The following is a 55,025-nucleotide window of genomic DNA, read 5'->3' as shown; positions in this document are numbered from 1 at the left end:
GCGTGATCAGCACGCCGTCGCGCGGCGCCGTGATCGTGGCATAGCCGAGCCGCGACTGCGCGGTGTCGAGATTGGCGCGCGCCTGGTTGAGCTGGGTCTGCGCCATCACATGATCGCTGCCGCCCGGGCTTGCGGTATAGACCTGGAACTCCGCGGCGCGCTTCAGAGCGCGCGCGACATCGAGCGTCTTTTGCGCGTCCTCGAGCGCGGCGCGCGTCGCATAGCCGTTGCGTTCGAGCTGAGAGGTGCGGTCGAAGATCTGCTGGGCGTTGCGCATGTTCGCCTCGGCTTGCGCCAACGATTCCTTCGCAGAAGGCAACGTCAGCTCCTGGAGCTGCCGTATGCGAGCTTCGGCCTGCTCCACCGCGCCCTGCGCCTGAACCACGGCTGCCTTGAGCTCGCGCGCTTCCAGCGAAATCAGCGGCTGACCCTTGGTGACAGGCTGGCCTTGATTGACCAGCACGTCCTCGACCGTCCCGGTGATCTGGCTGCCGATCTCGACCCGGAACGGCGTCTCGACATGGCCGCTGGCAACGACCGACTCGACCAGCTTGCCGCTCCTGACCTGGTCGACGACGACCGCCGGTCCCAGGACCATCCGCACGCCCTGCGAGGCGCCAAAGACCAGCAGCACCGCCACCGTCAGGATGAACCATTTGTGGGCGAGAATTCCCGACCACAGCGGGCGGAACGGGAAGCGGCTCTTTTGCGCGAGTGGCAGCGGTTGATCGAGCATGACCGGAATGCGACACGCGCGACGATTCCGCGCGGATGTGTGTTCGTTTTGATGCGTGTTCCCCCGGAAATCGCAGAAATCCGAGGACGTTGCAGTTCAAAAGCTAGACCCCTGCCGGAAGGATATGTTGCGGTAGGTCAATGGTTTCCGAACCGTAATGACGTCTACACTGCCGTTCTTGTGGTGCCGCTTGAAGTCGGGCGGAGGTCCACCCACGCAATTACCGCTCGACATGTCCCGTATGACGCTGCCGCCTTTCACCTGATCCTCGCCTCTTCGGGAGCCTGCCGTGCCGGAAGGTCCGACGCGTACTGACAAGGGTTTCTGGCATCAGTCGCCTGAAGAGCTCTCCCGCCAGTTCGGCTGCGGACTGGAAGGCCTGAGCACGGCGGAAGCGGCCGGACGACTCAAGCGCTTCGGCCCGAACAGCGATGCGCCGGCGCGGGCCGACAGCGTGCTGCGCGCGATCCTGCGCCGGCTGCTCGAACCGCTCTCCCTCATCCTGATGGTCGCCGGCATCATCTCGATGCTGACGGGCGATGCGATCGGCGGTTCGATCATCGTGCTGATCCTCACCCTCTCGATTGGGCTCGACACCGTGCAGGAAGGGCACGCGGCACGGGCGGCGGAGATCCTGCGGCGTTCGGTGGCGCTGAAGGCCGAGGTGAAGCGCGACGGCGCGTTCCGCCAGATCGACGTCGAAGGCGTCGTTCCCGGCGACCTCCTGCGCATTCGCGCCGGCGACATCGTCCCGGCGGACGCCCTGATCCTGCACAGCGAAGCCTTTACCGCGGGCGAGGCGGCGCTGACCGGCGAACCGTATCCGGTGGCGAAGCGCGCGGGGGCGGTCGCCGATCGGGACGATACTTCCAACGTGCTGTTCCGCGGGTCGGTGGCGCAGACGGGCGAAGCGATCGCGCTCGCGGTCAAGACCGGGCGCGAGACGGTGTTCGGGGCGGCGGCTTCCGCGCTCGGCGAGGGCGAACCGCCCTCGCCGTTCGAGCGCGACCTGCGCGAATTCGGCCTCGTCGTCGCGCGCCTGACGCTGGCGCTGGTGCTGATTGTGCTGACCATCCGCGTCCTGGCGGGCCGGCCTGCGCTGGATTCGCTGCTGTTCGCCGTCGCGCTCGCCGTCGGGCTGACGCCGGAGCTGCTGCCGATGATCACGACCGTGACGCTGTCGCGCGGGGCGCTGCGCATGGCATCGCGCAAGGTGATCGTCAAGCGCCTTGCCGCGATCCACGACCTCGGCGCGATGACCATCCTGTGCACGGACAAGACCGGCACGCTGACGTCGGCGCAGATCGCGTTGTCGAAGAGTCTCGATCCAGATGGCCATGATGATCCCCGCGCCGCGCGACTGGGCGCGGTGGCCGCCGCGCTCGGTGGCGATCGTGGCTCGCTCGATGCGGCGCTGGTCGCGGGTACCACGGAGGCCGCGAAGGGCTGGAAACTCGAAGGCCGCCAGGCCTTCGATTTCGCGCGCAGGCTCGGATCCGTACTGGCGACCGATCACGAAGGTCCGCTCCTCATCGTCAAGGGCGCGCCCGAAGCGGTGCTCGCGCTGTGCACGCAGCAGCGCCGCGGCGGCAGCACGGCGGCCATGGACGACGGCGCGCGCGAGGATGCGCTCAGGCGTGTGCATGAGCTTGCCAGCGAGGGGCTCCGTACCGTCGCCATCGCCTCGCGGCCGTGGCAGGGCCCAACCCGGGAGGTCGAGACGGAGGATGAGGTCGACCTGGTCTTTGAAGGCCTCTGCGCCTTCATCGACCCGCCCAAGCCGACCGCGGCGGCAGCCATCGAAGATCTTGCCAGAAGCGGGGTGAAGCTGAAGATCCTGTCCGGCGACGATCCCGTGGTAGTGAAGCGGCTCGCCGGCCTCGTCGGCCTCAATGCCGAGCGCGTGCTGTCCGGCAGCGAAATCGCCGAGCTCAGCGACGAGGCACTGGCCGTCCAGGTGCAATCGGCCGATGCCTTCGGCCGCCTCGCGCCCGACCAGAAGTCACGCATCGTCAAGGCGCTGCAGGCGAGCGGCGAAGTGGTCGGCTTCCTCGGCGACGGCATCAACGATGCGCCGGCGCTGAAGACCGCAGATATCGGGCTCTCCGTCGAAGGTGCCAGCGGCGTGGCACAGGCCGCCGCCGACATGATCCTGCTGGCCGCGGACCTGGAAGTGGTCGCCGACGGGGTCGAGGAAGGCCGCCGCACCTTTGCGAACATCCTCAAATATGTGCGCATGGGCGCGAGCTCGAATTTCGGCAACATGCTGTCGATGGCAATCGCCTCCATCGTGCTGCCGTTCCTGCCGATGCTGCCGACCCAGATACTGCTCAACAACCTGCTCTATGACCTTTCCGAGCTCGGCATCCCCTTCGACCGGGTCAGCCGGCACGCCACAGCGCGCCCGCAGGTGTGGAGCATGAAGCGGCTGGTCCGCTTTGCGGCCATCATGGGGCCGCTGTCCTCGCTGTTCGACTTCCTTACTTTCGCGGCGCTGATCCTGCTGTTTCACGCATCGCCCGACGAATTCCGTACCGCCTGGTTCGTCGAATCGATGGCGACGCAGATTCTCGTCATCTTCATCATCCGCACCAACCGCGCGCCGTGGCAGAACCTGCCGGATCCGGTGCTGACGGCCTCCTCGCTGATGGCGCTCATCGTCGCAATGGTGGTGCCGTTCACGCCTGTTGGCACCTGGTTCGGCTTCGTCACGCCGCCGCCGCTCATGATGGCCACCATCGCATTGCTCGTTGTCGTCTATCTTGCCTGCGCCGAACTCCTGAAAGCCTTTGCCACCGGCTCGGAAAGCCGTCGCTGAATCGGCTGGCGCCGGTCGGTTCCATCGTTCACCCCTGCATGGTCGCGATGCATCCGACCCCATTGATGCCAGGCGCATTTCCGTGTCTGTGGTCGGGCCGGGCAAGAAGCCGGCCCGGAGCGGTCTGGGCCGGGGGCTCGGCGTGCGCACCGGGCCAACAACCAGCCAATGTCTGCCTCCGACCCGCCTCCTGCTTCTGCGTCAGCCACTTCGGGGCATTGGATCGCCAATCAGCCTTATGTGCTGCTCAGCATCACGGCGCTGTGCTGGGCGGGCAATGCGATCGTCGGACGGCTGGCCGCCGGACATATTCCGCCGGTCACGCTGTCATTCCTGCGCTGGGCATTCGCGTTCCTCATCGTGCTGCCGTTGGCCTGGAAGCACCTCGTCCAGGACTGGCCGGCGATCCGCTCAAAGCTCGGGGTGATGCTGCTATTGTCGCTGACCGGCATCGGCGCGTTCAACACGCTGCAATACTGGTCGCTGGAACATACCCAGGCGATCAACACGCTGCTGCTGCAGTCAGCCGGGCCGCTGGTGATCGCGGTGTGGTCGCTGATTTTGCTGCGCGTCCACCTCACGTTAGCGCAGGCCTTCGGCGTGCTGTTGTCCTTGATCGGCGTGCTGGTGATCCTCCTGCGCGGCGACCTCACCGCGCTGTCCAGCATCACGTTCAACAAGGGCGACCTGATCTTCAGCGCGGCGCTGGTGATCTTCGGATTCTATTCCGTGATGACACTGAAGCGTCCCGCCATACACGGGCTCTCGTTTGTCGCCTTCACCTTCGGCTGCGGCGCGGCGAGCCTGCTGCCCCTGCTCGCATGGGAGTTGTTCGCCCGCCCGCGCATGGCGCTCGATCTGCCGAACCTCTTGACGCTGTTCTATGTCTCCGTCTTCCCGTCGGTGGTTGCCTATCTCTGCTTCAATCGCGGTGTGCAGCTGATCGGCGCCAACCGGGCCGCTCCCTTCTTTCACGTCACGCCGGTGTTCGGCTCGGTCATGGCAATTGTCTTTTTGGGCGAGCGCCTGCAAGCCTTCCACGTCATCGGGTTCACACTGGTGCTGTCCGGGGTGTTCGTCGCCTCGCGAAAGCCGGCCGCCGCCAGGACGCGATGAAGTCTCGCTTGTCGCCGTATCGATCGGCCAACCTGTCCCCATTGGGAGAAGTGGCGAACTCGCGAAAGCGGGCTAGCCGGTCCTGAACTTGCTGTAGGCCTCGCTGGTCGCGATAATGACGTGTTCGGCGCAGCCGTTGCGCCGGTGCGGATCGGCCTGCGTCTCGTATTCCGCCGAGGTCATCATGTCGAGGAAGGCCGCAACAGTGGGATAGTAGACGAGCGCGACGAAATCCCACTGGTTGCCCTCCTCTCGCCCGAGCGCGACCGCCCTGGCATTCCCGGTCCACAGCAGGGTGCCGCCTCTAGCCTTGATCATGGGCACGGTCACCGCGCTGTAGCGCAAGTAGGCGTCCCAGCCGGAGCCGTCGCCGTCGAGCGACTTGTCACGGAAGCGCATCAGGTTGAGCATCACGACGGGCTCCTGCTGCCCGAGCGCCTTCAGCCCCTTTACATTCAACAGATCCACGCTCATCGTCGGCCTCCCTTCCCGAAATCCGGCGCATTGTAGCATTGCGAAGGCGGGACTTGTCCTGCGAGACTTATCAAGGACAAGCTCCTCCAGAAACACACAATGACGATCTCCGCGCCCAAGCCAACGGGCTCCGCCCCGGGCCACTGGCTCAACAACCAGCCCTATCTGCTCCTGAGCCTGACGTCGCTGTTCTGGGCCGGCAACATCGTGCTCGCCCGGCATGTCGGCAGCCACGTCCCGCCGATCACACTGACCACGATCCGCTGGCTTGGCGTCTTTCTCATCCTGCTGCCGTTCGCCTGGCCACACCTCAAGCGCGACTGGCCGGCGTTGCGTGCCCATTTGCCGCTGATGATGTTCCTGTCGCTGATCGGATTTGCCTTCAACAATGCGATCTCCTATTGGGCGATGCAGTACACGGAAGCGCTGAACGCGCTCCTCATCCAGTCGTCCGGACCGCTGTTCGTGGCGCTGTGGTCGCTCGTTCTGTTCGGCGTGCGGCTGACCGGCGCCCAGCTCGCCGGCATCGCCGTCTCGCTCGCCGGCGTGCTGACGATCATTCTGCGCGGCGATTTCGCCGCGCTCGCCACTATCACCTTCAACAAGGGGGATCTGATGTTCGCGAGCGCGCTGGTGTCGTTCGGACTCTATTCGGCGCTGATCCCGCGCCGGCCCGTCATCCACCAGCTGTCTTTCATTTCATTCACCACCTGCTGCGGCGCCTTCATGCTCATGCCGGGCGCGTTGTGGGAATTTTTCAACGGCGCAACGCTCAAGTTCGACGCGCTGACGCTGGCGACAATGTCCTATATCCTGATCTTTCCATCGACGCTCGCCTATCTGTTCTTTAACCGCGGTGTGGCGCTGATCGGGCCGAACCGTGCCGCACCGTTCTTCCATCTGGTTCCGGTGTTCGGCTCGGCGATGGCGATTTTGCTGCTCGGGGAAATGCTGCAGCTCTTTCATCTCATCGGCTATGCCCTGGTGCTGGCGGGCGTCATCACCGCCTCGCGTCAGGGCTCGGCGAAGTGACGCAAATTCCGCGTCACGGACGCGGGCGGCTGCGCCGGCCTGAGATGCGAAAAAACGGCAACTCGCGCCTTTCGCTCCTACCCGGCGCAGGCTATTTGTCCGGCAACCGAACAACAGACCGGAGGAAAAGGACGAAAATGATCGCACGATTCGAACGATATTGCCGCCTCGCTGCAGCTGCATCCCTGATGATGATGGCGCTGGCGTCCGGCGCAGCGGTTGCCCAGAACTATCCCAACCGCAACATCACGCTGGTGCTGCCGTTTGCGGCCGGCAGCGGCACCGACACCACGACGCGGATCATCTCGCAGCATCTTTCCGCGGCGCTCGGCGTCGGGATTGTCATCGAGAACAAGGCCGGCGCCAACGGCATGCTGGCCGCGACCTACGTCGCGCGCGCCGCGCCGGACGGCTATACGCTGCTGGTGACCACCAACACCACGCATTCGGCCAACCCCTATCTGCTGAAGACGCTGACCTACGATCCGGTCAAGGATTTCACGCCGATCGCGCGGACCGGCGACCTGCCGTTCATGCTGGTGATCAATCCCGAGCTGCCTACGAAAACCGTCGGCGAGCTGGTCGCCTATGGCAAGGCCAATCCGGGCAAGCTGAGCTATGCGAGCGGCAGCTCGGCCGCCATCGTGTCCGGCGCAACCTTTGCCCACAATGCCGGCATCGATCTGTTGCACGTGCCCTACAAGAGCTCACCGCCGGCACTCAACGACGTGATCGGCGGCCGTGTCAGCATGATGTTCGTGGATATCCTGACGGGCCTGCCGCATGTCAATGGCGGCGCGCTGCGCGCGCTTGCGGTCACCACCAAGAACCGCTCGCCGCTGGCGCCGAACCTGCCGTCAATGCAGGAGGCCGGCGTGCCCGACTTCGACATCACCTCATGGCAGGGCTATTTCGGCCCCGCCGGCGTGCCCAAGGAGATCGTGACGCGGCTCAACGCCGAGATCCGCAAGATCGTCGAGAAGCCGGAAATCAAGGCCCAGCTCGCCACCTTGGGCATGGACGCCTTCTCCGGCACGCCGGAACAACTCGACGCATTCGTCAAGGATCAGCTCGTGCTGTGGGAAAAGCTGATCAAGAACGCCCGCATCGAGAAGCAGTAGCTGCGACCAAACGCTTGAGGGTGGGCAGCCGAGGCATGCCCGCCCTCCTCCGTGCGCCTCACGAACGAGGTGGGCACGCCGCCATCGCCCAAGGTATAATGCTCCAGCATCTGCTGACTGGACCGCTCGCGGCAGTCCCGGCTCTTTGCCGGACGCGAGGAGGTCCAGGCGCCAGAGCGCGAAGTCGTGGCAGCAGCACGGCGGCCGATCAAGAAACAATAACATCGGGAGCAGGAAATGCCGAGATACAGGGTGGTGACGCCGAAGGGAGCCAGCTTCACGGTCGCCGGCAGCGACTATTCCTATGAACGGGAGGCGCTCGAGCCGATCGACGCCGAAATTATCGAGGCGCCGGCCAACGAAGCGGAATTCATCACCGCCGCGAGGACGGCCGATGCGATCTACGCGAAGGGCATGCCGATCACCAAGACGGTCATCGACGCCCTCGAGAACTGCAAGGTGATCACGTTGGGCAGCGTCGGCGTCGACAGCGTCGACGTCAAGGCCGCGACCGCGCGCGGCATTCCCGTCACCAACATTCCCGACACCTTCATCGAGGAGGTCGCCGACCATGCCATGATGCTGCTGCTGGCGGGCTTTCGCCGCCTGGTCGAGCAGGACAAAATGGTTCGGCAGGGCCGCTGGGCCGAAGGCCGTCCGGCGCTTCTGAAGATCCCGCGCCTGATGGGGCAGACGCTCGGCTTCATTTCGTTCGGACGCGTCGCCCGTGCGTTCGCCAGGCGCGCCGCGCCGTTCGGCCTGAGGATGATGGCCTACGATCCCTTCATCCAGGAAACGCTGATGTCCGACCACGGCGTCATGCCGGCCACGCTGTCGGAGGTGCTGTCGCAATCGGACTTCGTCTCGATGCACGCCCCTGCCCGTCCCGAGGTCCATCACATGCTGACCGAAAAGCACTTCCGGCAGATGAAGAAAAGCGCGATCTTCATCAATACCGGGCGCGGCGCCACGGTCGACGAAGCGGCGCTGATCAAGGCGCTGCAGGAGGGCTGGATCGCGCATGCCGCGCTCGACGTCCTGGAGAAGGAGCCGCCGTCGCCCGACAACCCGCTGCTCGCCATGGAGAACGTGACCCTGACGGCCCATGTCGCGTCCGCATCGGCACGGTTCGACGAGGCGCGCAAACGCCGTGTCGGCTACGAATTGTCGCTGGTGCTGTCGGGAATGTGGCCGGTGAGCTGCGTCAACCCGTCGGTGCTGCAGAACACCACATTGCGGCGCTGGCAGCCGGTCGGCATGGACCGCGGCCCGAACAGCTAGGGCCAGAGCGTCGGGTTGAGGCGGTCTGCCCACGAACTCGTTTCACCTCTCCCCGCGCGTGGGGAGAGGTGAGTAGGATCGGCGGCCTCGTTCAGCCCGCCGGCGCGATTACGACGGTCTTTTCCTTGGGCCAGCGCACGCGCCAGGCGAAGTCGATCGCCCTGACCTCGCCGGGCTTGGCGTCGAAGGCCCATTCCAGCACGCCGCGCTTGTCGCGCAGGTTGGTCGTTGTCGGCGGTGTGGTCAACGGCAGCATCTCGACGACGATCTCCTCGTTCTCGCTGACCGGAAGCTGATCCTCGATCGCGACCCGAACCGGGAAGTCATGGCCGTTGCGGATCGTGGTCTTGAACGAGCGCTCGTCGGTCTTCGACGTCACCAAGAGGCCCGTGGAGCCCTCGTTGCGCTTGACCACGGAGCGCTCGATCTTGACCTTGTCGTCGGCGCCGAAGCCGAGCCGCACGGTCTCGTTCTTGCCGGCCGGGGTGATCCGGCTGCGGCCGACAAAGGCGCCGTCGCGATAGATCGCAACACGTCCGGGGAGCAGCGGCGCATCCTCCGCCTGCTTGAAGCTGGCTTCGAGGAAGGCGGTCGGATCGATCACCGGCGCGGCGCGAACGGCAAGATCCGGCGCGACCGTCGTGGTCGCGATGCGCAGGGCCTTCGCGCCTTCGTTGGCGCCCAGGCTGACGCGGCCGGGAATCCTGAAGGTGACCTGGAAGTCGCTGACCTCCGCGGTCGCTTCCTGCTCGCGCGCCCGCTCCTCAGCCTGTTCGGCCATGGCCTTGGCGATCGGCGCCGACGCCGGTGCGTGAGCCGGGGCTCGGGACATCTGCCTTAGTGTGCCGTCCGACGAAGCGCCCAGCGCCACGGGTCGCGGCGGCTGTGGATATTGCGCCATCAGCGTGCCGAGTTCAGGCGCGCTGCCGCCGCGGGCGATGCGCAGCGTCGAGACGCCGAGCGCAACGTTCGACCAGTCTTCTCCCGTCGACTGTGTGATCTCGGCGCGACGCACCAGTTCCAGCGAGGGCTTGCGGTCCTTTGCGCCGGTGTCGAGCCGCGCATCGTAGAGCGGCGCCCAGCGCGCATTGCGTACGGCATAGGTCACCCGCAGCGTGGCCTTGGTGGCCCCTGCGGCGGCAACATCGATCCGCACCTCGAGCTTGGCGGGCGGCTTGGCCGAACGGTCGGCTTCCAGCCGCGCGATCTCGCGATCAAGGTCGCGCTGCTTGCGTTTGGCATCGCGGATCGCGGTGTCGGCCGCCGCGATCTCCTCCGAAACCGCAGCAAAAGCGGCGCGCCATTCGGAGATCGGCCGCGCCTCGGCCTTTTCGCCCAATCCAGCCGGCGAGGCTTCGGCAAAGCGCTCGGCAAACTTCCGCCGCGCATGTGCGGCATCGATCGCGCCCTGCAGATTGGCCCGCTCGTCCTTCAGCGCCTCGATGCGCTTGTCGAGCTCGGGCAGGTTCACCGGCGGCGCCGCTTTCGGCGGACGGGCGTCGATACCGCCGATCGTCAGCTTGGCACCGCCTTCGCCCTCGACACGCAAGGAGGAGGTGTCCAGCGACAGAGGGAAATCCTTCGCGACCAGCGTGGTGTCGCCCGCGGGAATGTCGACATTGATGATGCGGGTGACGCTCGCGCCATCGGGATAGACCGTCACCGCATCAATCGCCGAGCTTGCGTTCATGTCGGCGGAAAGCGCCGGGAGCGCGGCAAAGGCCGTCACCAGCACCAGGCTGGTGGTTGCAAGACACTTGGTAATCGTTCGCATAAAAAATCTCTCCTGCCAGTCACACGTTTCGTTAGACGGACGCGCGACAAAAAAACACCCTCACCACTAGGTGAGACGAGGCGGGAAAGAAACCGGTTCGACCGAGGTATCCGTTCGGCGCCGCGGGTGGAGCCGGCGGAAAAGACCATGGCCGAACCACCCGAGAAGGTTGGCCCTCACGGTGAGGAGCGCGCGTTTGCGCGCGTCTCCGGACGATGCTCCGCATCGCCGGCAGAACCATGAGGCCCCGCTTCATCTCAGGCCTCACCCCTCGAGACGCTTGCTACGCAAGCTCCTCAGGGGTGAGGGGAAAGAGATGGAACGCGACAGGGGATCAGAACGCCAGCGCCTTGACCTGCTTGACCTGCGGCAGCGCCTGCACCTTGGCGAGCACATCCGCAGGCACGGGGCCGTCGACCTCGACCAGCGCGATGGCGTCGCTGCCCGGGGCGACGCGGCCGAGATGGAAGGTCGCGATGTTGATCTTGGCGTCGCCGAGAAGGCTGGCGAACTTGCCGATGAAGCCCGGCTTGTCCTCGTTGGTGACGTAGATCATGGACTTGCCGAATTCGGCATCGACGCGGATGCCCTTGATGTCGACGAGACGCGGCTTGCCGTCGGCATAGACGGTGCCGGACACCGACCGCTCCTGCCGCTCGGTCGTCACCGTGACCGTGATCAGGCTTTCATAGTCGCTTTCCGCCGCGCGCACGATCTCGTCCATGACCATGCCGCGCTCCTTGGCGATGACCGGCGCGGACACGACGTTGATCTCGCCCAGCATCGGCCGCAGCAGCCCCGCCAGCACCGCCGAGGTCAGCGCCTTGATCTTCATTTGGCCGACGTGACCTTCATAGGTGATCTGAACCTTGAGGATGCCGGTTTCGGTGAGCTGGCCGGCAAAGGAGCCGAGCTTCTCGGCAAGCGCGATGAACGGCTTGAGCTTCGGCGCCTCTTCGGCCGTGATCGAGGGGAAGTTGATGGCGTTGGAGATGGCGCCGGAGAGCAGGTAATCCGACATCTGCTCGGCGATCTGCAGCGCGACGTTCTCCTGCGCCTCGGTAGTGGAGGCGCCGAGATGCGGCGTGCAGATCACGTTGGGATGGCCGAACAGCACGTTCTTGTTGGCGGGCTCCTCGGTGAACACGTCGAAGGCGGCACCGGCGATGTGCTTGGAATTGAGCGCATCCACCACCGCCTGCTCGTCCACCAGGCCGCCGCGGGCGCAGTTGATGAGCCGCACGCCCTTCTTCATCTTGGCGATCGCAGTCGCGTCGATGATGTTGCGCGTCTTGTCGGTAAGCGGAGTGTGCAGGGTAATGAAGTCGGCACGCCTGAGCAATTCGTCCAGCTCGACCTTGTCGACGCCGATATCCTTGGCGCGCTCGGGCGAAAGGAACGGGTCATAGGCGATCACCTTCATGCGCAGGCCCTGGGCGCGATCGGCGACGATCGAGCCGATGTTGCCGCAGCCGATGACGCCGAGCACCTTGCCGGTGATCTCGACGCCCATGAAGCGGTTCTTCTCCCACTTGCCGGCCTGGGTCGAGACGTCGGCCTGCGGAATCTCGCGCGCCAGTGCCAGCATCAGGCTGATGGCGTGTTCGGCGGTCGTGATCGAGTTGCCGAACGGCGTGTTCATCACGATGATGCCCTTGGCCGTCGCCGCGGGAATCTCCACGTTGTCGACGCCGATGCCGGCGCGGCCGATCACCTTCAGCCGCTTGGCGCGCTCGATGATCTTGGCGGTTGCTTTGGTCGCGGAGCGGATCGCAAGACCGTCATAGTGGCCGATGATTTCGGCGAGCTTGTCCTTGTCCTTGCCGAGATTGGGCTGGAAGTCGACCTCGAGGCCGCGATCCTTGAAGATCTGCACGGCGGCGGGCGACAGGGCGTCGGAAATGAGAACCTTGGGTTTGTGCATCTGAATGTCTCCTTGACCCTCCCCTGGAGGGGTCGAGTCGAGCGAAGCTCGCTCTTGGGTCGGCGCGTAGCGCCGGGGTGGGGTGAAGCTGTCGATCTATTTTCAACGGTGCGCCGAGAGGAGAGATCACCCCACCCCGACGCACGCTCTTTTGTTTGAGCATGATCTTGTTGGAAAACCGGTACCCACTTTTCCGGATCATGCTCGCGGTGCGTCGACCCTCCCCTCGAGGGGAGGGTCAAGAAGATCACGCCGCCTTGGCCAGCTGTGCCTTGGTCTCGGCGAAGGCCCAGTCGATCCACTGGGTCAGAAGCTCTACATCCCTGGCTTCAACGGTTGCGCCGCACCAGATGCGCAGGCCCGCCGGCGCGTCGCGGTAATGCGCGAAATCGAAGCCGGCGTTTTCCTTCTCGACCAAAGCAACGAGCTTCTTGACGAAGTCGGCTTGCGCGTCCGGCGCGAGCGCGGAGATGACCGGATCGGTGAACTTCAGGCAAACCGAGGTGTTGGAGCGGATCGCGGGATCCTTCGCCAGGAAATCGATCCACGGCGTCTGCGCTTTCCAGTCGGCGAGCACCTTGGTGTTGGCGTCGGCGCGCGCGATCAGCGCCTTCAGGCCGCCGACCGACTTCGCCCAGTTCAGCGCGTCGAGATAGTCCTCGACGCAGAGCATCGACGGCGTGTTGATGGTCTCGCCGACGAAAATGCCTTCATTGATCTTGCCGCCCTTGGTCATGCGGAAGATCTTCGGCAGCGGCCAGGCGGGCTTGTAGGTCTCGAGCCGCTGCACCGCGCGCGGTGACAGGATCAGCATGCCGTGCGCGGCCTCGCCGCCCAGCGCCTTCTGCCAGGAGAAGGTGACGACGTCGAGCTTCGGCCAGTCGAGCGGCTGGGCAAAGGCGGCCGAGGTCGCGTCGCAAATGGTCAGCCCCTCGCGGGTCGCGCTGATCCAGTCGGCGTTGGGAACGCGCACGCCGGAGGTGGTGCCGTTCCAGGTGAAGACGACGTCGGTCGCGGGATCGACCTTGGAGAGATCCGGGATCTCGCCATAGCCTGCATTGAGCTTGGTGACGTCCTTGAGCTTCAGTTCCTTGACGATGTCGCTGACCCAGCCCTCGCCGAAGGACTCCCAGGCGAGCGTGGTGACGGGGCGCGCTCCCAACAGCGACCACAGCGCCATCTCGACCGCGCCGGTATCCGACGCCGGCACGATGCCGATGCGGTAATCGGCGGGAACTTCAAGCACCTCGCGCGTCAGGTCGATCGCGAGCTTGAGTTTCGCCTTGCCGATCTTCGCGCGATGCGAGCGGCCGAGAGCTGCGTCCTTGAGATTTTGGGGATTCCAGCCAGGGCGCTTGGCGCAGGGGCCGGAGGAGAAATGCGGCACGTTCGGCCGCGAAGCGGGCTTCGCCTTAGTCATCGTCTACCCTTCCAGATAGTGAGCCTCCCGTTGGGGGGAGGTGTCCCGCGGCGGCTAATACGGGAATCGGCTGGAATGGTCAAGGAGCTTCGGGCGTCTCACTGTCGATCGATATCTCGGCGGGCGTTTGCGCCTGCGATCGTTCGGCCGCCGCATCGGCGTCAAGTAGTACCGCCGCCTGGCTGATCAGCCGCGCCGCCTTGCTGCGGCTTGCGATCTTCAAAATGCACTGATCGTCGGCCCGCACCACGTAGACGTTGCCGACCTTGATCAAGGAAAATGTTGTCATTGATATCCCCGAACCAACCCGAGCCCGGCGGGATACACATTTTTAGCACCAATGGTTCCCCAACAAACATGAATGAACTCGAGTTAGTTTATCAGCCATTAACCAGATCGAATGTGCGGCGCGATTCCGCAACACGCACAGCGTGCAGCGCACGGTGCATCAAAAGCGGACAGTCATGCCGACATGGCTCGGCTCAAATCCAAGCCGCTTGTAGAAGCGCTGGGCGTCGACTCGCGACTGGTGGGTGAACAGTTCGACGAGCTTGCAGCCCTCCTCGCGGGCGGTCGCAACCGCCCATTGCACGAGCTGCTCGCCGATGCCGCGGCTACGGCAATCGGACGCGACGCGAACGTCCTCGATCAGGCCGCGCGAGGCGCCTTGCGAACTCAGCCCCGGCATGATGCAGAGCTGCAGGCACCCCACGACCCTGCCCTCGCCGTCCTGCGCCACCACAAGCCGGATGCCGGGATCGCGGCCGAGCGTTTCGAACGCCTCGAAATAGGACGCCGGCAAGGGATCATCGATCAGCTCGCGGGCCCGACCGAGGTGGTCGTCGGCCAGCATCGCGACGATGGCGGCAACGTCGTCGCGGCGGGCGCGCCGGATCGAGATGGAGAGATCGGGCATATTGGTCTCCTCAGCGCGCCGCCGGCAATCCGAGGAAACTTTCGGTCTCGCCGATCCAGCGGCGAATGGCGGGATAGCCGCGCATGTCGAAGCCGCCCTCGTGGGCGACACGCGTGTAGGCAACAAGCGCGACGTCAGCGAGCGAAAGGGCGTCATCAACGATGAAGCGGCTGGCCACGAGCTGCAGCTCCATGCGTGCCAGCGCCGCATGTCCGCGCTTCACCTTTTCGGGATCGAGCTCGGAGACGGACTTGCCGAGGTAGACCATCTGGAAGCGGCACACCGCGATGTAAGGCTCGTGGCTGTACTGCTCCCAGAACAGCCACTCGTCCATTTTCGCCTCGGCAAAGGCGTCGCACGGGATGAGATCGCTGCCGCGTGCAATATAGCGGATGATGGCGTTGGATTGGGCGAGCGTCCGGCCGTCATCGAACACGATCGTCGGCACCTGCCCGGCGCTGTTCAGCTTCAGGAAGGCGGGCGTGCGCGTCTCCCCCTTGGTGATATCGACGGGAACCCAGGTGTAAGGCAGGCGCAGCTTGTCGCAAACCCACTTCACCTTCAGGCAATTGCCGGAATTGCTGTCGCCGTAGATCTTCATGCGCGTCGCCCTTGTTTCGGCGACACAGCATCAGGACGATCGAATCCTGTCAACAGCCCAGCGACAGGCCGTCAGAACTTGTAGCCGAGGCCGGCGCGGACGGTGTTGATGTTTGTCTCGACGTCAGACGTCACGCGCTGATATTCATATTCCGCCCGGGCAAACAGCCCCCCGATCAGCATGATGTCGAGGCCGACGCCCGCGGAGTAACCGTAGACCAGCTTCGTGTTCAATGCGTGGTCCGTTGGAGTGCGTATCGGGTCGGGAGAGACCCAGACTAGACGCTCGATTGTCTGGGAACCAAATCCGGCGCCGCCAAACACATAGGGCAGGAAACATCCCATGGCATAGCCGGCCCGCAGCCGGAGTGACCCGAAGTCGGACAAGCTTACGATCGCCATCGAGTTCGTCCACGAATGGGGCACGCCGTTTGCGTCGAAAGCCCAGTACGCGCTAGCAAACGCTGTGGAGCGAAATCCACCGTGCAGGTAATTCCCCTCCACGCCGAGAATGACGTCATCCCATTGCCAGTTGTATCCCGCGAAAGCTCCGTACCCGCTGCTCTCGCTGTGCGGTTCGGGAAGCCCCCGGAACAAGTAGGGCGTGCCGGGCGGCGATACAAAAGTCCCGGACAGATCGTCGTTGATAGTTGATGGAATCCGCGGCGTAGTGGTGCCATAGCTGGCCTGGCCGCCGATATAGAACCCCTGCCAGTTCACCCTGGAGGTGGTGAGACCCTCGGTGAAGGCGCCGCGCAGGATGGGAAGATCGGGAAGATCGGCGGCATGCGCGGCGGACACCGCTCCCCACATCGCCGCCACCAGCACAAGCCTACGCATCGCAAACGCTCCATCGAACACACGAACTGTCGCGATGATCATCGCCCGTTAACCTTAACCAATGGTTGTCGCGGGCCTTCTTCGGACGATCCAATCGTAAAAATCGGCGCAACAAAAAACGGCGCGGGAAGCTCCCGCGCCGTTTATGCTGTTAAGAAGTCTTAGGCGCTCAGCCCTTGGTGACCAGCGGCGGATGATACATCGGCGCCGGCGACTCGAGGTTCCAGCGCACGCCGAGCTTCACGTCATGCGACGTGATGTTCTTGAACGTCATCGGGTTATAGACTGCGTTGGTGCCGTCGAAAGTCCTGAGATCGCCGGTCACACCATCGCCCAGGTCAAGATAGCGATAGGCGAGTTCGACCGTGAAGCTCGGAGAGACCTTGTAGGCGAGACCGGCATGCAGCGCCCAAGCAAGATTCCACTTCGAGGCGTTATCGCCGTAGGCTAGCCCCGGCAGCGCGCCGCCCCCATTGTTCGCGATGCCTTGGTCCGTGAAGTTGGCGATCGAGACGCGCGCCATGCCGACACCAGCGCCAACGAATGGCGTGATGCACCACCAGGTGCCGAGATCGACGTATGCGTTGGCGAGAGCAGCCCATTCGGACTTGGTAGCATGATAAGTGTCGGTGCCTAAGCCGCCGACATAGGTGATATGGTCGGTGCCGAAGAACTGCGAGTTACCGCGATATTCACCGGTCAGATCGGCACGGAACCAGTTGTTGAACTGATAGCCGACGCCAAGTCCGAAGATGCCGGCGGTGTTGAAGCCAAGGCTCTGAACCGATGACGTATTGTTGGCATCGAGCACATTGCTGAGCCGATCAACTCTCTGATTGCTGAAGCCGATATCGCCGCGCAGGTACCATCCGCCGAAGTCGGCGGGCGGCGGCGGCGCGTACATTGGAGGCGGAGCGATGGGCAAGTCGGCGGCGAACACCACCGTGGACAACAGAGATGCCGCACCCGCGGCAATCAGAGACTTCACGCTACGCATTGGCTTCGTCCTTTTGGCCGGTGAGGCAACTGGAAAGCCCCACTTCGAAAACTCACGGCTGGACGATCGCACCAAATACTTAAGTGCCGCTTAACCCTAATTATTAAGGTTGATTTTTTGTGACGCCCTGCGCGCAAAGGTTAACGGAATAGGCCGAGAGATCGCCACAAACACTAACGAAGCGTGAAGAGATTCGTCGCGCGCAGGCTTCAGCGCGCTTGATGCGGAAGCTTGGGCAGGAACACCGCAAGCAAGCCGATCGCGGGAAGATAGGCACAGACCTGGTAGACGAAGCCAAGCGAGGTGTGATCGGCAAGCTCGCCGAGCACGGCAGCGCCCAAACCCCCGATGCCGAACGCGACGCCGAAGAACACACCCGAGATCATGCCGAAGCGATGCGGCACCAATTCCTGCGCGAACACGATGATCGAAGAGGTCGCCGAAGAAATCACGAGGCCGATGATGATGGTCAGCACCGCGCTCAAGGCAAGGCCGGCGTAGGGCAGCGCGAGCGTGAACGGAAGCGCGCCGAGGATCGAGAACCAGATCACGTATTTGCGGCCGAAGCGGTCGCCGACCGGCCCGCCCAGGAACGCTCCGACCGCATTCGCGGCGAGGAAGGCGAAGAGATAGATCTGCGCCGCCTGCGTCGAGACGCCGAACTTGTCGATCAGGTAGAAGATATAATAGCTCGACAGGCTGGACACGTAGAGCTGCTTCGAAAACAGCAGCGCCACCAGCACCGCAAGCGCGATCGCGACGCGGCGCGAGCTCGGCCCGTCCGGATGCGCATGGATCGGCATCGGTTTCTTTGCGGTGATCTGCGGCCCGTACCATCGGCCGATGCGCCACAGGATCAGGATCGCGACGAACGCAATCGAGGAGAACCACGCGATGCTCGCCTGCCCGAACGGCACCACGATCGCTGCCGCCAGCAGCGGTCCCATCGACGTGCCGAAGCTGCCGCCGACCTGGAACACCGATTGCGCGAAGCCGTAACGTCCGCCTGAGGCCAGGCGCGCGATGCGCGCTGACTCCGGATGGAACACCGCCGAGCCCAGCCCGACCAGAGCGGCCGCGAGCAGGATCACGAGGTAATGCTGCGCGATGCTGAGCAGCAACAGGCCGAAGAAGGTCGATCCCATCCCGATCGCCAGCGAGAACGGCTGCGCCTTTTTGTCGGTGAAATGCCCGACCAGCGGCTGCAAGAGCGAGGCGGTGAACTGGAACGCCAGCGTGATCATTCCGATCTGCGCGAAGTCGAGCGCGTAGGAATCCTTCAGGATCGGATAGACCGACGGAATCAACGACTGCATGGTGTCGTTGAGGAAATGCGAGAGGCTGATGCCGGCGAGCACGACATAGGCCGGTCCCACTGTGCGCGCCTTCGCGGCCGCAGTTACATCAGTAATCGGCTCTGTCAGCGTTTCTTGTGAGACGACGGCAGGCTTGTTCAATGGTTCGGTCCCGGCGGGCCGGACTTGAGGGCCCGCATGGTTCCTACGACGGTGGCATCGATTGCACCACCGCCGTCAGCCGATGGCTGGGATGCGATCAGGCGGCGGCCTGGCCGAGCGCCGAGACGATGGTGTCGACCACGTCCTCGACCAGGATGCGGTCCTCGCCCTCGCCCATCACGCGGATGACCGGCTCGGTGCCGGACGAGCGGATCAAAAGGCGGCCGTGGCCGTTGAGCCGCTTCTCACCGTCCGCGATCGCCGACTTCACCTCGGCGTCCTCGAGCGGCTTGCCCTTGCCCTTGCGGTAGCGCACGTTCTTGAGGATCTGCGGCAGCGGGTCGAAGCGGTGGCAGACCTCCGAGACCGGTCGGCGCAGCTTCTGCACGACCGCCAACACCTGCAGTGCCGCAACGAAGCCGTCACCGGTCGTCGCATAGTCGGACAGGATGATGTGGCCGGACTGCTCGCCGCCGAGATTGTAGCCGCCGCTCAGCATCTGCTCGAGCACGTAGCGATCGCCAACGGGCGTGCGGACGAGTTCGATACCCTGCTCTTTCAGGAAGCGCTCGAGCCCGAGATTGGACATCACGGTCGCGACGATGCCGGGCCGCGACAGCCTGCCGTCTTCCTTCCAGCTCTGCGCGATCACCGCGAGCAGCTGGTCGCCGTCGACCAGATGGCCGCGCTCGTCGACCAGGATGACGCGATCGGCATCGCCGTCGAGCGCAATGCCGATGTCGGCGCGCATCTCGCGGACCTTTCTTGCCAGCGCTTCCGGCGAGGTCGAGCCGCATTCCTTGTTGATGTTGAAGCCGTCGGGCTCGACACCGATCGGCACGACGTCGGCACCCAGTTCCCACAGTGCTTCCGGCACCACCTTGTAGGCGGCGCCGTTGGCGCAATCGACCACCACGCGCAGCCCGTCGAGGCTCAGATCGCGCGGCAGCGTGCGCTTGGCGAATTCGATGTAGCGGTCATGCACGCCGTCGATACGGCGGGCGCGGCCGAGGCTGGCACTCTGCGCGAGGCGCTTGTCGAGGCATTCGTCGAGCAGCTGCTCGATCTGCTTCTCGACGTCGTCGGAAAGCTTGAAGCCCTGCGGGCCGAACAGTTTGATGCCGTTGTCTTCGAACAGATTGTGGGAGGCCGAGATCATGACGCCGAGATCGGCGCGCATCGACTTGGTCAGCATCGCGACCGCAGGCGTCGGCATGGGGCCAACCAGGAGCACGTCCATACCCACCGAGGTAAAGCCGGCCACCATGGCGTATTCGATCATGTAGCCGGAGAGACGGGTGTCCTTGCCGATCACGACACGGTGACGATGTTCACCCCGCTGAAAGACCAGCCCGGCCGCCTGGCCGACCTTGAGCGCTAGTTCCGGCGTGATCAAACCATTGGCGCGGCCCCGAATCCCGTCCGTACCGAAATATTTGCGGCTCATTTGACCCCCAAGCAACAATCAGGGACCCCACGACAACGGCGAATGACCTCTTTTGGGCCCGCCGTCCCTGACTTGCCGGGGTCTTATAATGCCATCACAGCTAAAATGGCTTCAAAAAATATGATGAATCATTACGGAACCCGGCCGCCGACCGGTTCCCTAAAGCCTTGGAACTGCTACGATTGCCCCATCCGGCAGCGCCCGATATGGAACTTGCGTTAACCGGTCCGCTTCACATGATGGTCGCCGCGGGTGGGCGGCGGCTGGATGACGTTGACGGGATCGGAGGCGGGAAAGGTCTCTTCCAGCCCCTCCTCCAGCGCCTCCTCGAGCTGGCGCTTCTCGGTCGTTTCGGCCTGTCGGACGATTGCCTGGCGTCTCGTCATGGAGCCTCCGCAAACGATTTGGCTGGCTTTCCAACCATGCTAGATGACGATCAAATCCGTGGACGCAAGAAGGCCGGGGGACGCTTATGAAGTACATCACCTGCATCGACGACCTGCGACAGTTGCATAAACGGCGCGTGCCGAAGGCGTTCTTCGATTACTGCGACCGCGGCTCCTACGCCGAGGAGACGCTGCGCGCCAATCGCGAGGACCTGCAGCAGATCAAGTTTCGCCAGCGCATCCTGGTCGATGTGTCGAAACGCGACCTGTCGACCACCATTCTCGGCGAGCCGGCCAGCATGCCGCTGATCCTCGCGCCTGTCGGACTGCTCGGCATGCAGCACGGCGACGGCGAGATCCTCGCCTGTCGCGCCGCGCAGGCGGCCGGCATTCCGTTCACGCAAAGCACGATGTCGATCTGTTCGATCGAGGACATCGCCTCCAGTGTCGAAAAGCCGTTCTGGTTCCAGCTCTACGTCATGAAGGACCGGGGCTTCATCAAGGCGCTGGTCGAGCGCGCGATCGCGGCCAAGTGCAGTGCGCTGGTTCTGACCGTCGACCTGCAGGTGATCGGACAGCGGCACCAGGACATCAAGAACGGAATGACCGTCCCGCCGCAATGGACCGTATCGAAGCTTCTGGATTTCGCCAGCAGGCCGGCGTGGGTCGCGGGCATCCTGCGCGGCAAGCGCCGCACCTTCGGCAACATCGCCGGACACATCAAGAATGCCGATGACCTGAACCGGCTTTCGGAATGGACTGCATCGCAGTTCGACACCACGCTGAGCTGGAAGGACGTCGCCTGGATCCGCAGCATCTGGCCGGGCAAGCTGGTGATCAAAGGCATCCTCGACGTCGAGGACGCCGAGGAAGCCGCCAAGACCGGCGCGCAGGCGCTGGTTGTGTCCAACCATGGCGGCCGGCAGCTCGACGGCGCGCCGTCGTCGATCGAAGTGCTGCCGGAGATCGCCGACGCGGTCGGCTCCAGGATGGAGATCCTGTTCGACGGCGGGATCCGCTCCGGGCAGGACGTCATGCGCGCGCTCGCGCTCGGCGCCAAGGCCTGCATGATCGGCCGCGCCTATGCCTATGGCCTTGGCGCCGGGGGCCAGGCCGGCGTCGCCAAGGCGATCGAGATCATCCAGAAGGAGCTGTTGACGACGATGGGCCTGTGCGGCGTCAACACGGTTGCCGAGATCGACGACCGCGTGATCGCGGTGTGATCGCCATCGATGTTGCCCCTCATGGTGAGGCGCGTTAGCGCTCGAACCATGAGGCCCCAGGCGCATCCATCGCGGCCTTCATCCTTCGAGACGCGCTCCTTCGGGAGCGCTGCACAGGATGAGGAGCCAAAGCGGATGACGCGATCAATCCGATCGATCAACGGCGAGCCATTCTCTCAAGACTTTGCAAGATCGGCTTCGACCAGCGCGCGCAGTTCCGGCGTGACCTCCGGCCGCTTGCCGAACCACAATTCGAAGCCGCGCACGGCCTGATGCAGCAACATGCCGAGCCCGTCAGCGGTCTTCAGCCCGCGCGCTTGCGCCGCCGCCAACAACGGCGTGATCAGGGGAACATAGACGAGATCGGCGACGACGGCATTGACAGGCAATTTGGTGACGTCGACGTCGAGCGGCGGCTGCCCGTGCATGCCGAGCGAAGTCGTGTTCACCAGCAGTTGCGCCCGCGGCAGGACCTCGCCGATTGCATCCCATCCAAGCGGATGGACTTTCGCACCGAACTGCCGCACCAATGCTTCGGCCCGCTCGAGGGTGCGATTGGCGACGTGCACGCGCTTGATGCCGCGCTCGAGCAGTCCGAAGACGACGGCGCGCGATGAGCCGCCGGCGCCCAGCACGAGCGCCTCGTCGGCCGCGTCCCACCCCGGCGCAAAGGCATCGAGATTGTTGATGAAGCCTTCGATGTCGGTGTTGGTCGAGCGCAGGTCCTCGCCTTCGTACCACAGCGTATTGGCGGCGCCGACGGCACGCGCGCGCTCGTCGGGAAGCGTCAATGCCAGCGCACGTTCCTTGTGCGGGATCGTGACATTGGCGCCGACGAAACCATGTATCGAAAGATGGCTCACGAATTCGGCGAGCTCTTCCGGCGGCACCGCTTCGATGTTGTAGCCGCCTTCGATGCCCAGCTTGCGCAGCCAGTAATGATGGATCAGCGGCGAACGCGAATGCGCCGCCGGCCATCCGATCAGACACGCGGCGGGAGGCTTAGGCACCATGTCCCCCTGAAGCGCAGCCTTGCAGCACGACCCCTCCCGAAATCATCTTGCAGGCGATCCATTTCCTGTCCTGCCTAGCCTGTCAAGAACATGACTGACGGGCTGCGCCTAAAGGCGCAGTCCGTCAGGCCTCACACATTGTCGTGACCGCGGATGACCGGGCGCGCCGCCTTGCGGCGCCCCGGAATGGCAGGGATCACGCGGCAGCGCGATGCGCGGCGATGATCTGGTCGGCAGCACGCCCGGTGACCTCGGCCATATGGTCGAACTGCCGGGTGAAACTGCCGGCGCCGGCGGTGGCCGAACGCAGCTCGACGATGAGCTCGCCGATCTCCGCTTCGGGCATCATGGCGCGAACGCAATCCCAGCCGGTCCAGCCCTCGCGGGTGTCGAAGCCGAGAATCTGGCCGCGCCGCGCCGACAGGATCGCATTGATCTTGGCGGTGGCCTCGTTCGGACAGACAATCTCCACCACGTGGATCGGCTCCAGCAGCACCGGCTGGCACTGCGGCAACCCTTCGCTGAGGCCGACCCGCGCCGCGGTACGGAACGCAAGGTCGGAAGAGTCGACGCTGTGGTAGGAGCCGTCGGTCAGCGTCACCTGCAGATCGGTGACGGGGAAGCCGAGCGGGCCGCGCACCAATCCGTCGACCACGCCTTCCTCCACGGCCGGGATGTAGTTGCGTGGCACCGCCCCGCCGACCACCGTTTCGAAGAACTTGAAGCCTTCGCCGCGCGGCAGCGGCTTGATATCGAGAACGACGTCGCCGAACTGGCCGTGGCCACCCGACTGCTTCTTGTGGCGGCCGCGCTGGGTGATCGACTTGCGAATGGTCTCCTGATAGCCGATCGCCGGCGGATGCGATTTGACATTGACACCGAAGCGATCGCGCAGGCGTTCGTTCGCGACCCGCAGGTGCATCTCGCCCTGCCCCCACAGCACGATGTCGTGGGTGCGGGCGTTCTGGACCATGCCGAGCGAGGGATCTTCCTCGTGCAGCCGGGCGAGCGCCTGGCCGAGCTTGACGTCGTCCTTGCGGTCGGTCGCCGCAATGGAGATCGCAAGCACCGGCGGAGTCGGCTCGACCTGGACCAGCGCCGAGGGCGCTGTCTTGCCGGAACAGACGGTTTCACCGGTCTTGATCGCATCGAGCTTGCCGAGCGCGACGGTGTCGCCGGCTTCCGCCGAGGCACGCTTGGTGTCGTGAGCGCCGTTGACGGCGAGAATGCCGGAAACGCGCCCCGCTCCGCCGCCGGAGGATTGCAGCGTGGCCCCGTCGTCGAGATGGCCCGAAAGCAGCCGCGTCAGCGACAGCTTGCCGCCGTGCTGCGAATGGATCGTCTTGAAGACGTAGCCGAGCGCATCTTTCGACGGCGGCGCGCCGAGGCGCCCGGCGGTTTCGGCAATCCCGGGCGCTTCATGACGCAGCGCCTTCATCAGACGCAGCACGCCATTTTCGCGCGTCGCCGAGCCGAGCAACACCGGGCAGATCAGCCCTTCACGCAGCTCGCGAGCGAGATCGTCGAACACGGCGTCGCGCGGCGGCTGGATGTCCTCGAGCAGCTGCTCCATCAGGGCGTCGTCGTGATCGGCCAGCTTCTCCAGCATCGAGAAGCGCGCTTCCTTCTCGCGGTCGAGGTCGCCGCCTTCCAGCGCAATCACCTCGGACGCCTTGTGCTCGCGATAGACGAAGGCGCGCTCCAGCGCGAGATCGACAAAACCTTCGATCAGTTCGCCCTTCCAGATCGGGATTTGCCGCAGCACCAGCGGTACGCGCGAGGCCGGTTGCAGGAAGGCAAGCGTCTCGCGGATGCGCTTGTTGGCGCGGTCAATCTTGTTGAGAAACAGAAAGCGCGGGATCTTGAGATCCTCGAGTTCGCGCAGGATGATCTGCAGTTGCGGCAGCTTCTTCTCATCGGCCTCGCACACCACGACAGCGGCGTCGACGGCGGGCAGCGCGGCGCGCATGTCATGCGCGAATTCCACGGAGCCTGGGCAGTCGATGAAGGTGTAGCTGTCGCCCATGAAATTCATACTGGCGGCAGTCAACCCGACACTCATCTTGTGATGCCGGGCCTCGGGGCTGGCGTCGCCGACCGAAGTGCCGGCATCGACGCTGCCGACGCGCGGGATCGCTCCCGTTCGCGCCAATATTGCTTCAAGAAGTGTGGTTTTACCGCTTTGGAAAGGGCCCACCAGTGCGATGCACCGTGGACCGCGGGGACTTCTGACGTCTTGTCCCATTCGCCGTCTCCTTTGTTGGAGCTCGGCCCTTGATTGGGTCGGCAAAGCCCGATGCTCTGCCCCTCCTACGGATTTGGCAAGCACGAAAAAACACGGCGGTGCATAGTCGCGAAACGGCGTGAAACTTGCGCCATTGCTATGCGTTCGCCGCGTCGCAGGCGGACGCCGGACCGCGCTCGATCAGTTCATATGAATTATTTTACCGCCCTGGACGAAGTTCCAGGCTCTCGAGGCCAGCCGCTACGTTAAGGCCGATCTGACCCTGGATGCTGAGCGGTTGCAAGGCGATCGAATTGTTCGAGCCGCCCCATAGTGCGTTGCCGCCGATACCAACGCCGAGCGACGCGCTGCCCTGCGCACCGGCATAGTTGCCGGCGAGATCACCCGGCCCGATTCGGTTCACAGGTGCGAACACAGCCCAAGCCAGTGCGGTTTCCGCGGTGATGCCGAGGTCCAGACCCACCTTGCGGACCGTGGCGACGTAGCGATCCTCCGGCATGCCGTCGGCGCGCAGCACGCAGCCGAGATGTGTCACGGAGCCCACAATGAAGCCAATGCTCGCCCCGCCCCGACATTCGAGAACACCGACCCGAACCATGGCTTGCTGCGACTGTGCGCTGACCAAGGACGCGACCAGGCCCGCGGCGGCGAGCCCGGCAAGGAGGATTGAGCGGCGCATGGGAAATCTCCGGCTGAATATGTGGTGCGAGCACAGAATCGTGACGCCGTACCTGCGGCGATAGCGGCCTCTATGCCACAACATCCCGCCCGGTTCCAGATTTCGGGCGGTGCATCCGGAGGCGAACCGAACGTGCGACCAACAAAACACGAAGGCCTGGCTCGGCGGGCCTTTACCGGGTGCTGCAGTGGATCAGCCGTGATCGCGGTGCCGGCGATCCGGCGCGTCAACAGGACACCGACATGTGCCCCACGTCCGGCGATGCCGCCGCGACGTCAACCCGTCAACCCGTTCTGACAGTTGCAATTGCGGAGCCGACAGAAAGGAAGCGCCATGTCCGAAACCTGGCACTCGCCGAAATTGCCGTCAAAAGACGGATCGCTCCATCAATGCCATTTGATCATTTCAAATTGCCGCAGAATCGCTGGATGCGCTTGCACGCGTCCTCGAGATCGGAGGTCTTGGTCGCGTAGGAGATCCGGAATGCAGGCCCGAGGCCGAAGGCCGAACCCTGCACGACGGCGACGCCCTCGCTCTCCAGCAGCTCGGTGACGAACTCCTCGTCATTGGTGATCACCTTGCCCGACGGCGCGGTCTTGCCGATCGTGCCGGCGCAGGACGGATAGACGTAGAACGCGCCTTCCGGTCGCGGGCAGTCGATGCCCTTGGCCTGGTTGAGCATCGACACGACGAGATCGCGCCGTTCCTTGAACACCTGGTTGTTCACCGGGATGAAGTCCTGAGGACCGTTCAGCGCTTCGACCGCTGCCCATTGCGCGATCGAGCACGGGTTCGAGGTAGACTGCGACTGGATGGTCGCCATCGCCTTGATCAACTGCGCAGGACCACCGGCATAGCCGATCCGCCAGCCGGTCATGCAATAGGCTTTCGACACGCCGTTCACCGTCAGCGTGCGGTCGAACAGTTTCGGTTCGATCTGTGCCGGCGTCGTGAACTGGAAGTCGTCGTAGACGAGGTGCTCGTACATGTCGTCGGTCATGACCCAGACATGCGGATGCTTCACCAGGACGTCGGTGAGCGCCTTGAGCTCGGCGCGCGTATAGGCGGCGCCGGTCGGGTTCGACGGCGAGTTGAGGACGATCCACTTGGTCTTCGGCGTGATCGCCCGCTCCAGGGGCTCAGGCTGCAGCTTGAATCCGGTCTCGGCGGTGCAGATGATCGGCACGGATTCCCCGCCGGCCAGCGCCACCATCTCCGGATAGCTGACCCAATAGGGCGCCGGGATGATCACCTCGTCGCCCGGATTGATGGTCGCCATCAGCGCGTTGTACAGCACCTGCTTGCCGCCGGTGCCGACGATGACCTGGTTCGGCTTGTAGGTCAGCCCGTTCTCGCGCTGAAACTTGGCGATGATCGCCTCCTTCAGCTCCGGAATGCCGTCGACCGCGGTGTACTTGGTCTTGCCGGCCTCGATGGCGCGAATGGCCGCCAGCTTGACGTTGGCGGGCGTGTCGAAGTCCGGCTCGCCCGCGCCGAGCCCGATGACGTTGCGGCCCGCCGCTTTCAGCGCGCGTGCTTTGTCCGTGACCGCGATGGTCGCGGACGGCTTCACACGGTCAAGCGCAGCGGCAAGGAAGGACATCATCTTCTCCTGGCAAACGTCGTGGCCCGTCAAAAGTCACGACTCTGATGGTGGGAATGATGCACCCTAGGACGGGTGCCGCTGCACCGCAAGAAGCTTCGGCACCGTCGAGGAAAGTTTAGGAAGCCCTAAAGGCGGCAGCGTACGGTCGGCGCAACATTCCTAAAGTTCCGCGGCGAAATGGCTCATATCTGACAAGCGTTGCGATCCGGCGACTGGCTGACGCCCGCGCGGGCGCGCGGCTACAGCCTGATCCTGCTTGTGATCTGCGGCCTTGCCATCGTGGGATGGATCGCGATGTCGGACGGTCGATCGCAACGGCAAGCCGATCGGTATCGATTTCTCCAGCTTCTATGCGGCCGGCTCGGCTGGCCCTGGAAGGCCGCCAAAGCCTACGACATCCCCGCTCACCACGCCCGCGAGCAAGAGCTGTTCGGCGCGGGGACACCATACTATGCGTGGCTCTGTCCCCCCGCTCTTCCTGCTGGTCGCCGCACCGCTCTCCCTGTTGCCCTATCCGGTGGCGCTCGCGGCTTGGCAGGGTGGTACCCTGGCGCTGCATCTGGCCGTCATCGCCGCGATTGTGCGGCGGATGCGACAGGCTCAAGGTGCCATGACTGAGCTCTGCCGGTTGCTGCCGCCTTTCCCGCCCTCTTCATCAATCTCGGCCAGGGTCGGAACGGCTTTCTCACAGCGGCGCTACTGGGCGGCGCGACGCTCGCCTTGCCAGGGCGGCCGATCGCCGCCGGCGTGCTGATCGGCCTTCTTGCCTGCAAGCCGCAATTTGCAGCCGTCGTTCCGTTTGCGCTGCTGGCGGCTCGCCAATGGCGGACGATAACGGTTGCCGCCGCCACCGTCATCGCACTCACCGCCATTTCGCTCGTGCTGTTCGGGCCGGAGTGCTGGTCGTCCTTCCTCGCGTCGGACGATTTGCCCTGATCATGCGCGGCGCGCTGCACGAACGCAGCGGCTCGGGCCTCACCGCGCTAGAGGTAGCGAAAGCGTGATCCGATTTGTTCTGGCGGGTTGAAATGATCTTCCGCGCCGCTGCGATGCGGTAGAGGTTTTCGACTTTTTCCAATCGTCGGGCCTTGCGGCGGATTTGCAACGGCATCATTGTTTAGCCGCCTTGCGGGACGACAAACGTTTCCGCGGCGCACCGCCTCCACCGCTCGAACGGTCAGAATGTACAAGCTCTATTCGATGCAACGCTCCGGCAACAGCTACAAGGTCCGCCTTGCGCTGGCGCTTGTGAACGTGCCCTACGAATCGATCGAGATCGACATTCTGCGCGGCGAGAGCCGCACGCCGGAGTTTCTGGCCAAGAATCCGTCCGGCCAGGTGCCGCTGCTCGAGGTGGGCGAAGATCGCTACCTCGCCGAGTCCAATGCCATCCTGTGGTACGTGGCAGGCGGCACGCCGCTGGCGCCGGAGTCGCGAATCGATCGCGCCGAGGCCCTGCAGTGGATGTTCTTCGAGCAGCACGCGCTGGAGCCGAATATCGGCGCCGCCTATTTCTGGCTGTCGCTGGTCAGGGGCGGGCGTGACCTGCAAACGCATGCGCTCGAGGACTGGATGGAGCGCGGTTATGCGGCGCTTCAGGTGATGGAGAATCACCTCAAGACCAACGAATACTTTGCGGCGGGTCAGCTCACAGTCGCGGACATCGCGCTCTACGGCTACACCCACCTGGCCGAACGCTGCGACTTCGACCTCTCGACGTTTCCGGCGATCCGGAAATGGCTGCGGCGGGTAGAACAGACGCCGGGCTTCGTGCCGATGGACGGGCGGCCGGCGCGTATCGACAACCCCGCCAGCATCGCGGCCGGGATCTGAGAATTGCGGGCAGAATGTTAATCCTTGTCGCGATTTCGCCATGTTCGACGCGGCGCTTGCCGCAATGTTGCCGGCTCTGGCGGTGAGATTCTTCGGAATTGCGAGTGATTCGCTCGCGCTTTGAAGGATTTGGACCATGATGCGGGCGTACGGCACGCCGGGCCTCACCGGCCGGGCTGCGCAATCCGCCTTTTCCCGGCTGACCGGCGCGGTCGCAGCATCGCTGGCGATCGGCGCCCTGTCGCCCTGATCGTCACCCTGACGGTGCTGTCGACCAAGGCGACTATGGCCATGTCGTTGCCGACCTGAGCGCTTTCACCTTTCAACCTGGGCCGTTCCCCGAGTCATTGGTGATCGGCGGCCTCGTGATCAGGACATCGATGAAGTCACCGGTGGTAGTCGTTGCGCTCGCGCTTGCCGCGGCCATTGTGGTTGCCGCGTCGCTGTTGATCCTGACTGAAACGCGCAAGAGCAGCGGCCATTCAACGCTGAACATCCCGTCCGTGGCAGCGGCCAGCGGATGAACGCGCAAGGCGCGCCGTGCGACAAAGGACGGTGGCCGGATGCGGCCGTCTCTTCGGTCCGTTCGCAATGAACTGTTCTCGATTCTTTGCCAACCTCGCCGCGGCGGCTGTGTTCGTAGGCCCCATCGCGCTGCAGAGTGGCACGGCAAAATGCGGCGAAATGGGCAACGTCGAATTCGTCAGGGCGCTCTACGAAAAACAGGCGCGGGCACAGGCGGCGAATGTCCCGCCCAGCGACAGCGAGTTCACCGCGCTTTTCTCCGACAAAAGCCGCCGGTTGATGCGCGCCCCGCGCGCCTACCCGGCCAACGCACCGATCGGACCAATTCTGAATGCGTTCTTCGGCTGGGGCGTGCTGCCGAAGACCGAGGTCGGGATCGGCACCGTCGCGCGAGTCGCAGGCGGCGATACCGGCCCGGCTACCATTGCGGTCGACGTGGTGCACCATGGCACCACGCATAAGGTGTTCGTGCACGTCCTTCGCGAAGACGGCGGCTGGCGCATTGACGATATCTGATTCCGGAGTGAGCATGATCGAGCATTATCGCAGCATCACCAGGCGCTGACTCCCTTCGCGATCGTCAGCATCGGCGTGTTCACCGACCTGCGGCTTCGCCGAATAGCCACGGCACCGATTGATCAGGACCTTGACAATCCCGTATGAAGGACGTCTCACCTCGCTTGCGCCTCGTTCCTCAAAAGATCGCGGAACTTCGACATGTCTCTCGCCATTCGCCCGGTCACCCGCCAGGACTACGATCAATGGCTTCCCTTGTGGGACGGATACAATGCATTCTATGGCCGGTCGGGCCCGACTGCGCTGGCCCCCGAAATCACGCACACGACGTGGATGCGCTTCTTCGACGCCTACGAGCCCATGCATGCACTGGTGGCGGAGAGCAATGGGAGGCTCCTCGGCCTGACCCACTACCTCTATCATCGCAGCACCACGGCGATCGAGCCGTCCTGTTATCTGCAGGATCTGTTCACGGACGAAGCCGCGCGCGGCACGGGCGTCGGCTCGGCGCTCATCAACGCGGTGTATGACGCAGCAAAGCGCGCGGGATCGCCGCGCGTCTATTGGCTGACCCACGAGACCAACCTGACCGCGCAGCGGCTTTACGATCAGGTTGCGGAGCGCTCCGGCTTCATCGTGTATCGCAAGATCTTCTGAGCGCGCGCGGTATCGGCATCGCAACAGCCTGTGGATAACTTCCGCTGTCACCCGCGTGTTACAATGCCGGGGTACCTTGCGGCTCGCGTCTGATCAAACCCCCGTCACCGATCAAGCGCCCCAAGCGGTCCCCGTCAGCAGCCGCGTCTGGTCGGGGCCGCATTTTTTTGCGGTGCGCTGCGGATGCGCGGCCCGCGAATGAGCCATTCCCGTCGCAACTTGCTGCCGGTCGGACCGGGCGCCACAATGCGCCCGTCTTTCATCCATTGTCCTACAGGGTCTGTCATGCAAATCCGCAATCTCGGCGCCTCCGGCCTGCGCGTTTCCGTCGTCGGGCTCGGCTGCAACAATTTCGGCCAGCGCACTGATCTCGAAACCTCGCGCAAGGTGATCCATCGCGCGCTCGACCTCGGCATTACCCTGTTCGACACCGCCGACATCTATGCCGGTATGGGCGGTTCGGAGACGGTGCTCGGGACCGTGCTCGGCGACCGCCGCAAGGACATCGTGCTGGCGACCAAGTTCTCCAAGCCCATGGCGACCGACGGCACCAGGCAGGGCGCTTCGCGGCGCTATATCATGAGCGCCGTGGAAGCGAGCCTGAAGCGGCTCAAGACCGACTATATCGATCTCTACCAGCAGCATGACCACGACCCGCTGACGCCGCTCGAAGAAACCCTGCGGGCGCTCGACGACCTCGTCCGCCAAGGGAAGGTACGCTACATCGGCAACTCGAACTTCCCGGCCTGGCGCATCGCGGAAGCAGAATTCACCGCGCGCGCCATGAACACGAACCGCTTCATCTCCTGCCAGGACGAATACAGCCTCGTCGTACGCGACATCGAGAAAGACCTGTTGCCGGCCGCGCAGGAATACGGGCTTGGCCTCCTGCCGTTCTTCCCGCTGGCCAGCGGGCTACTCACCGGCAAGTACCAGCGGGGAGCGGCGGCACCCGCGGACACCCGATTTGCGAAAGCGCCGGCCCTGCGCGACCGCTATGTCACCCAGCGCAATGAAGACATCGTCGACAAGCTCAAAGCCTTCGCGCAGGGGCGCGGACACACCCTGCTCGAGCTTGCCTTCTCCTGGCTCGCCGCGCGGCCACAGGTCGCAAGCGTGATCGCCTGGCGCGACGCAAGTCGAGCAGATCGATCAGAACGTCAAGGCGATCTCCTGGAGCCTGAGCACGGAAGACCTGGCCGAAATCGACGGCATCACGCGCGGCTGAGTTTTCGCTCAACGCCCTACTTCGCGCCACCTCGGACGGTCTGCCGCACTTCAAAGCCCTCGAATTGCGGTGGGCCGACGTAGAGCACCTTGTTGTCGCCGGCCTTGTGATGCGCCGCGCGAAACGCTTCCGACTTGGTCCAGGCTTCGAAAGCGGCATAGTCCGCCCAGACCGAGTGCGAGGCATAGAGCGTGTGATCCTCGGCCTCCGGACCTTTGAGCAGATGAAATTCGATGAAGCCCGGCACCTTGTGAAGGTGACTGTCGCGCTTCAGCCAGACCTGCTCGAATTCGGCTTCCGAACCTTTTGCGACGCGAAAACGATTCATGGCAATGAACATTCAGTCGATCTCCTGACCCGGACTATTCAGTATCTCGTCATTACGGGATGCGCCGCAAGGCGCAGACCGGAATCTATTGCTCCAGGAGGCATGGATTCCGGGTTCGCTCTGACGTGCGCCCGAAATGATGGTGTTTTTGTAAGCTCGGGGGATCAGCCAGCTCATCGACTTGGCGGCGGACGCGCCGAGCCGAACCCGATGAGCACAATGAGCGCGGCTCGCCAATCACGTGCAATCAGTCTCTGCGCTCCTTATGATTTTTAACCATCAGCAGCTATAGTGCCGGTTGAGATGAACCCGATGAAGAAGACTGCGAACCTTCGGCAAGATCGTGACAAATCAGAACGAATTCCTTCCTTCACGCCAGGTCCCTTCGCGCCAGGTCGTCTGTTCCCGCTGCGGCACGGAGTTCACCTGCGCGCTGTCCGGCGCCTGCTGGTGCACTGAGGAGACCGTGCGGCTGCCGATGCCGACCGACGGCGAGGATTGCCTGTGCCGGGATTGCCTGCACAAGCCGGCGGGAGCGCTCGCGCGTTCGTCACCGGACTGCTCCTGAGCCCTTACAGTCCTGCAGGCGGAAATCGGCGTCTTGACGGTCGGGGCACGGTTCGCCGGGGCTGACGTTCTTGACGAGCCCTACGCGGAATCGAAATTCCTGTCGGCCCACCTGACTATGCACTTCCAGTGTCAAACGGTAAGCCGGCGGCGCGCCACTCGGGGAATCCATCTTCGAGCCGCCGGGCGTTGAAGCCGCGCTTTCGAAGCGCCGCAACGGCTTCATAGGACAGAACGCAATAGGCCCCACGACAGTAGGCGACAATCTCGCTTGAGCGCTTGAGTTCTGACAGTCTCGATTCAAGCGCACGCAACGGGATATTGATGGCTCCCGCCAGATGACCGAGCGCGAACTCGTCCTCCGGCCGGACATCAAGAATGGTCACGGTGCCGGCGCGCGATCGTTTCAGAAGCTCCTTGCGCGACACCGGCTCGAAGCTGTCGCGTTGATCGAAATAACCGCGCACCACGCGCTCGACCTCGGCCACATTCTTCTCGGCGAGCCTTCGCAATGCGGCGATCGCCTCAAGCACTGCATCGTCGCTCAAACGATAGTTCACGAATTTGCCGTCGCGCCGGCTGGCGACAAGCCCGGCGCGCGTCATGCGCTGCAGATGCTGCGAGGCGTTGGCAACCGACAGGCCGGTCTTGCCGGCAAGCTGCTCGACGGTGCGCTCGCCTTGAGCCAGTTGCTCCAAAAGTTCAAGCCGATGCGGGTGCCCGATCGTCTTCGCCACCAGGGCGAACTGTTCGAACAGCGCTTGCTTGGGGCCGCTGCCTGACACGTTCTCGTGAAAACCTCGCTATATCATTCAAGCGAATACTTGAATGATATAGCTGCCCGTGTCAAGGTTGCCCGCAAGAGCCAGGGAGCGCCCCCAATGATCTTGCGTCAGTTTCTCCATACGGATCCTGTCGGGGCATCGTATTTTCTGGCTTGCGCCGGCCACGCCGCCGCCGCGGTTGTCGATCCGGTCGGCGACATCCGGCCGTATCGGGAGTTGGCCGAGGCCACCCACACCCGCATTCGATATGTCATCGATACTCACCTCCATGCCGATCACCGATCGGCGGGTCGTGAGCTCGCTGCCGCCACCGGCGCGGATTACGTGCTGTTTGCCGGAGCCAAGGTGGCGTTTCCGTTCCGCGGCGCCCGCGACGGCGAAGTGCTCGATCTCGGCAACGTATCGATCCAGGTGCTGCACACGCCGGGTCATACGCCCGAGCACATTTCGCTGCTCGTTACCGATCGCACGCGGGGCGACGAACCCTGGTTCGTGCTGACGGGTCATACGCTGATGGTCGGTGATCTCGGCCGGACCGAGCTTGCCACCAGCGCCGAGGACGGCGCACGCGATCTGTTCCGCAGCGTGCAGAGACTGAAAGCGCTGCCGGACTATCTGGAAGTTTTGCCGGGGGCGTACTCGGGCTCGGTGTGCGGGCGCAGCCTGAGCGGGAAGCCGACGTCGACGATCGGGTTCGAGAAGCGCCAGAACAAGGCCTTTCGTATCGATGATGAGGCCGCGTTCATCCGCGCCATGATCGTCGATATTCCACCGCCCCCGCCCGAAGCCGCGCGGCTTCGCGCCGCCAATTCCGGGATGATGGCAGCGGCAGAGTGAGCGTGCCCGATTCGTCGACCGCGCCAGGTAGCGGCGGAATCAGCCTTGGCCTGCGCGCCAACTGGCCACAATTCGCGTTGCTGGTGCTGATCAACGCCTTTGTCGGCGGCATGGTCGGAATCGAACGCACGGTCGTGCCGCTGATCGGCGCCGAGGAATTCCATCTGGCTTCGACCACACTGGTCGTTTCCTTCATCGTCAGTTTCGGCGTGGTGAAGGCATGCGCGAATCTGGTCTCCGGGCATCTCGCTGACGTGTGGGGCCGCAAGCGTGTGCTGATCCTTGGCTGGTTTGTCGGCTTGCCAGTACCGTTCATGATCATGTGGGCGCCGAGTTGGGAATGGGTGATCGCCGCCAATGCCCTGCTCGGCATCAACCAGGGATTTGCCTGGTCGATGACGGTGATCATGAAGGTGGACCTGGTGGGGCCCAAGTCGCGCGGTCTCGCGGTGGGGCTTAACGAATTTGCGGGCTATCTTGCGGTTGGCGCGACAGCCTTCCTGACCGGCTATCTTGCGGGTCAGTATGGTCTGCGGCCCGTACCGATCTATCTTGGCCTCGCCTATGCCGCGCTGGGCACGGCGCTTTCGATCCTGCTGGTCCGGGATACCCGCGATCATGTCCGCCTGGAAATCGGCAACGCGCCACAAGCTGTCCCTGCGGTCGGCTTCTGGGAGATCTTCACGCTTACGTCCTTTCGCGACCGAAACCTGTTTGCGGCGTCGCAGGCCGGACTCGTCAACAATCTCAACGACGGCATGAGCTGGGGTATCTTCCCATTGTTCTTTGCCACTTTCGGACTGGGGGTGGAGCGCATCGGCATCCTGAAAGCCGTGTATCCCGCAACATGGGGCATCCTTCAGGTCGCAACGGGTCCTTTGAGCGACCGCTGGGGCCGCAAGGGCCTTATCGTCGCTGGCATGTGGGTGCAGGCGGCCGGGCTGTTGTTGACCGCATTTACCTCCACCTTCTCCTTTTGGCTTGCCGGCAGCCTGCTGCTCGGGATCGGCACCGCGATGGTCTATCCGAGCCTGATCGCTGCGGTCTCCGACGCATCGCATCCGACCTGGCGCGCTCGCTCGCTGAGCGTCTATCGCTTTTGGCGCGATCTCGGCTACGCGATCGGCGCATTGTCCGCCGGACTCATAGCCGATCTCTTGGGAATGTCGGCAGCGATTGCAATCATCGGCGCGCTGACATTTGCATCGGGCGCCGTCGTGGCGCTGCTGATGCATGAGCGTCCGGCCGGTCCTGCCGGCGCCCAGGGCGCACCGACCACCACCACCTTGAATTCTTGAGAGAACGCGTGCGGCTGAAAAACCAGTCGTGAACCATACGAGTCTGCCGCTTCCAACTTTCCCTCCGGCATTTGACCTAGAGCAACACGCTTCTTTCGACTTTGCGCCTTCATCACACGTTCGCTGGTGCTGCGCTGCGAGGAGGCAGTCATGTTCGTGGTCCGTCTCAAACGGCTCAATGAGGATTTCGACCTCAAGGCTTTTCGAACCAGGAAGGCCGCATTGGCCCGTTTCCGAACCGCCCAAAGCCTGATGATCGACGGCGACCTCGAGGATTGCGAATTGTTCGAGGCGAATGCCGCCGACCCCGAGCAGGCGATGGAGATGGTGAATCAGGGTCATGCCACACTGGTCGAAGCCAACCTGGAAGATCCCAGGCCGCAGCCTCCGGTGCGAAACGCCCGGCAGGGCAAGTCGTCCGGCAAGACTAAGAAGAGACGGACGCGATGAGCACGCTGACAAAGCTGGCGCTCGGCGCCATGGGCCGCCTTCGGCCGAAACCGGCCAAGGGCGACGCGACGCCGAAGATCGCCCTGCCCGCTCCGGAAAAGACCGGCGGCATTGCGCTGATGGAAGCCATCGCCAGGCGCTGCTCGATGCGCGAATTCGCCAAGACCGAGTTGCCGCCGCAGATGCTGTCCAATCTCTTGTGGGCGGCGAACGGCATCAACCGCCCCGACGGCGGGCACACGGCGCCGTCGGCGATGCAAGCCTATGAGATCGACATCTACGTCGCGCTGCCGTCGGGCGCCTATCTGTACGATGCCGCTGGGAACGCGCTGCAGCTGGTTGCGGGCAGCGACATCAGGCGCATCACCGGCTACCAGGATTTCGTCGACGATGCCCCGCTCGACCTTGTCTACATCGCCGACCACGGCCGCATGGCACTGATTCCGGTGGGGAGCCGCGAGAGTTTTGCTTCCGCCGCAGCCGGCGCGATCGCGCAGAACGTCTATCTGTTCGCGGCAAGCTCCGGCCTCGCCACGGTGATCCGCGCCTGGATCGATCGCGAGGCGATCGCGGAAGCACTCGGACTCAGTCACGACCGGCAGGTGCTGCTGTCGCAGACCGTGGGGTTTCCGAAGGGGTGAGCGGCCAGGACGGGGCCACTCGCCGCTACCGCCGCGCCACACGACCTCGCAGGGCGCCATCGACCAGCGAACGAGCGGCTTCCCCCGCCGTCTCCATGTAGGACGGATCCCGATGCAGCAACACGACGGCGAAGGACCCGTCAAGCAACAGCAGGATCTGGCGAGACAATTGCGATGCGTCCGCAATGCCGGCCTGTTCGAAAACCTCGCGTAACCAGGCATCGAACTTCTTCTTGTGCGCGGCGCCGATCTTGATCGCGGGGTGGCCCGGCATGTTCGCCAATTCGGCCGAGGTACGCAGGAAGCCGCACCCTTTCCATTTCGGATGGCGCGCCGAGCGAGCGAGGTTGCGAAAGATCTGTTCGACCTTGGCCGGCAATGCTCCGTCGGCCTCCTCGAACCATTTCCTGAACAGCGCCAGATTGGGCTGATCCCGGCCGGCAAGATAGGCCGCCACGAGATCGTCCTTGCTTCTGAAATGGTAGTAGAGCGTCCGCTTGGTGACGCCGGCCTTCGCCGCGACCGCATCAAGACTGACGCCACGGATGCCGTCGCCGTAGAAGAGCTTGTTTGCCGCCGAAACAATGCGTTCGCGCGTCGATGTCGCGGAGCGAGCCATGGGTCCGGATGTATACCGACCAGTGAATATACTTCAAGATCCTTGTCGCCTAGGGCTGGCAGCACCTACCGACGCCACCTTGGAGACAAAGATGTCAGATCCCGTTCTGCTGGAAATCGACGGCGGCATTGCGCTCGTCACCCTCAATCGCCCGGACCAGCTCAATGCGCTGAGCTATGAGCTCATCGATCGTCTGATGGCGGTGCTGGACTTCATAGAGACGGAAGCCGAGGCACGCGTCGTGATCCTGACCGGGGCAGGCGAACGGGCATTCTCCGCCGGGGCCGACATTCATCAGTTCGCAAAGAGCGTGGAGCGCGGGGGTAATGCCGCCATTCGCGATTTCGTCAGCCGCGGACAGGCGATGACCTCGCGCCTGGAAGCATTCCGCAAGCCGATCATCGCGGCGGTGAACGGCCTCGCATTCGGCGGCGGCTGCGAGATCACCGAGGCGGTCCATCTCGCAATCGCCAGCAAGCGGGCAACGTTTGCAAAATCCGAGATCAAGCTCGGGATGCCGCCGACGTTCGGCGGAACGCAGCGGCTGCCGCGCCTCGCCGGGCGCAAGCGCGCGCTCGAACTGCTACTGACCGGCTCGCCCGTCCCGGCAGAACGCGCCCTGGAAATCGGGCTCGTCAACATGGTCGTTCCGCATCAGCAGCTTTCAGCGGCCGCGCGCGAACTGGCGGGACGCATCATGGTTCACTCGGAGCTCGCGCTCGGCAGCATCATCACCGCGGTCACGCGCGGATTGAACATGAGTATCGGCGAAGGGCTCCAGGTCGAAAGCGAGCAGTTCGCAGCCCTGGTGCCGACCAGCGATCTTCGCCGTGGGCTGGCGGCCTGGATCGACGCGCGACGCCCTGGAGGTGACGGCGATACGTAGTCGCCGCGGCGCTACACCGGATACCCCGGCAACTTGCGCGCCATGCCGTCGAAGGCGTCGAGCAGCTTTTCACGCCATCTATAGATCGGGTCGTCGGCCTCTAGCAGTTTGAACGGACTGACCACGCGCGCCCACTGGAAGCCGCCGAACACGATGTAGTCGGCGTAGTTCGGGGCCTCGGCGCCGAGGAACGCCTGCATTTTCAGCGTCTGCCGCAGCGGCTCGAGCGACTTGCGAAAGCCTGCGACAGTCGCGTCGCGTCCGGCCATGATACAGAAGCGCCATTGCGAGGAGCGGAAGCGACGAAGCAATCCCGACCGCTTCCGCGGAAAGATTCTGGATTGCTTCGCTTGCGCTCGCAATGACGAACCTCACCAGCCATCATGCCCCGCGAAGGCGGGGCATCCAGCGCGGCAGCGGTCGTGGGAAACTCCGCTGCCCAGTGTTCACTGGATCATCCGCTTTGACGGATGATGACCGCGAAGTTTACCTCACCACCGCGGCGGTTTGTCCGAACAGCAGCTTGCGCTCTTCCTCGGTGCGGATCGCGGGCTGGCCGAAGTTCGGATTGACCTCCTTGGCCAGCGCATAGGCGCGCATCGTGGCGGGCCGTGCGCGGATTGTCTCCAGCCAGCGCTTCAGGTGCGGGAAGTCGTCGATGTTCTGGCCCTGGTTCTGGTACGGCACGACCCAGGGATAGCAGGCCATGTCCGCGATCGAATATTCGCCGCCGATGAACTCGCGATCGGAAAGGCGCTTGTTGAGCACGCCGTAGAGCCGGTTGGTCTCATTGACATAGCGGTCGATGGCGTAGGGAATCTTCTCGGGCGCATAGTTGCGGAAGTGATGGTTCTGGCCGGCCATGGGACCTAAGCCCGCCATCTGCCAGAACGTCCACTGGATCACGTCGTAGCGGCCATAGATGTCGGCAGGGAGAAACTTGCCGGTCTTCTCGGCGAGATAAAGCAGGATGGCGCCGGATTCAAAGATCGATAGCGGCAGGCCGCCGCCCTTCGGTTCGTGATCGACGATGGCGGGAATGCGGTTGTTCGGCGCAACAGCCAGGAATTCCGGCTTGAACTGGTCGCCCTTGCCGATGTTGACCGGGATGATCTTGTATTTGAGCCCGGCTTCCTCGAGGAACATCGTGAGCTTGTGGCCGTTCGGCGTCGTCCAATAGTGCAGGTCGATCATGGGGCGTTCCTCGGAGGGCTTTGCTGGCAGCAATCGCAAAAAGATGCGACTGCATGAAGTTTCACCCGAGCGCCCCGTGCGAGTCAATGGCGGAGGAATTCGAGCGCGCGAAAGTGATCGGCGGTCGAAGGCCCAGTATGCGGCGCCTGCAATGCTGTCGCGCTTACGGCGCGCGCGTCACCGTGATGGTCTTGTTCTCTGTCTTCTGCAGATTCTGGCCGAGCGCCCTCACCGTGGTGACGGATTTCTCGCTGATCTTGCGCGTGATGCCGTCCTCGACCTCGAACACCGCGCGCTGATCCAGCGAGAGCGTCATCGCCTTGACGATCTCTTCGACCTGCGCCGGAGTCGCGCCACCGCCGGCCGTCGCAAGCAACTTCTTGCTCATCGACTGGGTGAACTCCTTGAGCGAATCGACGTCATAGGACGTGGTGTGGACATAGACCCGCTTCCCGGAAGCCGCATCGGCTTGCGTCAGCTCCAGCGTCATGTTCGATTTCAGCGGGCCTCCACCGAGCGGATTCTCGACGACGTTCGCCGAGCGCCTGGCCTCGCCGGGCTTCATTCCCGTCGCCTGGGCCTTGGCGAGCACCGGCATTTCGTCGACAAAGGTGGTCGCGGCCTTTTCGGCATCGACGTCGATCATTCCGGCAAATACCTGGCTGAGCATCGCGAAGACCTGGGGCTTGTCCTTGACCGGCGCGGTTATCTTTTCGGCCATGCTGCGCAGCGCCGTCTTGGCTTCATCCAGGTTGTCGATGCGGATCGGCTTGCCGGAACGATCGGTGGTGGCCCGGATCGGCACGTTCTCCAGCGCCTGGATCGCGGTACGCATCAACGCCACCGCCGGCGCATTGCCTTCGACCGTGGTCTTGCGACGGACGTAGGAGATGCGGAACCCATCCGACGTCTTCTCGTCAACGGTCACCTCGGCGCGTGATGTTACGACGGTGTTGCGGTTGCCGTCGGGCCGGGTTTCACGGCTGTCAGCTTCGCTTTCGATGATCCATCGGCTGCCGACCGGCGGATTGAACGGTCGCTCGGGTGCATCAGCGGCAAGGCCGCGGGCGCCGTTCAGACACAACGCGACGACAAGGGCGGCGCCAAAGGCAAGGCCAAGGCGCCGAAATGCAAGGAAGCTCGGTGATGTCATGTAGTCCTCCGGGCCTTGGTGGCTGCCCGGAGCATGCAGGTTCAAACCGGACGGGCATCAATACACCCGGCCGTGCTCGGGGCAGTTTTTCGCCGTCTTCGGTTACCGCAGGCCGATTCGGGGGATCGTTTCGCGGGTGACATAGCCGCGCTCGGCCGCGTCCTCCCAGATCGTCAGCCTCGGGCACGAGGTCTTTCAGGTCGCGATCGCCTACCAATATAGGCGCGCGGCTCGCGCGCGATCCATTCGACGAAATCGAGCACCAGGGGATCTGCTGCAGCCGTCATTGCATGCCCCCATGGTCAAACGCGGCCATCACCGGGGCGCGGACCAGCAGCCAGCTGCCATGGAGGATGTAGTAGCTCGCGATGGTTGTGATCAGCCGGCCCGCCCAGACGCGATATTGATGGTCGCTCATCCCTTCCAGGATGCGCCGCGCCAGCGTCGTGCCGAGCATGGAAGCGGCAACAGCGACCGCGGCCACTACCGGATCGAGGGTTGCGGCCTGCTCGATGATGCCGCCGAAATAGATCAGCTTGGTGAAATGGCTTGCGACCTGGCAGGCGGCCTTGGTCGCCACGATCTCGCGGCGGTCGAACCTGGCGCCGAGGAAGAAGGTGTCCATCAACGGGCCGGACACGCCGGTCATCAGCATCAACCCCATGCACACGGAGCCGTAGAAGGTGCCCTGCCAGATGCTGTCGGGGTTGGGTTTGAGGCCTTTTGGCGTGAGCCGTGCCATGAAAGGCGTGACGCCGAGCAGAAGCAGGGCGACCGGCTTGTCCGGCACGTAGCGCGCGAGCGACCACACCGCGAGCGCCAGCGCGCAGCCGATCAGGTAGACCGCAACCGGCCGCCAACGGATGTGGGCGCGCCACAGCAGGGCGCGCCAGCCGTTGGAGGCCATCTGCGTGATGGCGTGCAGCACCATCGCGGTCGGCAGCGGCATCAAGGCCAGAAGCACGCCGATCAGGATCAGCCCACCCGCCATGCCGAACAGGCCGGACAGGAACGCGGTCGCGACCATCAACATTCCGAGCGCGGCGATCATCAGCGGCGTCATGCGGTCCTCCCTCACCTATTCGTGCCTTGCTTGTGGCCGCGGCGCAAACTGAGTTATCTTGGCCTGCATCAGTTTTCCTGAGGGTAGGACCTTGCGGCGGCTGCTCTTTCTCAACGGGATCAAGGCATTCGAAGCCGCGGCGCGCACCGGCAGCTTTGCCGCGGCCGGCCTCGAGCTCAACGTGTCGGCGGCGGCCGTGAGCCGCATGGTGCACATCCTGGAAGAGCGCCTCGGCATTGCGCTGTTCGAGCGCAAGGCCAACCGGCTGGCGCTGACGGCACCCGGGCGCGCCTATCAGAGCGGGCTGACGCCGATCTTCGACGCGCTGGCGAGCCTCACCGCCCAAGTGACGGCGCCGTCCAGCATGCGGGTGCTCACGATCGGCGTCGGCCCGACCTTCGCGATGCGCTGGCTGATTCCGCGACTGTCGGAATTTCGCGCCGAGGAGCCCGACATCGACGTGCGCTTCACCACGGGAGGCGCGGCGGTGCCGTTCGGCGAGGACTGGAGCTGCGGCATCAAGCTCGGCACCGGGGAGTGGCCGGGGCTGGTGGCGGAGCCGCTGTTCGCCGGCGACCTGCTGCCGGTGTGCGTGCCGCGACTGGCCGCGGGGCTGAAGCGGCCAGCCGACCTGAAGGGACCGAGCCTGCTCCGGGTCGCCCATTCCCCCGATGACTGGCCGATCTGGCTGAAAGCCGCCGGCCTCGCCCGGGTCACGGCGCGCGGCCCCGAGTTCCAGTTCTACGGTCAGGCGCTGCAGGCCGCTGTCGACGGGCTAGGCGTTGCCATGGGCATTCGCCCCTATATCGACGACGATCTTGCCGCCGGTCGCCTCGTGGCGCCGTTTGCCCTCAGCGTTCCCAAGGGCATGCGCTGGTATCTCGTCTATCGCAGCTTCCAGACCGAGCAGCGCGACTTCGCCGCGTTCCGGCGCTGGATCATGCGCGCGGCGGCGGCCGGTCCCGCCGCGCCGGCCAGGCGAGGCGGTAGGTCAACGGCACGCGTTTAAACCGACGCGCTCTTCCGCGGCGTCATGCTGCGCAAAAATGCGCAGCCTGTGAACCGCTTCACATTCGATCCGCCGAAAATGTGGTCTCCTCGCAGCTCGACAACCGGGGACTTTCAATGACCGACCACTACGACTGCTTTGCCATCGATTCTTTCGAAGCCGAAGGCGCGTTCGGCGCGCGCATCCGGCGCGCCGGCTTCAGCCTCGTCGCTCTCGACGGCGTATTGTTTCCCGCCCTCGAAACCGGCTCGGCCTGGCCCAGCCCTGAGGCCGCAATTGCGGATGCCAGGCAGCGGATCGATGACTTCAGGCGGCGATAGCCAGCCGCCTGCTGCCAGCTGATGCCAGCTGAGCCGGCATCGCGCGGCCGGCGGCTTTTCCTGCGCTCTTTCATGTGTGTCGGACTCGTCCCATATTGCCGGGATGGCGAAGAAACCCGACACTCCGAAAAAGCCAGGCAAGTCTCCCAAGTCGAAGGCGCATCGCCCCGACGTGCAGCCGATCGGCCCGGCGCTGGCCGAATTGCTCAATCCCGCCATCAACCGCGGCGAAAGCGGCATCGGCTCATCCACCGGATTGCAGCCGCCGCCGGACAATTCGCGGGATCGCCGCGGCGGCGAGGCCGCGGTGCATCGGGCACGCGCCTCGACGCCGAAGGATTTCCTGCAAGACTCACAGCCACTGGCGGGGCACACATCGGACACGGTGTCCCGCGGCTCACCTCGCTCCCCGCCCCTCCCTTACAACGGGGAAGGGAGCACAGAGGCGCGAGCGGCAGGTGGTTTGGACGAGGCGCCACAGGCCAATTATGGCACCGCCGCCACCGTACCGTTCCTCGATCCGGAGTTGGCGCGGCAACTCGGCCTGCCGACCGCGGAGGATGACGAGGAGGCGCTGGCGCGACCGCCGCGCAGCAGGACCGAGGCGCTCGGTGTCGCCGCGACGGCCGAAGCGCTGGAGCGCCTGATCCGAGAAGGTCGTCCGGAATTCCGCAAGGACGACGGCACCATCAAGGTGTGGACGCCGCACCGGCCGCCGCGTCCGGAGAAGTCCGAAGGCGGCGTGCAATTTCAGATCAAGTCCGAGTATCAGCCCAAGGGCGACCAGCCCCAGGCGATCGCCGAACTGGTCGAAGGCATCAACCGCAACGACCGCACGCAGGTGCTGCTCGGCGTCACCGGATCGGGCAAGACCTACACCATGGCCAAGGTGATCGAGGCGACGCAGCGCCCCGCCCTTATCCTGGCGCCGAACAAGACGCTGGCGGCGCAGCTCTACGGCGAGTTCCGGAGCTTCTTCCCCGACAACGCGGTGGAGTACTTCGTCTCCTACTACGACTACTACCAGCCCGAAGCCTACGTGCCGCGCACCGACACCTATATCGAGAAGGACTCCTCGATCAACGAGCAGATCGACCGCATGCGCCATGCGGCGACGCGCGCCCTGCTCGAACGCGACGACGTCATCATCGTCGCCTCGGTGTCGTGCATCTACGGTATCGGCTCGGTCGAGACCTACACCGCGATGACCTTCGCCCTGAAGAAGGGCGAGCGCATCGACCAGCGGCAGCTCATCGCCGACCTCGTCGCCCTCCAGTACAAGCGCACCTCGGGCGACTTCGCCCGCGGCACCTTCCGCGTCCGCGGCGACGTCATCGATATCTTCCCCGCGCACTACGAGGACCGCGCCTGGCGCGTGAACCTGTTCGGCGACGTCGTCGAGAATATCGAGGAGTTCGATCCGCTCACCGGCCACAAGCAGGACGATCTGGAGTTCATCAAGGTCTACGCCAATTCGCACTACGTGACGCCGCGGCCGACGCTGGTGCAGGCGATCAAGGCGATCAAGGTCGAACTGAAGCAGCGGCTCGACCAGCTCTACAACCAGGGACGCCTTCTCGAGGCACAGCGGCTGGAGCAGCGCACCACCTTCGACCTCGAGATGATGGAAGCGACGGGAAGCTGCGCCGGCATCGAGAACTACTCGCGCTATCTCACCGGCCGCCGTCCCGGCGAGCCGCCGCCGACGCTGTTCGAATACGTGCCCGACGACGCCTTGGTGTTCGCTGACGAAAGCCACGTCACCATCCCGCAGATCGGCGCCATGTTCCGCGGCGACTTCCGCCGCAAGGCAACGCTCGCCGAATACGGCTTCCGCCTGCCCTCCTGCATGGACAACCGACCCCTGCGCTTCGAGGAATGGGACATGATGCGGCCGCAGACGGTCGCGGTGTCGGCCACTCCCAGCGGCTGGGAATTGAACGAAAGTGGCGGCGTGTTCGTCGAGCAGGTGATCCGCCCGACCGGCTTGATTGATCCGCCCGTGGACATCCGGCCCGCCCGCACCCAGGTCGACGACCTCGTCGGCGAAGTACGCGCCACCGCCGCCGCCGGCTATCGTTCGCTGGTCACGGTGCTGACGAAGCGCATGGCGGAGGATCTCACCGAATATTTGCACGAGCAGGGCATCCGCGTGCGCTACATGCATTCGGACATCGACACCATCGAGCGCATCGAGATCATCCGCGACCTTCGCCTGGGTGCGTTCGACGCGCTGGTCGGCATCAACCTGTTGCGCGAGGGCCTCGACATTCCCGAATGCGCGCTGGTCGCGATCCTGGATGCCGACAAGGAAGGTTTCCTGCGCAGCGAGACCTCGCTGATCCAGACCATCGGCCGCGCCGCGCGCAACGTCGACGGCAAGGTGGTGCTCTATGCCGACACGATTACCGGCTCGATGGAGCGCGCGATCGCCGAGACCAATCGCCGCCGCGAAAAGCAGGTGGAGTACAACAAGGCCAACGGCATCACGCCGGAGAGCGTCAAGAAATCGATCGGCGACATCCTCAACTCCGTCTACGAGCGCGACCACGTACTGGTCGAGGTCGGCGACGCTGCGGGCGCCGGCTGGTCGGAGGACGTCATCTCGATCGGGCACAATTTCGAAGCTGTGCTGGCCGACCTCGAGACGCGGATGCGCGAGGCCGCCGCCGATCTCAATTTCGAGGAAGCCGCGCGCCTGCGCGACGAGGTCAAGCGCCTGCGCGCCACCGAGCTCGCGGTGGTCGACGATCCCACGGCCAAGCAGCGTTCGGTGCAGACCAAAGCTGGCGCCTATGCCGGCACCAAGAAATATGGCGAGGCGGCGAATTTGCCGGTGAGCGCCATGAAGAAGCGCGGCGTCTCTTCGGCCATGAAGGCCAGCGGCAGCTCCGGGTCAAAGGTCCACAAGCCTCATCTCGACGAGATGCACGGTCCGGAATCCCTGCCCTACCGCCCCGATCGCGCACCCCCCCGCAAGTCGCCATTCGGCGAGGCGAGCAAGATCTTCCAGCCGACCGACTCGCGCCAATCCGGCCCCGAGTTCGGCCCCGCCCCGCGCTCGACCGGCGGCACGCCGGGTCGAAGAGGCGGGTGGAAGAAGAGGTAGAAAAGCTGGCAGCTCAGTCGAGTGCCGCTACGCTGGTGTCACGAAACTCGGGCTCCAAGAAACTTACGCGTGACGGTGAAAGCCGGGGAGGTTTTCGAGATCGCGATGTTTGCGCATGACGCCCTCCATTGGTTCAAAAGCGGCCCGTTGCCGCGCGGCGTAGCTATCACAGCATTCGTCATTCCGGAAGCCGCGCAGCGGCTGTCCGGAATCCATACTCCCTGTCGTGGTTATTTGATTCCGGGCTCGCCCCTTCGCTGCGCCCCGGAATGACGGCGGTGGAAGATCGCCGCGATCTCACCCCACGCTCGCCACTCCCACCGCCAGCACAGACAGCATCAGCACGATCGCAACCAGTTGCAGCGAGGCGATGGGTTGCGTGCGCCATTGCGTGATCTTGTCAGAGAGTGACAGGCGCAAGTCGAAGAACAGCGGCTCGTAAACGGTCTTGAAGAGGTTTGGAAACTTCGGCCCTAGCAAGCCCGCGAGCAGCGCGTGACACAGCGAGGCAAAGCTGACGAAGATGGCGACACCGGGATCGCCGACCAGATCGTGGCTGCCGGCGAGCTTGAGCAGCAGGACGGCGGCAGCGAAGGTTGGTAAACTCTGGAAGATCGTGGTCAGCGCAAATCCCTCGAGCTGGTTCTGCACGCGGGATCTTCGAGCAATGGTGGCGTTCATGGCGCGGCTCCGGTGACGACACGTGCGAAGCTAGCCGCATGAGGATGCCTATGATGTGAGATGGATCACGCCCCGCTGTGGCGCCGGAGCAAGCAGCGCTGATTTTTGATCGAACGCAACGGCGTCCCGGGCGAATCACATGAGATCAGAGTGCGTTGGCTCTCACCGATCGCGCAGCTGCACATGATTTTATTTCGCAAAATAAAAACAATCTGTGGTTGTCATACCTTTTCCCGATTGAAGGGAATCGCGGTTGCACGATACCGTGTCGGTGGGCCGGCCAACCAACTCATGTGGGAGTGGCAGACATGGTCGAGCATTTGAACCGTCGACGCGCCTTGAACCTCCTCAACGCGCTGTCCGCCCGCGATATCGGGGGCGCGCTCGAATGCTGCACCGAAGACGTCGATTTTCTCTCCCATGCCCCAATCGACGTCCTGCCCCATATGGGTCCTCGCCATGGCAAGGCCGAACTGAAAGACCTGTGGCAGACCGTGATGTCGCGCTATTCAGAGCTGCGCTACGAGATTCCGCTGATCGTGGCCGACGACGCCCAAGTGGCGGCCTATCTTCGCGCGTTCTTCCGCAAGCGCAGCAATAGCCGGATCGTGCAATTCGATATGGCCGTCTTCCTTGCTTTTCGCGACGGCCGGATCGCGCAGATCCGGGAGGTCATCGATTCCTACGACCTGGTCCAGCAGGTCATCGAGCGCGACATCGGTCCGCTGATCATGGGAAGACGGCCAGACTGAGTCTAAAGCGCGATGGGATTAGATTGAATTGCCATCGCGCTTTAGGACTTTGATTGAGCATGAGCTTTCGGAAAACCGGTCCCCACTTTTCCGGATCATGCTGCAGCGGCGAACCGCAACAAGGCCTGCCGGAATCGGCCGTGGCGATGAACCTGAGCGCCCGTGGCGAAGACTGATATCGGCATCGTACGCGCCCGTCGCGGTAGGAACCCATGAAGATTGCCTTGGTCGCCTTGTTGGGACTGTTTCTCGGCGCGCTGGGCGGAGCAGCCCTTGGCGTGGGCGCCGGTCTTGCCTGGGTCGAAATGTTCACAACCTCGAGTTTCGAAAGCCATAGCGGCATGCTGGTATTCTTCACCTTCATGCCGCTCGGCGCCGCCATCGGCGGCGTCGGTGGCGCGCTGCTGTTCGCGGTGATCGCGATCCACGACGCGGAGATCGCCATCGAGCGGGATCCGATGCGACGCCGGCAGAGCTGAACCGGCGTCCCGGGGCCACAGTCATGTCAAGCCGGCACTCAGCCTTGCGCAACCTGTGCTGACGGACACGTGAATCTGCCCGCCACAATTTTGCGCCGATGTCTATCGCATTGTTCCCCATCTGGGCTTCGGGCAGGCAAATGAAATTCAGCAACGGATATCGCTGGGCACGGCTGTCGACTGTCGCGGCGGCGCTCGTGCTGGCGTCAGTGGTAACGGCGGCCGCGCAGAACGTGCCTGCCGGCGAGCCGCAAGAAGCCGACACCGAATCTCCCGCCACCGAGTCCAATGACGCCGATGTGCTGAAGGACGTCGATGTGGACAAGCTCGACTGGAGCCAGGTCAACATCGACAGTTCGACATTCGCCGACGGCTTGAGTCCAAAAGCGAAACGAGCCCAGCGCGCCGCCGCCGGCAGCGAGACTGACTGGTCGTCCAGCACCAGGCCGGACGGTGCGTCGGCCGTCACCGTCAAGCAGTCGGTGTCGCCGTTCTGGGACACGCGGATCGGAGCCGACCTGACGGTCGCGCGCGAGCCAACCACGATGTCGGAATATCTGGCGCAAAAAGTCACCAACGGCGGCAACGTGCCGCAATCTTCGGGCACCGCATGGGCGACCATGACGGCGCCGGGCGCCGCCTCGATCTGGGACAAGACCGCGCTCGAAGCCCGCGTCGACCCGGCACAGGACCAGAGCAGGCTCGGCACCGCGCTCACCAAGTCGGTGCCGCTCTCCGAGCAATACTCGCTCACGCTGCAGAACGGCTACAACCTCACCCAGCAGGGCGGAGTGCCCTTGCCGGGGCTGCCGGGACATACGGTGCGAAGCTACGACACCGATCAATCGGCAAAGGTCAGCATCACCAGCACGGGCACGAGCTTCATCGCCGGCCAGAGCCTGTCGAGCACCGACGACAAATGGCTGCGCAAGTTCGGCGCCGAGCAGAAGCTGCTCGACGGCGTCACCATTGCCGGCTCGGTGGGTGAAACCGCGCAGGGCTCGACCAACAAGAGCGTCACGGCCGGATTCAAGCGCAGCTGGTGAGCTGTCCCTTCCGCTTCAGCTCTATCCCTCGCCCTGAGGAGCTTGCGCGAGCAAGCGTCTCGAAGGGCGCGGCCCCGCAGCAGCCGGGTCCCATGGTTCGAGACGGCGCTGACGCGCCTCCTCACCATGAGGATCAAGATCCCCTAAACATCGAATCATCTCGCCACGGCATTACCGTAGAATGGTCGATGATTGCCGCATCTCGGCCCAGATGCAGTCAAAATCCGACCTCCTGATACCTCTCGCCTACAACAGCTTCGTCGTGCGGGGACACCGCTCACGCGAAACAAGGAGCAGCAGCCGATGAACGTTCTTCGTTCGGAAAAGATTGAATCAGCCGCAATCGAGGCGGAACCCAACCACGCCGCGGTCTCGGAAGTCGAGGCGGGTATCCGCGAATTCGTCCGCAACGACGTCTCCTATCTGCGGCGGCCGATGTCGGCGAACGGCAGCGAGCCCGCGCTCGATCCGAACGCCGAAGCGACCGTCACCAACGTCAATTCGCTGATCCAGCGCGTTGCCGGGACCTCGCTTGCGGAGATCGAGAACCTGATCTCGGAACTGGAAACCCTGCGCGACCTGCTTCATGCAGAAGGCCAGCGCGTCCAGCGTGAGATCTCCGGCTACGCCCAGCTCAGCCAGGCCGCGATGAAGTCGACGCGCATGATCGCCGACAATGTCGCGCAATGGAAACGTGCCGCCGACGGCCTGCGCAACAGCTGACGCGCTTCGTTCCGTCCGTTGATGAACCGCCGCCTCCGGTCGGGAGAGCGGCGGTTCTGCTTCGGGGCGGCCACTGCTGTCCGCGAAACTGCGAATCGATTTGAACTTAACCTGTTCCCGTTACGACCAAGAGCGGGTGCGCTAAGCGCCCTTGTACGCGTCACGTTTCGGGGACAGTTCATGAGGCAGAGCATTCGGCCGGAAAATACGGATCCAATTCCGCTGCGCACCGCGCCGCCGCGAATGGGCACGATGATGATTCGTTTCGCCGGGTTGCTGCTCGTCGCCGTCGTCGTTCTGATGCTGCTGTGGAGCCGCTGACCGCGCGGCTGCCCTTGGCGCGATGCCAGGACTGAGATGACGGCTGATAGATAATTCTACCGGACGACGGCGGACGCGGTCTCGAGCGACAAGGCCCCGTCGGCATAGCCCTTCACCACCATGCCGGTGACCAGCATGACCGCCAGCGTCACGGAGGCGAAGATAACGCCTACCAGTTTAAGGCTGCTGCGATCTGCCATGATTCTCGCCCCTCGTCCTCTGCCTTCGTTAAAATAGACGGCGACAGGTTCATATTTGGTTAGCAAATGAAGGATTTCGGCGAACTCCCGCCGAAGGCGGGATACCGAATTAATTCGATAAGCGTCCGCCTTATTGCAGGTGAAGAAACCGCAGTCCATTGCACGCAGGCAACACTCGATCGCTTCTTCGCTTTCGCCGCTACCGCTGCCCTCAGCTGCCCTGTTGCAGCGGCACGAAGGCGGTAGCCAGGAAGGAAAACACTACCTCCCCGCGCTGGTTGGTGCCGACGTTGCGGGCCTGCAGGATGCCCCAGCCCGGCCGCGAATCCGACGTCCGCTTCGATACGACCTCGTTGGCATAGGCAATGGTGTCGCCGGCCAGCACCGGTTTGATCCAGCGCAGGTCGCGAAAGCCCGGCGAGGGCCCCCAGACCGCGACCTCTTCGCCGCGCGCTTCCGCTTCGTCGGCAAGGCAGTCGCGGTCGGTGACCAGGAGCTTCATGCACACCGAAGCGATATGCCAGCCGGAAGCAGCCAGCCCGCCGAACAGCGACTTGCGGCCTTCCTCCTCGTCGAGGTGAAAGCGCTGCGGATCGAATTGCGCGGCAAATTTCTTGATCGCGTCGGCGGTAAAAGTAAACGAACCGATCTCGCGCCGCTGGCCGACCTCAATATCCTCGAAGAAACGCATCAGTCCCGTCCCGTTTCCCGGCGCTTGACGATGATGGGCGAAACCATCTCGCACAGCACCTGCCCCGCCGCGTTGCGCGCCACCACCTTGAAGGTGACTATCCCGGTCTCGGGCCGGCTCCTGGACACCCGCGCCTCGGTGACGTCAACATCGATCGTCACGTCGTCCCCCGGCCGCAGCGGTGACAGCCAGCGCAGTTCGTTGACGCCCGGCGAGCCCAGGGAAGCGGTGCGGCCGATAAAGCCGTCGAACATCATTCGCATGGTCAGCGAGCAGAGATGCCAGCCCGAACCGGACAGGCCCTTGAGCATGGTCTGCCTGGCAGCCTCCTCGTCGAGGTGCATCGGCTGGGGATCGAATTCGGCGGCAAAGGCCAGGATCTCGTCACGCGTGACGTGGCACGGACCGTAGGTGCCTAAACGGCCCGGTGGAAAATCTTCAAAGGTCAGGGTCATCTTGAGGATAGCTGGTGGGAAGGTCAGATTGTGGCCGCACTTTGAGGCAATCTCAACCCGCGCGCCCGCATGGCTCGTGCTACATTGACGAGCAGCGGACCGCAATCTGCGCCGCGCCATATTGTCGCGACCGACGTTCGGAATTGCCGGGGGAGCACGATGTTCGATTTCCGCGATCTCTTTCAATGGGACCGCTTCATCACGCCGACGATCATCAAGACCTGCTATGGGCTGGCGATCGCGCTGATCTGCCTGTTCGGGATTTCCGGCATCTTCTCCGGCCTGGCAGCGATGGCGGTGAGCCCGTTCGGCGGGTTCATCGTGCTGTTGTCCTCGATCGCGGGCGTCGTCGTCGGCATCATCTTTGCGCGCATCGCGGCTGAGTTCATCCTGATCGTCTTCCGCATCAACGAGCACCTCGGCGCCATCCGCGACCAAAGCGGGACGCGGTAAGGACGAACGTAGGGTGGGTTAGCGAAGCGTAACCCACCACTTTTCTCGCCGCGGCAGGTGGGTTACGCCTTCGGCTAACCCACCCTACGGATCTTAGCTCCTCGCAACGACAGCGAGGGCGTCTGCGCTCAGGTATTAAACCTGAAATGCATCACGTCGCCGTCGGCGACGACGTAGTCCTTGCCTTCCAGCCGCAGCTTGCCGTTGTCGCGCGCGCCCGCCTCGCCGCCATAAGTGACATAGTCATCAAAGGCGATGGTCTCGGCGCGAATAAAACCCTTCTCGAAATCGGTATGGATGACGCCCGCCGCCTGCGGCGCCTTGGTGCCGCGGGTAATGGTCCAGGCGCGCGCTTCCTTGGGTCCAATCGTGAAGTAGGTGATGAGGTCGAGCAGCTTGTAGCCGGCGCGAATCAGCCGGTCCAGCCCGGCCTCTTCCAGGCCCAGCGTTTGCAGAAAGTCCGCGCGCTCCTCGCGCGACAGGGTCGCAATCTCAGATTCGATCTTGGCCGAGATCACCACGGCCACCGCCCCTTCCTCAGCGGCGCGCTGCTCGACCTGCCTGGAGAAGCTGTTGCCGGTCGCGGCCGAGCCCTCCTCGACATTGCAGACATAAAGCACCGGTTTCGAACTCAGCAGCCCGAGCATGGAGAAGGCTCGCTCCTCCTCGGCCTTGCGTTCGACCAGGCGCGCAGGCCGGCCTTCGCGCAGCAGCGCCAGCGTGCGATTGACGAGGTCCAGCTGCTCCTTGGCGTCCTTGTCGTTGCCCTTGGCCTTCTTGGCGAGGTTATCGACGCGCTTCTCCAGGCTGTCGAGATCGGCGAGCATCAGCTCGGTCTCGATGGTCTCGATGTCGGCGATCGGGGCAATCTTGCCCTCGACATGGGTGATGTCGGAATCCTCGAAGCAACGCACCACATGCGCGATGGCATCGACCTCGCGGATGTTGGCGAGGAACTGGTTGCCGAGGCCTTCGCCCTTGGAAGCGCCGCGCACGAGACCGGCGATGTCGACGAAAGTCAAACGCGTCGGGATGATCTGTCCCGACTTGGCGATTGCGGCGAGCGTCTCCAGCCGCGGATCGGGCACCGCGACCTCGCCGACATTCGGCTCGATGGTGCAGAATGGATAGTTCGCCGCCTGCGCCGCCGCCGTCTCGGTCAGCGCGTTGAACAGCGTCGACTTGCCGACATTGGGCAATCCGACGATACCGCATTTGAATCCCATCGTGCCTTCCTGTTTCCGTCTACCTCATGGCCGGGCTTGACCCGGCCATCCACGCCCTGCTTTCCCGGCCGCACGCGGACGCCCGGGACAAGCCCCGGGCATGACGGGGAAGTCGCGGAGTGCGCTAGTTCTGCGGCTCTCCGGCCTCGCCCTTGTTTAAAAATCCCTTGCCCTGCAACACCAGGTGCACCTTGTTCTGGAAGGTCGAATCCTTCCCGCTCGCAAGGAGCCCGGCGTTGTCGGCCATCGCTTCGCAGAGCGCGGTCACCCAGGCCGCATCCTCCTTGACGAAGTCGGACAAAACGTAACTGTGTACCAGCTCCTTCACCCCGGGATGACCGATCCCGAGCCGCACCCGGCGATACTCGTTGCCGATGTGAGCGGAGATCGAGCGCAGCCCGTTGTGGCCGGCGATGCCGCCACCAACCTTCACCCGGAGCTTGGCCGGCGGCAGCTCGAGCTCGTCGTGAAACACCGTGACGTCGCCGGACGAAAGCTTGAAGAAGTTCACGGCTTCCTGCACTGCCCGGCCGGACTCGTTCATGTAGGTCGTGGGCTTGAGCAGAATCACGCGTTCGCCGTCAAGCACCCCTTCCGACGTCTCGCCCTGAAAGCGGCGGCGCCACGGTGAGAAACCATGACGTCGCGCGATTTCGTCGACGGCCATGAAGCCGATGTTGTGCCGGTTGCGGGTGTATTTCGCGCCGGGATTGCCGAGGCCAACAAAGAGTCGCATGAGGCGGCATCCCGCGGCTTGAGGTTGCCGCAAGAAGCGGCAACCTTCGGGGCACGAGCCTTACTTCTTCTTCTCGCCGGCAGGAGCCTTGGCGCCGGCGGCCGGAGCCGCGGCACCGGCCGCAGGGGCAGCCACGCCACCTGCCGCGGGAGCCGCAGCCGCGGGCGCAGCGCCCGGGGCAGCCGCGCCGGCAGCAGCGGCCGCCGCCGCTTTCTGCTCTTCGGCGTAGCCGGACGGCGGCACGATGGTGACCAGCGTCACGTCCTCGCGCACGAGCGGCTTCACGCCCTTCGGCAGGTTGATGTCGGACAAATGCAGCGAGTGGCTGATTTCCAGCACGCCAACGTCCGCCTCGAGGAACTGCGGAATGTTGTCGACCGAGCATTCCAGGTCGATGGTGTGGGTGACGATGTTGACCGTCCCGCCGCGCTTCACGCCCGGCGAAACTTCCGCCTTGACGACATGCAGTGGCACGCTGACGCGGATGGTGGCGCCTTTACCGAGCCGCATGAAGTCGACATGGACCGGGAAATCGCGCACCGGATCGAGGTGGAAGTCGCGCGGAATCACGCGGTGCTTCTTGCCGTCGAGTTCGACGTCGAGCAGCGTCGTGAGAAAGCGGCCGGCGAGGATGCGCTGACGCAGTTCGCGATCATTGACCGAAATGGTCATCGGGGGCTGGTTGTCTCCGTAGATCACGGCCGGTACTCGGCCGGCGCGACGCTCTGCCCGGGCGGCCCCCTTGCCGCTCTTCGGACGCGCAGTCGCCTTCAATTCCATGACGGTCGCCATTGCGTAAGTCCTTGTTTTCGAAAAAGTTTATGGGCCGCGAGGCGGCCCATGGCTCATCCGCAGCAAGCCTCCAGGGGTGCGGGGGCCGCAGACGTCGCGGCGTTCTAACCGCAAAGTCCGGAAATGACAAGGAAATGAGCGGATTTTTTGCAGGTTAGGGCAATTCCCAGCCCCGGCATTCCGGTTCGATGCGGCCCCTCGAAACCCGGAATCACGAGCTAGTTGTGGAGCCTCAGGAGGTTGTTCCCGGCCAGACCGAGTCTGCTGATCGGTGGCTTTGATCCGATACTGCCATGAGGGCGATGCCAGTTGTAGCGGTGAAGCCATCTTGGCAGCTCGGTGGCGCG

General features: G+C 64.0%; 57 protein-coding genes and 5 pseudogenes (1 of these 62 running past the window's edge). 29 read left to right on the top strand and 33 right to left on the bottom strand.

Annotation, left to right across the window (positions count from 1 at the left end; translation table 11 throughout):
• On the bottom strand, positions 1-736 hold the 5' portion of the coding sequence (locus tag HY852_RS11400; protein WP_291604759.1) for an efflux RND transporter periplasmic adaptor subunit. The gene continues 530 nt to the left of window position 1, outside the view; the window shows 736 of its 1,266 coding nt (coding positions 1-736); it begins with the start codon at positions 734-736; its stop codon lies beyond the left edge, outside the window.
• Between the two features lie 289 nt (positions 737-1,025).
• Between HY852_RS11400 and mgtA the strand changes: the two genes are divergently transcribed.
• Both mgtA and HY852_RS11390 read left to right on the top strand, forming a co-directional pair.
• Complete coding sequence (gene mgtA, locus HY852_RS11395) at positions 1,026-3,554, top strand: magnesium-translocating P-type ATPase (protein WP_291604758.1); 2,529 nt, start codon at positions 1,026-1,028, stop codon at positions 3,552-3,554.
• Between the two features lie 168 nt (positions 3,555-3,722).
• The gene (locus HY852_RS11390) at positions 3,723-4,670 is read left to right on the top strand and encodes a DMT family transporter (protein WP_291604757.1); all 948 of its coding nucleotides are present in this window, start codon (positions 3,723-3,725) and stop codon (positions 4,668-4,670) included.
• Positions 4,671-4,742: 72 nt separating this feature from the next.
• Here the strand turns inward: HY852_RS11390 and HY852_RS11385 are convergent, their stop codons facing one another.
• Positions 4,743-5,144 carry a DUF1330 domain-containing protein gene (locus HY852_RS11385; RefSeq protein WP_291604756.1) on the bottom strand — a complete coding sequence of 134 codons (402 nt, stop codon included), beginning with the start codon at positions 5,142-5,144 and terminating at the stop codon, positions 4,743-4,745.
• A 99-nt stretch (positions 5,145-5,243) separates the two neighbouring features.
• Here HY852_RS11385 and HY852_RS11380 point away from each other — a divergent pair, with 99 nt between their 5' ends.
• The 3 genes from HY852_RS11380 to HY852_RS11370 all read left to right on the top strand — a co-directional run bounded on the left by HY852_RS11380 (position 5,244) and on the right by HY852_RS11370 (position 8,578).
• Positions 5,244-6,176, top strand: a complete 933-nt coding sequence (locus HY852_RS11380) for a DMT family transporter (protein ID WP_291604755.1) — start codon at positions 5,244-5,246, stop codon at positions 6,174-6,176.
• A gap of 137 nt (positions 6,177-6,313) precedes the next feature.
• Positions 6,314-7,297: a tripartite tricarboxylate transporter substrate binding protein gene (locus HY852_RS11375; RefSeq protein WP_291604754.1), complete on the top strand. Its 984-nt coding sequence runs from the start codon at positions 6,314-6,316 to the stop codon at positions 7,295-7,297.
• Positions 7,298-7,534: 237 nt separating this feature from the next.
• Positions 7,535-8,578, top strand: coding sequence for a C-terminal binding protein (locus tag HY852_RS11370; RefSeq protein WP_291604753.1), 1,044 nt, complete (start codon positions 7,535-7,537; stop codon positions 8,576-8,578).
• Positions 8,579-8,669: 91 nt separating this feature from the next.
• Here the strand turns inward: HY852_RS11370 and HY852_RS11365 are convergent, their stop codons facing one another.
• From HY852_RS11365 to HY852_RS11315, 11 genes are all read right to left on the bottom strand, one after another.
• The gene (locus HY852_RS11365; RefSeq protein WP_291604752.1) at positions 8,670-10,352 is read right to left on the bottom strand and encodes a mucoidy inhibitor MuiA family protein; all 1,683 of its coding nucleotides are present in this window, start codon (positions 10,350-10,352) and stop codon (positions 8,670-8,672) included.
• A gap of 334 nt (positions 10,353-10,686) precedes the next feature.
• Positions 10,687-12,276: a phosphoglycerate dehydrogenase gene (gene serA / locus HY852_RS11360; RefSeq protein WP_291604751.1), complete on the bottom strand. Its 1,590-nt coding sequence runs from the start codon at positions 12,274-12,276 to the stop codon at positions 10,687-10,689.
• Between the two features lie 247 nt (positions 12,277-12,523).
• Positions 12,524-13,696 carry a phosphoserine transaminase gene (locus HY852_RS11355; RefSeq protein ID WP_291604750.1) on the bottom strand — a complete coding sequence of 391 codons (1,173 nt, stop codon included), beginning with the start codon at positions 13,694-13,696 and terminating at the stop codon, positions 12,524-12,526.
• A 79-nt stretch (positions 13,697-13,775) separates the two neighbouring features.
• Entirely contained in the window at positions 13,776-13,985 is a 210-nt protein-coding gene (locus HY852_RS11350; protein ID WP_291604749.1) for a hypothetical protein, read from the bottom strand.
• Between the two features lie 159 nt (positions 13,986-14,144).
• The gene (locus HY852_RS11345; RefSeq protein ID WP_291604748.1) at positions 14,145-14,612 is read right to left on the bottom strand and encodes a GNAT family N-acetyltransferase; all 468 of its coding nucleotides are present in this window, start codon (positions 14,610-14,612) and stop codon (positions 14,145-14,147) included.
• A gap of 10 nt (positions 14,613-14,622) precedes the next feature.
• Positions 14,623-15,213 carry a glutathione S-transferase family protein gene (locus tag HY852_RS11340; protein WP_291604747.1) on the bottom strand — a complete coding sequence of 197 codons (591 nt, stop codon included), beginning with the start codon at positions 15,211-15,213 and terminating at the stop codon, positions 14,623-14,625.
• Between the two features lie 71 nt (positions 15,214-15,284).
• Positions 15,285-16,094, bottom strand: a complete 810-nt coding sequence (locus HY852_RS11335) for an outer membrane beta-barrel protein (RefSeq protein ID WP_291604746.1) — start codon at positions 16,092-16,094, stop codon at positions 15,285-15,287.
• A gap of 127 nt (positions 16,095-16,221) precedes the next feature.
• On the bottom strand, positions 16,222-17,049 hold the full coding sequence (locus tag HY852_RS11330; RefSeq protein ID WP_291604745.1) for an outer membrane beta-barrel protein: 828 nt from the start codon (positions 17,047-17,049) through the stop codon (positions 16,222-16,224).
• A gap of 209 nt (positions 17,050-17,258) precedes the next feature.
• Positions 17,259-18,506 carry an MFS transporter gene (locus HY852_RS11325; protein ID WP_291604744.1) on the bottom strand — a complete coding sequence of 416 codons (1,248 nt, stop codon included), beginning with the start codon at positions 18,504-18,506 and terminating at the stop codon, positions 17,259-17,261.
• 97 nt (positions 18,507-18,603) lie between these two features.
• Positions 18,604-19,953, bottom strand: a complete 1,350-nt coding sequence (gene glmM / locus HY852_RS11320) for a phosphoglucosamine mutase (RefSeq protein ID WP_291604743.1) — start codon at positions 19,951-19,953, stop codon at positions 18,604-18,606.
• Between the two features lie 218 nt (positions 19,954-20,171).
• Positions 20,172-20,339 (bottom strand): hypothetical protein, encoded by a 168-nt coding sequence (locus tag HY852_RS11315; protein WP_291604742.1) that lies wholly within the window; start codon positions 20,337-20,339, stop codon positions 20,172-20,174.
• A gap of 86 nt (positions 20,340-20,425) precedes the next feature.
• Between HY852_RS11315 and HY852_RS11310 the strand changes: the two genes are divergently transcribed.
• Positions 20,426-21,562, top strand: a complete 1,137-nt coding sequence (locus HY852_RS11310) for an alpha-hydroxy acid oxidase (RefSeq protein WP_291604741.1) — start codon at positions 20,426-20,428, stop codon at positions 21,560-21,562.
• A 176-nt stretch (positions 21,563-21,738) separates the two neighbouring features.
• On the opposite strand, the gene HY852_RS11305 is transcribed toward HY852_RS11310, so the two are convergent.
• From HY852_RS11305 to HY852_RS11290, 4 genes are all read right to left on the bottom strand, one after another.
• Positions 21,739-22,575, bottom strand: coding sequence for a shikimate dehydrogenase (locus HY852_RS11305; RefSeq protein WP_291604740.1), 837 nt, complete (start codon positions 22,573-22,575; stop codon positions 21,739-21,741).
• Positions 22,576-22,771: 196 nt separating this feature from the next.
• On the bottom strand, positions 22,772-24,820 hold the full coding sequence (locus HY852_RS11300) for an elongation factor G (protein ID WP_291604739.1): 2,049 nt from the start codon (positions 24,818-24,820) through the stop codon (positions 22,772-22,774).
• A gap of 199 nt (positions 24,821-25,019) precedes the next feature.
• Positions 25,020-25,499: a DUF992 domain-containing protein gene (locus HY852_RS11295; protein ID WP_291604738.1), complete on the bottom strand. Its 480-nt coding sequence runs from the start codon at positions 25,497-25,499 to the stop codon at positions 25,020-25,022.
• Between the two features lie 400 nt (positions 25,500-25,899).
• The gene (locus tag HY852_RS11290; protein ID WP_291604737.1) at positions 25,900-27,102 is read right to left on the bottom strand and encodes a pyridoxal phosphate-dependent aminotransferase; all 1,203 of its coding nucleotides are present in this window, start codon (positions 27,100-27,102) and stop codon (positions 25,900-25,902) included.
• Between the two features lie 454 nt (positions 27,103-27,556).
• Between HY852_RS11290 and HY852_RS27910 the strand changes: the two are divergent.
• The 7 genes and pseudogenes from HY852_RS27910 to HY852_RS11260 form a co-directional block, all read left to right on the top strand.
• Positions 27,557-27,655, top strand: a pseudogene (locus HY852_RS27910) (hypothetical protein); the annotation flags it as partial.
• Positions 27,656-27,726: 71 nt separating this feature from the next.
• Positions 27,727-28,041, top strand: a complete 315-nt coding sequence (locus HY852_RS11285) for a glycosyltransferase family 87 protein (RefSeq protein WP_291604765.1) — start codon at positions 27,727-27,729, stop codon at positions 28,039-28,041.
• A gap of 246 nt (positions 28,042-28,287) precedes the next feature.
• The gene (locus HY852_RS11280; protein ID WP_291604736.1) at positions 28,288-28,938 is read left to right on the top strand and encodes a glutathione S-transferase family protein; all 651 of its coding nucleotides are present in this window, start codon (positions 28,288-28,290) and stop codon (positions 28,936-28,938) included.
• A gap of 350 nt (positions 28,939-29,288) precedes the next feature.
• Positions 29,289-29,462, top strand: coding sequence for a hypothetical protein (locus HY852_RS11275; protein WP_291604766.1), 174 nt, complete (start codon positions 29,289-29,291; stop codon positions 29,460-29,462).
• 67 nt (positions 29,463-29,529) lie between these two features.
• The gene (locus HY852_RS11270) at positions 29,530-29,979 is read left to right on the top strand and encodes a hypothetical protein (protein WP_291604735.1); all 450 of its coding nucleotides are present in this window, start codon (positions 29,530-29,532) and stop codon (positions 29,977-29,979) included.
• A gap of 201 nt (positions 29,980-30,180) precedes the next feature.
• Positions 30,181-30,636, top strand: a complete 456-nt coding sequence (locus HY852_RS11265; protein ID WP_291604734.1) for a GNAT family N-acetyltransferase — start codon at positions 30,181-30,183, stop codon at positions 30,634-30,636.
• A gap of 285 nt (positions 30,637-30,921) precedes the next feature.
• Positions 30,922-31,864, top strand: a pseudogene (locus HY852_RS11260) (aldo/keto reductase).
• 16 nt (positions 31,865-31,880) lie between these two features.
• On the opposite strand, the gene HY852_RS11255 reads toward HY852_RS11260, so the two are convergent.
• Entirely contained in the window at positions 31,881-32,204 is a 324-nt protein-coding gene (locus tag HY852_RS11255) for an antibiotic biosynthesis monooxygenase (RefSeq protein ID WP_291604733.1), read from the bottom strand.
• A 331-nt stretch (positions 32,205-32,535) separates the two neighbouring features.
• On the opposite strand from HY852_RS11255, the gene HY852_RS11250 reads away from it, so the two are divergent.
• Positions 32,536-32,760 (top strand): cysteine-rich CWC family protein, encoded by a 225-nt coding sequence (locus HY852_RS11250; RefSeq protein ID WP_291604732.1) that lies wholly within the window; start codon positions 32,536-32,538, stop codon positions 32,758-32,760.
• Between the two features lie 115 nt (positions 32,761-32,875).
• On the opposite strand, the gene HY852_RS11245 is transcribed toward HY852_RS11250, so the two are convergent.
• The gene (locus HY852_RS11245) at positions 32,876-33,544 is read right to left on the bottom strand and encodes a metalloregulator ArsR/SmtB family transcription factor (RefSeq protein ID WP_291604731.1); all 669 of its coding nucleotides are present in this window, start codon (positions 33,542-33,544) and stop codon (positions 32,876-32,878) included.
• Positions 33,545-33,640: 96 nt separating this feature from the next.
• Here HY852_RS11245 and HY852_RS11240 point away from each other — a divergent pair, with 96 nt between their 5' ends.
• From HY852_RS11240 to HY852_RS11225, 4 genes are all read left to right on the top strand, one after another.
• Positions 33,641-34,381 carry an MBL fold metallo-hydrolase gene (locus HY852_RS11240; RefSeq protein ID WP_291604730.1) on the top strand — a complete coding sequence of 247 codons (741 nt, stop codon included), beginning with the start codon at positions 33,641-33,643 and terminating at the stop codon, positions 34,379-34,381.
• Positions 34,378-35,679 carry an MFS transporter gene (locus HY852_RS11235; RefSeq protein WP_291604729.1) on the top strand — a complete coding sequence of 434 codons (1,302 nt, stop codon included), beginning with the start codon at positions 34,378-34,380 and terminating at the stop codon, positions 35,677-35,679. The genes HY852_RS11240 and HY852_RS11235 overlap by 4 nt, the downstream gene beginning before the upstream one ends.
• 150 nt (positions 35,680-35,829) lie before the next feature.
• A complete protein-coding gene (locus HY852_RS11230) occupies positions 35,830-36,129 on the top strand; it encodes a hypothetical protein (protein ID WP_291604727.1) in 300 nt (99 codons plus the stop codon).
• The gene (locus HY852_RS11225; RefSeq protein WP_291604726.1) at positions 36,126-36,770 is read left to right on the top strand and encodes a SagB/ThcOx family dehydrogenase; all 645 of its coding nucleotides are present in this window, start codon (positions 36,126-36,128) and stop codon (positions 36,768-36,770) included. The genes HY852_RS11230 and HY852_RS11225 overlap by 4 nt, the downstream gene beginning before the upstream one ends.
• 25 nt (positions 36,771-36,795) lie before the next feature.
• Here the strand turns inward: HY852_RS11225 and HY852_RS11220 are convergent, their stop codons facing one another.
• On the bottom strand, positions 36,796-37,389 hold the full coding sequence (locus HY852_RS11220; RefSeq protein WP_291604725.1) for a TetR/AcrR family transcriptional regulator: 594 nt from the start codon (positions 37,387-37,389) through the stop codon (positions 36,796-36,798).
• A gap of 91 nt (positions 37,390-37,480) precedes the next feature.
• Between HY852_RS11220 and HY852_RS11215 the strand changes: the two genes are divergently transcribed.
• Entirely contained in the window at positions 37,481-38,275 is a 795-nt protein-coding gene (locus HY852_RS11215; protein WP_291604724.1) for a crotonase/enoyl-CoA hydratase family protein, read from the top strand.
• An 11-nt stretch (positions 38,276-38,286) separates the two neighbouring features.
• Here the strand turns inward: HY852_RS11215 and HY852_RS11210 are convergent.
• The 5 genes and pseudogenes from HY852_RS11210 to HY852_RS11190 form a co-directional block, all read right to left on the bottom strand.
• Positions 38,287-38,547: pseudogene (locus HY852_RS11210) on the bottom strand (glutathione binding-like protein); the annotation flags it as partial.
• A 214-nt stretch (positions 38,548-38,761) separates the two neighbouring features.
• On the bottom strand, positions 38,762-39,469 hold the full coding sequence (locus HY852_RS11205; RefSeq protein ID WP_291604723.1) for a glutathione binding-like protein: 708 nt from the start codon (positions 39,467-39,469) through the stop codon (positions 38,762-38,764).
• Positions 39,470-39,632: 163 nt separating this feature from the next.
• A complete protein-coding gene (locus HY852_RS11200) occupies positions 39,633-40,622 on the bottom strand; it encodes a hypothetical protein (protein WP_291604722.1) in 990 nt (329 codons plus the stop codon).
• Positions 40,623-40,724: 102 nt separating this feature from the next.
• Positions 40,725-40,909 (bottom strand): annotated as a pseudogene (locus HY852_RS11195) (hypothetical protein).
• Positions 40,906-41,685 (bottom strand): sulfite exporter TauE/SafE family protein, encoded by a 780-nt coding sequence (locus HY852_RS11190; RefSeq protein WP_291604721.1) that lies wholly within the window; start codon positions 41,683-41,685, stop codon positions 40,906-40,908. The pseudogene HY852_RS11195 and the gene HY852_RS11190 overlap by 4 nt, the downstream one beginning before the upstream one ends.
• 91 nt (positions 41,686-41,776) lie before the next feature.
• On the opposite strand from HY852_RS11190, the gene HY852_RS11185 reads away from it, so the two are divergent.
• The 4 genes from HY852_RS11185 (at position 41,777) to HY852_RS11170 (ending at position 46,396) form a co-directional block, all read left to right on the top strand.
• Complete coding sequence (locus HY852_RS11185; RefSeq protein ID WP_291604720.1) at positions 41,777-42,694, top strand: LysR substrate-binding domain-containing protein; 918 nt, start codon at positions 41,777-41,779, stop codon at positions 42,692-42,694.
• 116 nt (positions 42,695-42,810) lie between these two features.
• Positions 42,811-43,014 (top strand): hypothetical protein, encoded by a 204-nt coding sequence (locus tag HY852_RS11180; protein WP_291604719.1) that lies wholly within the window; start codon positions 42,811-42,813, stop codon positions 43,012-43,014.
• Between the two features lie 103 nt (positions 43,015-43,117).
• The gene (uvrB, locus tag HY852_RS11175) at positions 43,118-46,123 is read left to right on the top strand and encodes an excinuclease ABC subunit UvrB (protein ID WP_291604718.1); all 3,006 of its coding nucleotides are present in this window, start codon (positions 43,118-43,120) and stop codon (positions 46,121-46,123) included.
• Positions 46,124-46,192: 69 nt separating this feature from the next.
• Complete coding sequence (locus HY852_RS11170; RefSeq protein ID WP_291604716.1) at positions 46,193-46,396, top strand: hypothetical protein; 204 nt, start codon at positions 46,193-46,195, stop codon at positions 46,394-46,396.
• 24 nt (positions 46,397-46,420) lie between these two features.
• Here HY852_RS11170 and HY852_RS11165 read toward each other — a convergent pair whose 3' ends face one another.
• Positions 46,421-46,804 carry a hypothetical protein gene (locus HY852_RS11165; RefSeq protein ID WP_291604715.1) on the bottom strand — a complete coding sequence of 128 codons (384 nt, stop codon included), beginning with the start codon at positions 46,802-46,804 and terminating at the stop codon, positions 46,421-46,423.
• Between the two features lie 155 nt (positions 46,805-46,959).
• On the opposite strand from HY852_RS11165, the gene HY852_RS11160 reads away from it, so the two are divergent.
• The 5 genes from HY852_RS11160 to HY852_RS11140 all read left to right on the top strand — a co-directional run bounded on the left by HY852_RS11160 (position 46,960) and on the right by HY852_RS11140 (position 50,125).
• Positions 46,960-47,556, top strand: a complete 597-nt coding sequence (locus HY852_RS11160) for a nuclear transport factor 2 family protein (RefSeq protein WP_367116359.1) — start codon at positions 46,960-46,962, stop codon at positions 47,554-47,556.
• 212 nt (positions 47,557-47,768) lie between these two features.
• Positions 47,769-48,035 carry a hypothetical protein gene (locus tag HY852_RS11155; RefSeq protein ID WP_291604714.1) on the top strand — a complete coding sequence of 89 codons (267 nt, stop codon included), beginning with the start codon at positions 47,769-47,771 and terminating at the stop codon, positions 48,033-48,035.
• A gap of 140 nt (positions 48,036-48,175) precedes the next feature.
• The gene (locus tag HY852_RS11150) at positions 48,176-49,081 is read left to right on the top strand and encodes a hypothetical protein (RefSeq protein WP_291604713.1); all 906 of its coding nucleotides are present in this window, start codon (positions 48,176-48,178) and stop codon (positions 49,079-49,081) included.
• A gap of 303 nt (positions 49,082-49,384) precedes the next feature.
• Positions 49,385-49,804 (top strand): hypothetical protein, encoded by a 420-nt coding sequence (locus HY852_RS11145; protein WP_291604712.1) that lies wholly within the window; start codon positions 49,385-49,387, stop codon positions 49,802-49,804.
• Positions 49,805-49,984: 180 nt separating this feature from the next.
• A complete protein-coding gene (locus HY852_RS11140; RefSeq protein WP_291604710.1) occupies positions 49,985-50,125 on the top strand; it encodes a hypothetical protein in 141 nt (46 codons plus the stop codon).
• Positions 50,126-50,181: 56 nt separating this feature from the next.
• On the opposite strand, the gene HY852_RS11135 is transcribed toward HY852_RS11140, so the two are convergent.
• The 3 genes from HY852_RS11135 to HY852_RS11125 all read right to left on the bottom strand — a co-directional run bounded on the left by HY852_RS11135 (position 50,182) and on the right by HY852_RS11125 (position 51,471).
• The gene (locus HY852_RS11135; protein ID WP_291604709.1) at positions 50,182-50,325 is read right to left on the bottom strand and encodes a hypothetical protein; all 144 of its coding nucleotides are present in this window, start codon (positions 50,323-50,325) and stop codon (positions 50,182-50,184) included.
• Between the two features lie 211 nt (positions 50,326-50,536).
• Positions 50,537-51,016, bottom strand: a complete 480-nt coding sequence (locus tag HY852_RS11130) for a MaoC family dehydratase (RefSeq protein WP_291604708.1) — start codon at positions 51,014-51,016, stop codon at positions 50,537-50,539.
• Positions 51,016-51,471, bottom strand: a complete 456-nt coding sequence (locus HY852_RS11125) for a MaoC family dehydratase (RefSeq protein ID WP_291604707.1) — start codon at positions 51,469-51,471, stop codon at positions 51,016-51,018. Before HY852_RS11125 ends, HY852_RS11130 begins: the two co-directional genes overlap by 1 nt.
• A gap of 159 nt (positions 51,472-51,630) precedes the next feature.
• On the opposite strand from HY852_RS11125, the gene HY852_RS11120 reads away from it, so the two are divergent.
• Complete coding sequence (locus tag HY852_RS11120; protein ID WP_291604705.1) at positions 51,631-51,924, top strand: DUF4282 domain-containing protein; 294 nt, start codon at positions 51,631-51,633, stop codon at positions 51,922-51,924.
• A gap of 128 nt (positions 51,925-52,052) precedes the next feature.
• Here HY852_RS11120 and ychF read toward each other — a convergent pair whose 3' ends face one another.
• The 4 genes and pseudogenes from ychF to HY852_RS11100 all read right to left on the bottom strand — a co-directional run.
• Entirely contained in the window at positions 52,053-53,150 is a 1,098-nt protein-coding gene (ychF, locus tag HY852_RS11115; protein WP_291604704.1) for a redox-regulated ATPase YchF, read from the bottom strand.
• A gap of 124 nt (positions 53,151-53,274) precedes the next feature.
• Positions 53,275-53,886 carry an aminoacyl-tRNA hydrolase gene (pth, locus tag HY852_RS11110; protein WP_291604703.1) on the bottom strand — a complete coding sequence of 204 codons (612 nt, stop codon included), beginning with the start codon at positions 53,884-53,886 and terminating at the stop codon, positions 53,275-53,277.
• A 60-nt stretch (positions 53,887-53,946) separates the two neighbouring features.
• A complete protein-coding gene (locus HY852_RS11105) occupies positions 53,947-54,678 on the bottom strand; it encodes a 50S ribosomal protein L25/general stress protein Ctc (protein ID WP_291604702.1) in 732 nt (243 codons plus the stop codon).
• A gap of 218 nt (positions 54,679-54,896) precedes the next feature.
• Positions 54,897-55,025 (bottom strand): annotated as a pseudogene (locus HY852_RS11100) (IS481 family transposase); the annotation flags it as partial.

The organism is Bradyrhizobium sp., from assembly GCF_016213215.1.
In the GTDB taxonomy this organism is placed as follows: Bacteria; Pseudomonadota; Alphaproteobacteria; order Rhizobiales; family Xanthobacteraceae; genus Bradyrhizobium.
Note: the sequence above shows the minus strand (reverse complement) of the source record. Positions and strands in the feature narration are given on the sequence as shown.

What these genes read in the sequence shown, in the direction of transcription:
- HY852_RS11225 (WP_291604726.1), top strand. Translation starts at nt 36,126, where the DNA reads ATGAGCACGCTGACAAAGCTGGCGCTCGGCGCCATGGGCCGCCTTCGG.
- HY852_RS11365 (WP_291604752.1), bottom strand. Translation starts at nt 10,352, where the DNA reads ATGCGAACGATTACCAAGTGTCTTGCAACCACCAGCCTGGTGCTGGTG.
- HY852_RS11340 (WP_291604747.1), bottom strand. Translation starts at nt 15,213, where the DNA reads ATGAAGATCTACGGCGACAGCAATTCCGGCAATTGCCTGAAGGTGAAG.
- HY852_RS11290 (WP_291604737.1), bottom strand. Translation starts at nt 27,102, where the DNA reads ATGTCCTTCCTTGCCGCTGCGCTTGACCGTGTGAAGCCGTCCGCGACC.
- HY852_RS11270 (WP_291604735.1), top strand. Translation starts at nt 29,530, where the DNA reads ATGAACTGTTCTCGATTCTTTGCCAACCTCGCCGCGGCGGCTGTGTTC.
- HY852_RS11255 (WP_291604733.1), bottom strand. Translation starts at nt 32,204, where the DNA reads ATGTTCATTGCCATGAATCGTTTTCGCGTCGCAAAAGGTTCGGAAGCC.
- HY852_RS11335 (WP_291604746.1), bottom strand. Translation starts at nt 16,094, where the DNA reads ATGATCATCGCGACAGTTCGTGTGTTCGATGGAGCGTTTGCGATGCGT.
- HY852_RS11105 (WP_291604702.1), bottom strand. Translation starts at nt 54,678, where the DNA reads ATGGCGACCGTCATGGAATTGAAGGCGACTGCGCGTCCGAAGAGCGGC.
- pth (WP_291604703.1), bottom strand. Translation starts at nt 53,886, where the DNA reads ATGCGACTCTTTGTTGGCCTCGGCAATCCCGGCGCGAAATACACCCGC.
- HY852_RS11315 (WP_291604742.1), bottom strand. Translation starts at nt 20,339, where the DNA reads ATGACGAGACGCCAGGCAATCGTCCGACAGGCCGAAACGACCGAGAAG.
- HY852_RS11200 (WP_291604722.1), bottom strand. Translation starts at nt 40,622, where the DNA reads ATGACATCACCGAGCTTCCTTGCATTTCGGCGCCTTGGCCTTGCCTTT.
- uvrB (WP_291604718.1), top strand. Translation starts at nt 43,118, where the DNA reads ATGGCGAAGAAACCCGACACTCCGAAAAAGCCAGGCAAGTCTCCCAAG.
- HY852_RS11180 (WP_291604719.1), top strand. Translation starts at nt 42,811, where the DNA reads ATGACCGACCACTACGACTGCTTTGCCATCGATTCTTTCGAAGCCGAA.
- HY852_RS11150 (WP_291604713.1), top strand. Translation starts at nt 48,176, where the DNA reads ATGAAATTCAGCAACGGATATCGCTGGGCACGGCTGTCGACTGTCGCG.
- HY852_RS11140 (WP_291604710.1), top strand. Translation starts at nt 49,985, where the DNA reads ATGAGGCAGAGCATTCGGCCGGAAAATACGGATCCAATTCCGCTGCGC.
- HY852_RS11145 (WP_291604712.1), top strand. Translation starts at nt 49,385, where the DNA reads ATGAACGTTCTTCGTTCGGAAAAGATTGAATCAGCCGCAATCGAGGCG.
- HY852_RS11300 (WP_291604739.1), bottom strand. Translation starts at nt 24,820, where the DNA reads ATGGGACAAGACGTCAGAAGTCCCCGCGGTCCACGGTGCATCGCACTG.
- HY852_RS11295 (WP_291604738.1), bottom strand. Translation starts at nt 25,499, where the DNA reads ATGCGCCGCTCAATCCTCCTTGCCGGGCTCGCCGCCGCGGGCCTGGTC.
- HY852_RS11385 (WP_291604756.1), bottom strand. Translation starts at nt 5,144, where the DNA reads ATGAGCGTGGATCTGTTGAATGTAAAGGGGCTGAAGGCGCTCGGGCAG.
- HY852_RS11190 (WP_291604721.1), bottom strand. Translation starts at nt 41,685, where the DNA reads ATGACGCCGCTGATGATCGCCGCGCTCGGAATGTTGATGGTCGCGACC.
- HY852_RS11390 (WP_291604757.1), top strand. Translation starts at nt 3,723, where the DNA reads ATGTCTGCCTCCGACCCGCCTCCTGCTTCTGCGTCAGCCACTTCGGGG.
- HY852_RS11355 (WP_291604750.1), bottom strand. Translation starts at nt 13,696, where the DNA reads ATGACTAAGGCGAAGCCCGCTTCGCGGCCGAACGTGCCGCATTTCTCC.
- HY852_RS11280 (WP_291604736.1), top strand. Translation starts at nt 28,288, where the DNA reads ATGTACAAGCTCTATTCGATGCAACGCTCCGGCAACAGCTACAAGGTC.
- HY852_RS11135 (WP_291604709.1), bottom strand. Translation starts at nt 50,325, where the DNA reads ATGGCAGATCGCAGCAGCCTTAAACTGGTAGGCGTTATCTTCGCCTCC.
- HY852_RS11220 (WP_291604725.1), bottom strand. Translation starts at nt 37,389, where the DNA reads ATGGCTCGCTCCGCGACATCGACGCGCGAACGCATTGTTTCGGCGGCA.
- HY852_RS11350 (WP_291604749.1), bottom strand. Translation starts at nt 13,985, where the DNA reads ATGACAACATTTTCCTTGATCAAGGTCGGCAACGTCTACGTGGTGCGG.
- HY852_RS11230 (WP_291604727.1), top strand. Translation starts at nt 35,830, where the DNA reads ATGTTCGTGGTCCGTCTCAAACGGCTCAATGAGGATTTCGACCTCAAG.
- HY852_RS11345 (WP_291604748.1), bottom strand. Translation starts at nt 14,612, where the DNA reads ATGCCCGATCTCTCCATCTCGATCCGGCGCGCCCGCCGCGACGACGTT.
- HY852_RS11165 (WP_291604715.1), bottom strand. Translation starts at nt 46,804, where the DNA reads ATGAACGCCACCATTGCTCGAAGATCCCGCGTGCAGAACCAGCTCGAG.
- HY852_RS11330 (WP_291604745.1), bottom strand. Translation starts at nt 17,049, where the DNA reads ATGCGTAGCGTGAAGTCTCTGATTGCCGCGGGTGCGGCATCTCTGTTG.
- HY852_RS11240 (WP_291604730.1), top strand. Translation starts at nt 33,641, where the DNA reads ATGATCTTGCGTCAGTTTCTCCATACGGATCCTGTCGGGGCATCGTAT.
- glmM (WP_291604743.1), bottom strand. Translation starts at nt 19,953, where the DNA reads ATGAGCCGCAAATATTTCGGTACGGACGGGATTCGGGGCCGCGCCAAT.
- HY852_RS11310 (WP_291604741.1), top strand. Translation starts at nt 20,426, where the DNA reads ATGAAGTACATCACCTGCATCGACGACCTGCGACAGTTGCATAAACGG.
- HY852_RS11205 (WP_291604723.1), bottom strand. Translation starts at nt 39,469, where the DNA reads ATGATCGACCTGCACTATTGGACGACGCCGAACGGCCACAAGCTCACG.
- HY852_RS11120 (WP_291604705.1), top strand. Translation starts at nt 51,631, where the DNA reads ATGTTCGATTTCCGCGATCTCTTTCAATGGGACCGCTTCATCACGCCG.
- HY852_RS11125 (WP_291604707.1), bottom strand. Translation starts at nt 51,471, where the DNA reads ATGACCCTGACCTTTGAAGATTTTCCACCGGGCCGTTTAGGCACCTAC.
- HY852_RS11380 (WP_291604755.1), top strand. Translation starts at nt 5,244, where the DNA reads ATGACGATCTCCGCGCCCAAGCCAACGGGCTCCGCCCCGGGCCACTGG.
- HY852_RS11215 (WP_291604724.1), top strand. Translation starts at nt 37,481, where the DNA reads ATGTCAGATCCCGTTCTGCTGGAAATCGACGGCGGCATTGCGCTCGTC.
- ychF (WP_291604704.1), bottom strand. Translation starts at nt 53,150, where the DNA reads ATGGGATTCAAATGCGGTATCGTCGGATTGCCCAATGTCGGCAAGTCG.
- HY852_RS11370 (WP_291604753.1), top strand. Translation starts at nt 7,535, where the DNA reads ATGCCGAGATACAGGGTGGTGACGCCGAAGGGAGCCAGCTTCACGGTC.
- HY852_RS11130 (WP_291604708.1), bottom strand. Translation starts at nt 51,016, where the DNA reads ATGCGTTTCTTCGAGGATATTGAGGTCGGCCAGCGGCGCGAGATCGGT.
- HY852_RS11305 (WP_291604740.1), bottom strand. Translation starts at nt 22,575, where the DNA reads ATGGTGCCTAAGCCTCCCGCCGCGTGTCTGATCGGATGGCCGGCGGCG.
- HY852_RS11155 (WP_291604714.1), top strand. Translation starts at nt 47,769, where the DNA reads ATGAAGATTGCCTTGGTCGCCTTGTTGGGACTGTTTCTCGGCGCGCTG.
- HY852_RS11375 (WP_291604754.1), top strand. Translation starts at nt 6,314, where the DNA reads ATGATCGCACGATTCGAACGATATTGCCGCCTCGCTGCAGCTGCATCC.
- HY852_RS11265 (WP_291604734.1), top strand. Translation starts at nt 30,181, where the DNA reads ATGTCTCTCGCCATTCGCCCGGTCACCCGCCAGGACTACGATCAATGG.
- serA (WP_291604751.1), bottom strand. Translation starts at nt 12,276, where the DNA reads ATGCACAAACCCAAGGTTCTCATTTCCGACGCCCTGTCGCCCGCCGCC.